Source organism: Microbispora siamensis (genome assembly GCF_016863095.1).
Taxonomy (GTDB): domain Bacteria; phylum Actinomycetota; class Actinomycetes; order Streptosporangiales; family Streptosporangiaceae; genus Microbispora; species Microbispora siamensis.
In genome coordinates this window covers 1-54,661 of sequence record NZ_BOOF01000035.1, presented here as the reverse complement: position 1 = coordinate 54,661, position 54,661 = coordinate 1, and the positions used below count along the sequence as shown (strand labels likewise).

The window sequence follows — 54,661 nt, the reverse complement described above, 5'->3', positions numbered from 1 at the left end:
TCGTCCAGCACGTGCAGGGCGATGGCCGGCGGCAGGTCGTAGTCCACCGGAGGGTGCGCCGAGGTCTCGGACGGCAGCAGCGCGGTGCTGACCACCCCCGGCGCGACCAGCAGCGGCAGCCCGGCGAACGTCGTCGCCGCGGCCGTGTGGGCGTGCCCGGCCAGCACGGCGATGGCGTGCGGGTGGCGGCCCAGGACCTCCGCCAGGCCCTCCGGCCGCCCCAGCCGGATCTCGTCCACGTACGGGATGCCGAGCGCGACGGGCGGGTGGTGCATGCCGACGAAGGCCGGGACGCCGGGGGTGGCGGCGAGCACGGAGTCGAGCCAGGCCAGGGTGTCGTCGTCCAGCGCGCCCTCGGGGCGGCCGGGGATGCTGGAGTCGCACAGCGCGATCGTCGCGTGGTCGAGGTTGATCGCCTGGTTGACCGGGTGGTCGCCGTCCTGCTCCAGCAGGACCTTGCGGAGGTTCCCCCGTGCGTCGTGGTTGCCCGGGCACAGCACGAGCGGCACGTCGTCACCGGCGATCAGCTCGCGGACGGTCTCGTACTCCTCCATCGCGCCGTGGTCCGCCAGGTCGCCGGTGAGCACGATCGCGTCGGGCCGCAGCGACCGCGCGTAGGTGAGCGCGCGGGCGGCGCGCGAGGTGTTCCGCTCGCTTCCGTCGATGTGGATGTCGCTGACGTGCGCCAGCACGAGCATGGGGTACCTCCGGGGCAATGGTGGGGGCTTCAGCTTCTCACGCCGGAGAGCGGCGGTCAGGACGGACATCGCACCCAGCACTTATGGCATCGAGCCCGCCGCTCTCGACCCGGCGCTCGCGACCGCGGCGTACGCCGAGTCGCCGGAGCCGTTCACGAACCGCGCGTCGACCGCCCGGACAGCCGTTCGGCGAGGATCCGGGCCCTGGCGAGCTGCACCTTCCGCGCCTGGCCCGCCGCGAACCCCACCACGAGCCACGGCGCGCTCAGGTCCAGCCGGTCGTCCATCCGCGTGCCGCCCGCCTCTGGGGACAGGTCGAACCGATAGCCCATGTGGACGCCGCCGGGGCTGCGCACCTGTCCCCGTACGGACAGTCCCCCGGCCAGGTGCTCGGTCAGCAGCGTGACCGCGATGGGGTTGTCGTACTTCAGGCCGAGGAAGCGGAACCGCTCGATGGAGGTGTAGCGCACCACCCCCGGCTCGGAGGTGTCGACGTCCCGCACGGCGACGACGAGCGGCGACAGGCCGATGTAGCTCTCCGGCGTGGTGAGGTGCTCGAACACCTCCTCCGGCGCGGCGTCCACGTGGAACGTGTTGGTCAGCACCCGTGCGGGCACCCTTGTCTCCCCTTATTGGGCATGGCTTGATGGGGGAATTGTGGCAGGGCCGGATCGCCGCGCGGACGCCAGATGATCACGAAGAGGTGTCGCGCAGGAAAGCCGCCGTCGTGGGATCGGCCGGGTAGAACGACTCGATGGCCAGCTCGGAGACCGTGATGTCGAGCGGAGTGCCGAAGGTCGCCACGATGCTGAAGAACGACAGCTCCCGCCCGGCCCGCCGCACCCGGAGCGGCACGAGGATGTCCCCGGGGCCGGGCAGCTCCACCTCCGGCTCCGGCTGGTCGCAGGGGTAGTCGCGCAGCTCGGCGTACAGCTCGGTGAGCCGCGGGTCGGCGGTGAGCGTGATCTGCCGGCGCAGCCGTCCGAGCAGGTGCGCCCGCCACTCGCCCAGGTTCAGGATGTGCGGAGCGAGCCCTTCCGGGTGCAGGCTCGCCCGCAGCACGTTGCTCAGCAGGTCGGGGTCCACGCCCTCGGCCAGCAGTGCGATGCCCTCGTTCGCGTCGACGAGCTCCCAGGTACGGTCCACCACCACGGCCGGATAGGGGTCGTGGGCCGACAGCAGCCGCCGGATCGCCTCGCACACCGCCGCCATCCCCGGTGAGTCGAGCGGCGACTCGGTGTAGACGGGGGCATATCCGGCGGCCAGCAGCAGGTGGTTGCGCTCGCGGAGCGGAAGGTCCAGGTGCTCGGAGAGATGGAGCACCATGTCGCGGCTCGGCGTGGCCCGGCCGGTCTCCAGGAAGCTGATGTGCCGGGTGGAGATCTCGGCCTGGTTCGACAGATCGAGCTGGCTCAGCCGCCGGTGCTCGCGCCACTGGCGCAGGAGCTCCCCGAACGGCCGCTGGTGAAGCGTTGCAACGGTCACGCCACGGACGCTATCCGGTCGCCGATCGGCCCGGCGATTACCCCTGAGGTAGGCGCCGGGCCGCCCGGGCGGCATCGACTACTCCCAGCGGAACAGCCGGGCCGCGGCGAGACCGGCGGCGAGCGCCCAGCCCGCCAGTACGGCGAGGTGGAGCGGCTGGGGGACATGCCCGCCCAGGGCGTCCATCAGCCCCTGCCCGAAGGCGCCCGTGGGCGTGAAGTCGCTGATGCGGCGCAGGATTTCGGGCATGAGCGGCCGGGGCAGCCACATCCCGGCGAGGAACAGCAGGGGGAACATGAGGGCGGAGCCCACTCCCTGGGCGACCCGGGAGTTCGGCGTCACGGCGGCCAGCAGCAGGCCGATGGTGAGCATGGTGAGCGTGCCGAGGACGAAGATCGCCACGAACGCCCAGGGCGAGCCGGGCAGCGGCACGCCGAGGATCAGGTGACCCAGCGCCAGTGTCAGCGTGGTGGCGACCACGGACACGACCACGTTGATCAGCAGTTGGGCCGCCAGCAGCGCGCCGGGACGCACCGGTGTGGTGGACAGCCGCCGCAGCACGCCGCGTTCCCGGTAGATCACCAGGGTGCCCGGCAGCACGCTCAGCCCGAGCGTCACGATCGACAGCAGCACCATCATCGCGGTGAAGGGCGCGTCCACGAACCGCTGGCCGCCCAGCGACGGATCCGCGTCGCGGAAGCCGGGGATCGTCGTGCCGAGCCCCAGCAGCAAGCCCACCGGCAGCACGATCGCGAAGAACACCGCCATCGGCTCGCGGAGGAAGAGCCGGGCCTCCACGGTCGTGAGTCTCGTCAGGGCTCTGGTCATGACTTCTCCTGGCTGCCGGTGAGCGGCCCGGTGACGGGCTCGCTGGTGGGCTCGGTGGTGGGCTCGGTGGTGGGCTCGGTGAGGGTGAGGAACGCGTCGTCGAGGGTGGTGCGCTCCATGCGCAGGCCACGGGTGCGGGACGGGGGCAGCACGGCGGCGACGGCGCTCAGCAGGTCGCCGGTGCCGGTGACGGTGACCTCCGCGCCGTTCCTGGTGACGGACGCCACCTCGGGCAGCGCCCGCAGGCCGTCGACGGGCTCGTCGGTCTCGAAGACCAGACGCTGCTCGCCGCCGGCGCGGGCGACCAGCCCGGCGGGGGTGTCCACCGCCCGCACGCGCCCCCGGGAGATGACCGCGACCCGGTCGCACAGGCGCTCCACCTCCTCCATGAAGTGGGTCACGAGCAGGACGGTCACGCCGCGCTCCCTGACCCTGGCGACCAGGTCCCACGTCTCGCGGCGGGCTCGCGGGTCGAGGCCGGTGGTGAGCTCGTCGAGTATCGCGACGCGGGGGCTTCCGACCAGCGCGAGCGCGACCGACAGCCGCTGGCGCTGCCCGCCGGACAGCTTGCCGAAGGGCGCGCGGAGGTCGAGCCCGGCCTCCTCGGCCAGGGCCCGCCAGTCGGCCGGGCGGGAGTAGAACGAGGCGTAGAGCGCCAGCGCCTCCCCGACCCGGATCTTGTCGGGCAGCGAGCACTCCTGGAGCTGCACGCCGACCTGTTCCTTCAGGTCCGCGTCCACGGTGACGGTGCCCGCGGTGGGCGTGCGCAGCCCGGCGACGCACTCGACCGTCGTCGTCTTGCCCGCTCCGTTCCGGCCCACGATGCCGAAGACCTCGCCCTCCTCCACGGAGAACGACACGTCCTCGACCGCCACCCGCGTTCCGTACGTCTTGCGGAGGTGGTCCACGGTGATGATTGCCATGCCGACGACGCTAGGAACCGGGCGGGCGGCCCGGAATGCGGCTGCGGACCCGGTGGGGGTGCACTTTTCTCCACCCCCATCGGGCGGCTCGGGCCACTGTGCCGGCCCGGCGGCAGCCCCCAGACTGAAGGCATGACCTCAGCTCGCTCGGCCCTCACCGCCCTGGCACGGAGCACCGCCCTCGCCGGGCTCGCTCTGGCGGGCCTGGCCGCCGGCCTGACGATGCTGGCGGCGGTGCTGCTCACCTTCGCGGTCGGCCTGGTGATCGTCTTTCCCCCGGCCGTACGGCTCGCGCGGGCCGTGACCCGGCTGCAACGCCGGCTGGCGGCGCGCTGGTCGGGCATATCGATCGACGAGCCGTACCGGCCCGAGCCGCCCCCGCCGGTACCGCAGCACGACGGGTGGTATCGCGACGGCCGCACGCTGTACAAGCGGCCGACGATCCCGGCCTTCAACCTGCGGTGGCACTGGATGACGAAGGACCCCGCCACCTGGCGCGACTTCGCCTATCTGCTCGCCGCGCCGTTGACGAGCGGGCTCGTGGCCGCCGCTCCGCTGCTCGCCACCGCGTACGGCCTCGTCCGCGTGGTGGGCGGCGACCTCCTGGGCCTGGTCTGGGTCCTGCTCGCGGTGATCGTCGTGCCCTGGTACGCGCCGTGGGCCGTGCGCCTGCACGGCCAGGTCGCCGCCGCGCTGCTGGGGCCCACCGAGAAGGCCAGGCTGGCCCAGCGGGTCAGCCGCCTGGACGCCGCCCGCACCGAGGCCGTCGACTCGCAGGCGGCGGAGCTGCGCCGGATCGAGCGCGACCTGCACGACGGCGCCCAGGCCCGCCTGGTGGCGATCGGCATGACCATCGGCGCGGCCGAGCAACTGCTGGAAAGCGACCCGCAGGCGGCCCGGGCGCTGCTCGGCAAGGCGAGGGAGGCCTCGGCGACCGCGCTGCAGGAGATCCGGCGGCTGGTGCGCGGCATCCATCCCCCGGTGCTGGCCGAGCGCGGCCTCGGCGACGCCGTACGCGCTCTCGCCCTGGACAGCCCGCTGCGCACCCACGTCACGGTCGACCTGCCCGAGCGCGCCTCCGCGCCGCTGGAGTCTGCGGCCTACTTCGCGGTGAGCGAGCTGCTGGCCAACGCCGCCAGGCACGGCGACGCGACCGAGGCGTGGGTGGACGTGAGCGCGCAGGGCCCGGCGCTGCGCGTGACGGTGACCGACGACGGCCACGGCGGCGCGGACCCCGAGCAGGGCACCGGCCTGCGCGGCATCGAGCGCAGGCTCGGGGCGTTCGACGGCGTCCTCGCGGTGAGCAGCCCGGTGGGCGGCCCGACCACGGCCTTCATCGAGCTGCCCCGGGCGTTCCGGGTGCGGACGGCGCCGATGACCCCGTGGCGCTACTTCGGCCGCCTCTGCTGGGGGCTGTGGCCGATCGCGCTGTTCCCGCAGGGGCTGGTCGCGATGGTGCTGAAGCTCGTGGGATCGCCGGTGAAGTCCTGGTTCCTCGGCCTGCACGTGCCCGAGCCCTTCCAGTGGCCGGTCATCGTGGGCATGATTCTGCTCGGCGGCGGCCTGCTGGCCGTCGCGCTGGCGACGACGGCGCGGACCAGGGAAGCGGAGGGCGGCGCGTGCGGGTAGTGCTGGCCGAGGACCTGCACCTGCTGCGGGAGGGCCTGGTCGCCCTGCTGCGCGCGCACGGCTTCGAGGTGGTCGCGGCGGTCGAGTCCGGCCCGGAGCTGCTCGCCGCCCTGGTCGGCGAGCGTCCCGACGTGGCCGTCGTGGACGTGCGGCTCCCGCCGACCTTCACCGACGAGGGGCTGCAGGCCGCCCTGGCCGCGCGGCGACAGGTGCCCGGCCTGCCGGTCCTCGTGCTCTCCCAGCACGTCGAGCAGCTGTACGCCAGGGAGTTGCTGGCCGACGGGTCCGGCGGCGTCGGCTACCTGCTGAAGGACCGGGTGTTCAACGGCGAGCAGTTCGTCGACGCCGTACGCAGGGTCGCGGCCGGAGGGACGGCCATGGACCCCGAGGTGATCGCCCGGCTCCTGGCGAGCAACGCGCGCAACGAACCGCTCGGCCGGCTCACTCCGCGGGAGCGGGAGGTGCTGGAACTGATGGCCGAGGGCAGGTCGAACGCCGCGATCGGGCAGCGGCTGTTCCTCAGCGACAGCGCGGTGGGCAAGCACACGGCGAGCATCTTCACCAAGCTCGGCCTGGCGCCCTCCGACGACGACAACCGCCGCGTCCTCGCCGTGCTCGCCTTCCTGAACAGCAAGTAGAACCGGCCGGATTGTCGGTGCCGGCCGCTACTTTTGAGGTCGAGTCGTGGCGCAGGCAGGAGGTCGGGATGAAATTCCAGGTTAACCGCGACGTTCTGGCCGACGCGGTGGCGTGGGCCGCCCGGGTGTTGCCCGCCCGGCCCGCCGTGCCCGTTCTCGCGGGCCTGCTGCTGGAGGCGGGCGACGACCTGCGGGTGTCCGCCTTCGACTACGACGTCTCGGCCCGTGCCGACGTCGAGGCCGACGTCGCCGAGCCGGGGCGGGTGCTGATCCCGGGGAAGGTCCTGGCCGAGATCACCCGGAGCCTGCCCGCCCGGCCCGTCGAGATCGTCAGAAGCGGGTCGGAGGCGGTGCTCACCTGTGGCAGCGCGGAGTTCGGGCTGATCACGATGCCGGACGAGGACTTCCCCGCGATGCCGCCGATGCCGCAGAAGGTCGGCGCCGTGGGCGGCGGCGCCTTCGCCACCGCGGTCGGGCAGGTGGCCGCCGCCGCGAGCCGCGACGACACGCTGCCCATGCTGACGGGCATCCGTGTGGACATCGAGGGCGTGCGGGTGTCGATGGCCGCCACCGACCGCTACCGCATCGCCGCGAGCGAGTTCCTGTGGCATCCGGAGCGGCAGGACGCGCGGCACGGCGTGGTCGTGCCGGCGCGGGTGCTGGTCGAGGTGGCCCGATCGCTGCGCGGCGGCGAGGTGGCGATCGGCCTGGGCGACAACGTGGCGGGTTTCGAGAGTCAGGGGCGCACGACCACCGTGCGCCTGCTGGACGACCAGTTCATCGACTACCGGTCCCGGCTGACCGCGGAGTGGACGATCCACGCCGACGTGGAGGTGGGGCCGTTCGTGGAGGCCGTCAAGCGCGTCGTGCTGGTCGCCGAGCGCAACGCCGCGGTCCGGCTGTCGTTCTCCCAGGGACAGGTGCTGATCCAGGCCGGGGGTGGTGACATCGGCAGGGGCGCGGAGGTCGTCGACGCCGAGCTGGAGGGTCCGGACATCCAGATCGCCTTCCAGCCCCACTTCCTGCTCGACGGGCTGGCGGGCGTCGGGACCGAGCGAGCGCGCATCCACTTGGATTCGCCGACCCGTCCCGCGCTGATCACCGACGAGGGCGAGGACCCCGGCTTCCGCTATCTCGTCATGTCCCTGCGGCTCGGCTGAGCCCTGCTCGCGCCCGCGGGTGCCGTTCGAGACGGACCCGCCGGGCGGGGGGCTCAGGAGGTGAGGGTGGCCGAGTCGGTGAGGGCGATGAGGATGTGCTCCATGCACGCGTGACCGGCCCGCTCCGCCGCGGTGGCGTCGCCGGCGGCGATCGCGCGCACGATCGCGTCGTGGGGGATGTAGTTCTGCTCCAGGGAGCCGCCGGCCGCCGCGATGCTCGCCCGCAGTGCCGCGGAGAAGTCGACGTAGAGGTCGATCAGCACCCGGTTGTGCGTGGCCTCGACGACCGCCACGTGGAAGGCGAGGTCGGCCTCGACGAACGCGTCGGGATCGCCGTCCGACCATGCCTTCTCGCGCTCGGCCAGCGCGGCCTCGATGGACGCGACGTCCTCGTCGGTCCGCCGCGTCGCGGCGAGCCGGGCCGCCTCGACCTCGAGGGCGCGCCGGACCTCCAGGATCTCCAGCTGCTCGGCCGCGCGCAGTCGCCTGGCCATCGCACCCGACAGCTCGCTGGTGGCCCGCACGTACGTGCCGTCGCCCTGGCGGCACTCCAGCAGTCCGGCGTGGGTCAGCGCGCGGACCGCCTCACGGACGGTGTTCCTGCCGACTCCGAGGTGCTCGGCGAGCACGGTCTCGGTGGGAATCTTGGCATTCATCTGCCAGGAGCCGGAGGTGATCTGCTCCTTGAGCTGGTCGATCACCTGGTCCACGAGAGACGCCCGCTGCGCCGTCCGCAGGCTCACGTCAGCCTCCTTTGGGTTGCCAATCATCCGATGATGGAATGAGTGGTAGACCCTCATTATTCCAGAGCCTCCAGAACAAGTCCGGAGCCCCAGGAGGCTATCGAGCGAGCACCGTAGTGGTCATGGAGCCCGGTATGTTCACGCGGATTCCGACCGCTTCCAGGGCTCTACGATATGCCCCTGTCTGCCGGTCGAGGGCACCGGCCTGGCCCCACAGGTCGCCGAGCATGCGCCAGGCCCGGGCGGTCTCCCGGTCGTGCGCCTCGCCGTCCAGCAGGTCGTGGGCCCGGTCCAGCGCGGCAACCGGATCTTCGGACCGTGCCAACGCGATCTCGGCGAGAACCATGTTCGCGCTCGCCGCGATGGTCCCCTTGGCGCCGTCCAACAGATCCAGTGCCTGACCGGCGAGTTCGGCTGCGGATTCCGCGTCTCCGGTCCGGAACCGTACGAAACTCAGCACCACGAGGCTCCGCGCGTGCTCCTGCCGTTCGGCCGGGAAGCCCGCGAAGACGTCCGCCGCGGACTTCGCGAGGTCGTTGGCTCGGTCCAAATCGGCGCCTTCGGGATCCGCCGCGGTGATACGAGCCCAGTGCATCGCGATGCGGGCGCGCCGCACGGCGATCCGGGCCGGACGGCCCGCCGCGAGGGCGTCCTCGGCGAGCTGCACGGCCAGGGCCGAGTCCTCGCCTTCGGCCGCCGTGACGCTGGCCTGCCACAGCGCGAGGATCTCCGCGCTGCGGTCGCTCGCGCGCGCCGGGCCTGCGGTCGACAGCACCCGCTCGACGTACGGCAGGCCGGTCTCGGCCTCCACCAGCGCCAGCGCCAGCTCGATGGCCAGCTCGCCCTCGATCACGCCGAGCCGGTCGATCTGGCCGAGCGCGTTGGCGCCGAGGTCGCGCGCCCGCAGGCGGTCGCCGGCCCGCTGGTAGCAACGGCACAGCGCGACCGTCAGCGGCAGGTCGGCGAGGCGCTCGGGGTGCGCTGCGGCCTCGCGGCGCAGCCGCTCGTACGCCTCGACGGCCCGGCCGACGCGGCCCTGGGCCTCCAGCGCCCGCGCCACACCGAGCCGCGCGTGGGCGGCCAGCATCGCGTTGTCCTCACCCGCCGCCTTGACGATCTCGCCGAAGCGGTCGGCCGCCACGGCGGGATCGCCGTGATACAGCTCGAGCTCGGCATGTCGGAGGCCGAGCTCGGTGTCGATGCGCTGCCGGGGTTCTATCCCGTGGAGCAGGAACTCGGTGGTGCAACCGAGCCGCTCGGCGAGCAGCCGGGCAACGACCGGTGTGGGCGTCCGCTTTCCGGACTCAATCAATGAGACGTAACTGTCGGACAGGTCGGGTCCGGCCAACTGGGCCTGTGACATGCGCCTGCTCAACCGCAATCCGCGGACGCGGTCGCCGATGGTTCCCTGACTCGGCATCTGGTCTCTCAGGGCGGGGGAAGGGTCAATAGTGTCGCCATAATGGCACGAAGCGACCGAATCGTGTAACCCTCCGTCAAGAATCACGACGATGAAGGTTCGATCACGGTGTCGAGATAACGGACGGGCCGCCGTCGGTCAGTCGTCGTCCCCGTCCTTGCTGGGGAAGATCATCTGGCAGACCTCGAGGTACAAGGTCTCCGGATAGGGGATGTGGGGGACGGTACGCAGGGCCTGATCCTGGCCGGCCGACTCCATCACGAACTCGCCATAGCCGAGCATGCGGCCGAGGAGCGAGCGCTGGAAGCTCATGTCGGTGACCTTGCTCAGGGGCATCATCGCGACCTTGCGCGTGATGAGGCCCGTCGTGAGAAGCATGCGCTGGGAGGTGACGACGAAGTAGTCGACCGACCACTCCGCGACCTTCCAGACGAATCGAACAAGCAGGAGGAGCCAGGCCCACCAGACGAGGGCGAGGGCCTGGCTCGCACCGTTGTCGCTCAGGAACTTGCTGAGGACTCCGGCGAGGATGAGCCCACCAAAGATCTCGGCGACCGGGCGCAGGAGAACGGCGGGATGGCGCCGGACCATGATGACTTGGTGTTCGTGGGGGAGGAGGTAACGGTTGACCGACGACGGGGCCGAATCCCCGTGGGTCACAAGTCTCATGTCAGGGTGGCGAAGAACTGCGCCATCGAGTCGGCCGCGCTGACGATGCCGTTGAAGGCCCCGTGGACCGTGTGGGCCGCGTCAATCGGTCTCGTGAGCAGATAGAAACCCGCCGACACGATGAGCGTCCACTTGATGACTTTCTTCGCCTGCACCGCCGTCACCACTCCCATGACCAATACATTACCCAGACGCCCCGTTTGGTAAAGCGGCGAACCGCCAACGGGTTTCGTGATCGCGACGGCGTCAGCCTCGCTCCGCCGCGGCGGTCGCCAGGACCCGCAGGTGCTTGCGTGCGATGCGCTCGACCAGCGCGGGGTGCGCGTGTCCGGTGACCTCGATGGCGCCGTGGTGGGCGGCCTGAACGCACCGGGTCACCGTCGCGGGAGGATGCACCCCCGCGAACTCGTCCCTGAGCAGGGCCTCGAGCTGTTCGTAGTGCTCGCCGGCCGGATGCTGGATCATCGCTCTCCCTGGTGGCGCGCCGCTCGCGAGAGCGCGAGGTGACGTCGTCATCACAGTGCGTACCCTATCGGGCGCGCAGTGTAACCAGAGGTGAGATGCGGACGGACCACGCGGAGAGGAAGGGAAATCAGACCCCGGGGAATCAGACCCTGGGGGAAATCAGACCACGCCGTACAGGCGGTCGCCGGCGTCGCCGAGGCCGGGCACGATGTAGCCGTTCTCGTTCAGCCGTTCGTCGAGGGCGGCCGTCACCACCCGGATCGGCCGGTCGCCGCCGCGGAACGCCTCGTCCAGGTACGCGATGCCCTCCGGGGCGGCCAGCAGGCAGATCGCGGTGACGTCCCGCGCGCCGCGGTCGAACAGGAAGTGGATCGCCGCGGCGAGGGTCCCGCCCGTCGCGAGCATCGGGTCGAGCACGTAGCACTGCCGGCCGGACAGGTCCTCGGGCAGCCGCGTGGCGTAGGTCTGGGCCTTGAGCGTGGACTCGTCGCGGATCATCCCGAGGAAGCCCACCTCTGCGGTCGGCAGGAGCCGGGTCATCCCGTCGAGCATGCCCAGCCCCGCGCGCAGGATCGGCACCACGAGCGGCGCGGGGCGCGCCAGCCGTACGCCGTGGGCGGGGGCGAGCGGTGTGTCGACCGTCACGTCGGTGACCCGGACGTCCCTGGTGGCCTCGTAGGCGAGCAGCGTGACCAGCTCGTCGGCCAGGCGGCGGAACGTCGGCGAGTCGGTCCGCACGTCGCGGAGAGTGGTGAGCTTGTGGGCGACGAGCGGGTGGTCGACGACGAGGGTCTCCATGGGTAGAGAAGTTACCGTCTCCTGGGCAAACCCTCGACGTCGGCTGAGTCTTTGATCACGATTTGGAGTGAGAGCCGTACGGTACGCCTCCGATTCTGCGACCATTGCCTGCGTGAAGAGCGTGCGGTGGGGAAGACGATGACAGACGTGGACACTCTTGACTTCGCCATCGTCGTCTATCGCGAGGAGGACCGCTGGGAGGCGGAGATGCTCCCGGTGGCGCTGACCTCCGATCTGGACGGACTCATTCACGCCCTTCGCCAGACCCCCAGCATGGGAACCACGATTGGCATGGTCGCCGTAGGGGATGACTTCTTCGTGGCGTTACGGGTCTTCGGCGAGCAGGTGGACGTCTTCCTCTCGGACATCACGGCCGCCTGGGAGTGGCCGCTGGCGCAGCAGGTCCTCGAATACCTCGACGTGCCCGTGCCGGAGGAGGAGGAGCTCGACAGCGTGCTTCCCGCCGGGGACCTGTCCATCTTCGCCGACCTCGGGCTCGACGAGATGGAGCTGGGCGCGCTGTCCGGCGACCTCGACCTGCTGCCCGACGAGGTCCTGTCCAGCATCGCCGCGCGGCTGGGCTTCTCCCAGCCATTCGAACGCGCCGTCGACGCCGCCATCGGCTGACCTGGGGAGACGGCCATGCCCTCCAGATCCAACCTTTTCTCCGCCGGTTTCGCCCGCATCGACGGCCGCTGGGCCGGCGCCGAGGTCGACCTCGGCGCCGCCGAGATCGCCGACGACCTGAGCGACGCCCTGCAGGAGGCCCTCGGGCTCAGCGGCGACGAGCTCGCGCTGCTGTGCGTCGAGGTCGAGGACGAGTGGTTCGCGATCGTCCGCTATCAGGACGACCTCGACCCCCGCGTGTTCATCTCCGACGCGCACGCCGTGCAGAACGACCCCCTCGGCGAGATCTTCGCCGAGCTGGCCGGCGTCGTGGTGGACAAGGACGCGCCCGACCTCGGCATCCGTCCGGTCGGCGACCTGGAGCTGCTCGGCGACTTCTCGCTGAGCGCGGAGGAGCTCGTGGAGCTCAGCATGGAGGAGGGCGTGCTGCCCGCCGACATCCTCTCCCTCATCGCCGAACGGCTCGGCTTCGCCGACGAGCTCGACCGCCTGCGGTGACCGGCTCGCCGCCGGACACGTACGAGGCCGCCATGCGGCTGGCGCTGGCGGAGGCCGTACGGGCGGGCGGGCGCGGCGAGGTGCCGGTCGGCGCCGTCGTGCTCGGCCCGCCGCGGCCGGGCTCGGTGGTGCCGGGAGAGGTGCTTGCCGCGGCGGGCAACGACCGCGAGGCGAGCGCCGACCCCACGGCCCACGCCGAGGTGCTCGCCCTGCGCGCGGCGGCGGCGCGGATCGGCGACTGGCGGCTGACGGGCTGCACGCTCGTCGTCACGCTGGAACCCTGCACGATGTGCGCCGGAGCGGCGGTCCTCGCCCGGGTGGACCGCGTCGTGTACGGCGCGGTGGACGAGAAGGGCGGGGCCGCCGGATCGCTGTGGGACGTCCTGCGGGACCGCAGGCTCAACCACCGGCCCGAGGTGGTCATGGGCGTGCTGGCCGACGAGTGCGCGGCCGTGCTGACCGAGTTCTTCTTGGGCCGCCGCGCCTGAGCCGGCGGGCGGACGGAAACGGATGCGCGCGCAGTGGTGTTCGTCCGGTAAGCTGCTGCGCGGTGGAGTCGCCTAGTGGCCGAGGGCGCACGCCTCGAAAGCGTGTGTAGGGCAACCTACCGTGGGTTCAAATCCCACCTCCACCGCTCGACTGAAGAGCCGCCGGTCCTGATCACAGGTGTTGATCACAAGGGTCGGCGGCTCTTTCGCGTCCAGTGGCGCTTTTGCCCGGCACGGCCGGTCAGAGCGCGTTCGTCGCCCGGGTTCCGGTCAGTCGCCGTACGCCCGCCGCCACCCAGATCCCGGCCAGCCCGGCATACGCGGCGAGCAGCGCGGCGGAGGGGGAGGACAGGGGCACCGCCAGGGCGGCGGCCAGCCCCAGGAGGACCGCCCAGCCGTACAGGACGGCGCGGCCTCGGGGCGCGCTCGTGTGCGCCGCCTCCTGCACGGGGGTGATCAGCGCCATGACCGCCGCGCCGGCCACTCCGATCACGTCCTGCCCGGCCACCACGCCCGTGACGAGCAGCGCCGCGCCGGCGGCCAGCAGGCAGCAGCACACGAGGGCCCCCCGCGCCTGCGCGCCCTCGAAGAGCAGCCGGGTGGCCCCGGCGCGGGCCAGGCGCAGGGTGGTGACCGCCTCGGCGACCCAGGCCGCCCAGTGCAGGAGCGCGATGAGCACGAACAGGGCGATGACCGGAGGCACGACCGGCAGCAGGAACAGCATCCGCCACCCGCCGAAGAACGTGCCGCGCAGCCGCGCGAGCAGGCGATAGACGGGGTTGCGCCGCTTGAGCGCCGCCACCAGGAGGTCCCTGGCCTGGTCGAACCCCGGAGCCAGGCGGAGCACCTCGCGGAACGCGCGGGCGGCCTCGCCGGGCGAGCCGAAGGCGAGCTGCGCGCGTCCGTACGCCAGATGGGCCATCGCGCTCTCGGGGTCCAGCCCCACGGCCCGCTCGGCGGCCTCCTTCGCCCCGGCGGCGTCGCCGAGCATGGTGAGGGCCACCGCGAGCAGGCTCGCCAGGTCGGCGTCCTCGGGTTCGAGGGCGAGCCCGTGGCGCGCCGCGTCGGCCGCCTGCGGCCACTGCTCGACCTGGACGTGCACCCGGGCCAGCAGCTCCCAGGCCGGTGCGTACTCGGGGGTGAGCGCAAGGCACGCCCGTGCGGCGTCGGCGGCTTCCCGGGGCCGGCCCGCCCGGTGGTACGCCTGCCCGGCCACATAGTGCGGATACGAGCGGTCGGGCGCGAGCCGTACCGCTTCCACGGCCTCGTCGATCGCCTCGGCCGGCCTCCGCTGCTCCGTCAGCGCGACCGCGAGGAAGGCGTGCCCGTCGACGTTCTGGGGATCCTGCGCGAGCAGGCCCCGCAGCTCCCGCTCGGCCTCCGCCGGACGGCGCAGCGCCAGCAGCGTCCGCGCGCGCTCGATCGGCGCCGCGGCGGTCACCATCTGCCCTTGCCGCCCTTCTTGCCGTCGATCCACGGCATCAGCTCGTCCCAGGCGCCGGAGTCGTTGGCGTGCAGGACGTAGTTGCGCGCCGTCCCCAGCCACTCCTTCACGGCCGTCGGCCTCGTCGCCTGGGCCACCGCGAGCAGGTCGTCCGTCGTCAGCGGGAGGGGACGGCCCGCGCTGATCGACTGGTGGAGCTTGGTCTCCACCGCGCGGTCGACCACGCCCTTGAGATCCGCGCCCACGAACCCGTCCGTGACCTTCGCCACCGCGTCGAAGTCCATCTCGGCCAGCGGTTTGTCGCGGCACAGGATGCGCAGGATGGCGGCGCGGGCCGCGGCGTCGGGCGGGGGCACGAACACCATCTGGTCGAACCGTCCGGGACGCCGGAACGCCACGTCGATGTACCAGGGCGCGTTGGTGGCCGCCAGCACCAGGACGCCCTCGTTGGCGTTCTCGTCCACGCCGTCGAGCTCGGCGAGGAACTGGTTGACCAGCTGCCGGGTGTGCGCCTGCCGCATGTCGGAGCGGCGCGCGGCCAGCGCGTCGACCTCGTCGAAGAAGAGCACACACGGCCGGTTGCGGCGGGCCATCTCGAACGTGGCCCGCAGGTTGCGCTCGCTCGACCCGATGTACATGTCCAGGATGTCGGCCAGCCCGACGCTGATGAACGCCGCGCCGAGCTCGCCCGCCGCGGCCCTGGCCAGGTGGGTCTTGCCCGCGCCCGGAGGGCCGTACAGCAGCACTCCGCCGCCCGCCCGCTTGCCGAACGCGGCGAACAGCTCGGGCTGCTGGACGGGGAGCAGGAGCTTCATCCGCAGCGCCTCCTTGACCGCCTCCATGCCGGCCACGTCGGCGAACGTGACGCCGGAGCGCTCGGCCTCGGCGCCGTCGGCGGGGTCTGCCCCGGGGGAGTGCGGCGTGCCGGAAGGGGCGGCCTGCGGCGGGTGAGGCGTGGCGGGTTGCGGCGCCAGCCGGGCGGCCAGGTCGGGGTCGGCCAGCGAGGGATCGCGGGCGACCGCGTCGTGGTAGCGGCGCGCAGCCCCGGCCACGTCGCCCTCGCCCAGCAGTGCCCTGGCGGCGAGCAACCTGGCGCGCGGCGCGTGGCCGGGAGCCGCCAGGAGCGGTTCCAGCGCCGACAGCGCGGCGCCGTACGCACTCTGCCGCACGAAGGCCTCGGCGAGACCGGCGATTACGTCCGGGTCCTGGGGCGACAGCACGAGGGCGGCGCGGAACTCGGCCTCGGCCTCGGCGAGGTAGCCCTTGGACAGAAGCTGCTCGGCGAGGTGGCGCCGCAGGGGAAGGTTGTCGGGAGACAGTCGAGCCGCCTCGCGGAGGGCGTGGAGTCCGGCGTCGTCGAGCACTGCCCGGCTCCCTTCTTTCGGTGGCTGGTCAAGTCAAATGACCGTAAGGCTACCGAAGCAGTCAGACAGGCGATCTCACTCGGGGAGCGGCTAGTCCGCGACTATTCCTGGAGTTCCAGCACGCGGGCGTGCAGCACCGAGCGCTGGTGGAGGGCGGCGCGCAGGGCACGGTGCAGGCCGTCCTCCAGGTACAGCTCGCCCTTCCACTGCACCACGTGCGGGAACAGGTCGCCGTAGAAGGTCGAGTCCTTGGCGAGCAACGAGTGCAGGTCGAGCACCGCCTTCGTGGTGATCAGTGTGTCGAGCCGGACCTGCCTGGGCGGGATCTGCGCCCACTCGCGGGACGACAGTCCGTGCTCGGGATAGGGCCGTCCGTCACCGACCAACTTAAAGATCACGGTATGTAGTTTAGGAGACGACGCAAAGGTTCGCGCCCGAGGCTCTACCGGGGGTCTCAGACGCTCCCGGAGAAGGTGTCGCAGCGTGCCGGGTCGCCCGACGAGTAGCCGTTCGTGAACCACTTCTGCCGCTGGGCGGAGGTGCCGTGGGTGAACGCGTCCGGGTTGACCCTGCCCTGGGCCTGCTCCTGGATGTGGTCGTCGCCGACCGCCGCGGCGGCGTCGAGCGCCTCCTGGATGTCGGCGTCGGTGAACGGCTTGGCGTAGAAGCCGGTGTCCACCGCGTTCTTGGCCCACACGCCGGCGTAGCAGTCGGCCTGGAGTTCGAGCCGCACCGAGCCGCTCTCCGCGCCCTGGTCCTGGCCGACGCGGTTCATCGTGCCGAGCAGGTCCTGCGCGTGGTGGCCGTACTCGTGGGCGATCACGTACGCCTGGGCGAACGGGCCGCCCTTGGCCCCGAACCGCGACTGCAACTCGTCGAAGAACGACAGGTCCAGGTAGACGTGCTTGTCGTTCGGGCAGTAGAAGGGGCCGACGGAGGAGTCCGCGGCGCCGCAGCCGGTCTGCACCCCGCCGGAGAACAGGGTGGTCTTCGCGCCGGTGTACCCCTGGATCTGCTCGCTCCAGTACTTCTGGATGCTGTTGACGACGCCCACGACCCGGCACTTCTCCGACTGATCGGCGTCGGCGCCGGTCTTGCACTGCGCGCTCAGGTCGCTGGTCGGCTGCAGGCCGGCGGGTTCGTCGCCGCCGCCCGTGATGTTCCCGGGGTTGACGCCGAAGATCAGGGCCACGATGAGGGCGATGATTCCGGCGGCTCCGCCGCCGATGGCCAGACCTCCGCCGCGGAACCCGCCTCCACCGCCGACGTCCTCGACCTGCGAGGCGTCGAGTTGCGCTCGGTCATCGAAATCCATCTGCGACGCTCCCGATGGCGTTGCCGGTTGCTTGGCGGGGCTACTGCCCCGTACGGCGGTGATCATGCCTGGAGGTCCGTCATGCCGGATCTGTCTTGCCCTGATCTTCGCGTTTTGCCGGGTTAGGATCACCGCGTGCCTCGGAGCGCCTTACCCCGGCTGGTGCCGCCGATGCCGGGCGGGCGGGTCGGCTGGCTCGGCCCGCTGGCCGTGGCCGCTTTCGGGGGGGTTCCTCCGGTTCGACCGTCTCGATGCGCCGCACGCGTTCGTCTTCGACGAGCTCTACTACGCCAAGGACGCGTACTCGCTGATCACGTACGGCGTCGAGCGGCAGTTCGCCGACGGCGCGGAACAGACGATCCTGCGGGGCGGCACGGACGTGTTCAAGACGTGCGCGACGTTCGAGGAGTGCGCCGCCTACGTCGCCCACCCGCCGCTCGGCAAATGGCTGATCGGCGCGGGAGAGTGGCTTTTCGGCCTCACGCCCTTCGGGTGGCGGTGCGCCGCCGCGCTCGCGGGCACGCTCAGCGTGCTGGTCCTGGCGCGGACCGCCCGCCGGATGACCCGCTCGACCCTCCTCGGCTGCCTCGCCGGTCTGCTGCTGGCGCTGGACGGCCTGCACCTCGTGCTGTCGCGCTCCGCGCTGCTCGACGTCTTCCTCATGTTCTGGGTGCTCGCGGGCTTCGCCTGCCTGGTCGCCGACCGGGACGCGGCCCGCACCCGCCTGACGGAGTGGTACCGCACCTCCGCGTTGAACGGGCCCGCTCCCCGGCTCGGCCCGCGGCCCTGGCGGCTGGCGGCGGGGCTGTGCCTGGGCGCGGCGACGGCCACCAAGTGGACCGGCCTGCTGTTCGTCGTGGCGTTCGGGATCATGACGCTCGTCTGGGACTGCGGGGCCAGGCGCGCCGTCGGCCTGCGCCGGCCGTACCGGCAGGCGGTGCGCCTCGACTGGCCGACGGGCCTCGTCTGGCTCGGCGCCGTGCCGCCCGTCGTGTACGTCGCGTCGTTCGCCGGCTGGTTCGCCTCGGCCGGCGGGTGGGGCCGCAACTGGGACCGCGCGACCTCGAACGGCTGGGCCTACTTCGTCTTCGACTCGCTTCGCTCGCTGGTGGACTACCAGAGCCAGGTGTTCGGCTTCCACCAGGGGCTGAGCGCGCACCACGACTACCAGTCGGAGCCGTGGGGGTGGCCGCTGCTGCTGCGGCCGGTCGCCTTCTTCTACCGGTCGTCCCGCGGCACCTGCGGCGCGCCCTCCTGCTCGCAGGAGATCCTCGGGACCGGCACCCCGGTCATCTGGTACGGAGGGCTGCTCGCGCTGATCGCGATGGTGGTCTGGTATCCGAGGACCCGCGACTGGCGGGCGGGCGCCGTCCTGCTCGCCTACGCGGCGGGATGGCTGCCGTGGTTCTACTTCGCGCTGGCCGACGACCGCACGATGTACCTGTTCTACGCGCTCCCGGCGGTGCCGTTCATGGTCCTCGCGATCGTGCTGGCGTGCGGGCTCGTCCTCGGGCCGCCGGGCGCGCCGGCCACGCGGCGCTCCACGGGGGCGGCGGTGGTGGGCGCGTTCACGCTGCTCGCCCTGGTCGGCTTCTGGTGGCTGTGGCCCGTGCTCACCGCCGTGCCCGTGCCGTACGACGTCTGGCTGAGCCGCATGCTGCTGCGCGGCTGGATCTGATCTGATCGTTGTCGGGCGGGAGGGTTCTCTGCGGTCAGAGGCGGGTCGCGGCCCGGACCAGCCCGGCGACGGCCATCGACCGACTGTGCGGCGGCCAGGCGATCACCGTCGTCACCGCCGGAGCGTCCAGCACCGGCACGGCGGCGAGGTCGTGGCGCAGATGAGCCCGGGACGACTCCGGCAGGACCGCCGAGGCCCGGCCGAGCGCGATCAACTGCAGAAGCTGCGCGTGGTCCCGGACCTCCGGGCCGGGGCCGTCCGGGTAGGTGCCGTCGGAGCGGGGCCAGCGCGGCCTGGGCAGGTCGGACAGCGCGGTGACGTCGGCCATCCGCAGGTGTGCCCGGCCGGTGAGGGGGTGCCCGGCCGGCAGGACCACGACCTGCCCCTCCGTGCACAGCTCCTCGAAGTCGAACCCGGCCGTCGAGTCGAACGGGCGGTGCAGCAGACCCACGTCGGCCCGCCCGTCGCGCAGCAGCCGTTCCTGCTCGCCGGGCCCGCACAGGAGCACGTCGACGGCGACCGAGCCGGGTTCGGCGGCGTACGCGTCGAGCAGCTTCGGCAGCAGATCGGCGGAGGCCCCGGCCTTCGTGACGAGGACCAGGCCGGGCCGGCCGGTCGCGGCGAGGGCGGCGCGGCGGGTGCGGCGCTCGGCGGCCTCGACCGCGTCGAGGGCCGCCCGGCCCTCGCGCAGCAGCACCGCCCCGGCCTCGGTCAGCGTGACGGCGCGGCTCGTGCGTTCCAGCAGCGTCACCCCGAGCCGCCGTTCGAGCTGCCCGATCGCCCGCGACAGCGGCGGCTGCGCGATCCCCAGCCGCTGCGCGGCCCGCCCGAAGTGCAACTCCTCGGCGACGGCGACGAAGTACCGCAGCTCACGCGTCTCCATGCCGTCACGGTATCGCCGGGAGCCCCGGATCGATACCCGGGAGGTATCGCCGCCCACCCAAACGGTGTTGGAGGTTCCGCGGTGTGCGCGGACAGGATGAGACACATGAGCGAACGGACGATTGCGCTGGTCACCGGCGCGAACAAGGGGATCGGATATGAGATCGCGGCCGGCCTGGGCGCCCTCGGCTGGAGCGTCGGCGTCGGCGCCCGGGACGACGAGCGCCGGGAGGCCGCGGTGGAGAAGCTGCGCGCGGCCGGCGTCGACGCGTTCGGCGTGCCGCTCGACGTGACCGACGACGCGAGCGTGACCGCCGCCGCCGGGCTGATCGAGGAGCGCGCCGGACGCCTCGACGTGCTCGTCAACAACGCCGGGGTGACCGGGGGCATGCCGCAGACCCCCACCACGGTCGACCCCGCCACGATGCGGGCGGCCGTGGAGACCAACGTGATCGGCGTCATCCGCGTCACCAACGCGATGCTGCCGTTGCTGCGCCGCTCGGTGTCGCCCCGGATCGTGAACATGTCCAGCACGGTTGGCTCTCTCACCCGGCAGACCACTCCCGGCGCCGAGACCGGCCCGATCTCCGCCGCGTACGCGCCGTCGAAGACGTTCCTCAACGCCGTCACGGTGCAGTACGCCAAGGAGTTGCGCGACACGAACATCCTGATCAACGCCGGCTGCCCCGGTTTCTGCGCGACCGACCTCAACGGCTTCCGCGGCGTCCGTACGCCCGAACAGGGCGCGGCGATCGCGATCCGGCTCGCGACCCTGCCCGACGACGGACCGACCGGCGGGTTCTTCGACGACTCCGGGGTGGTGCCGTGGTGACACACGGCGTTCAGGGCGGCATCACACGCGTCCGGCCTCGATGGCGACGGTCTCGATGTCGGCCGGGGAACCGGTCATGATCGTGCGTACGTGCTCGGTGACCAGTTCGACCGGCCAGTCCCACCAGGCCGCGCGCAACAGCCTTTCGACGTCGGCGTCCTCGTAGCGGCGGCGGATGGTGCGCGCCGGGTTGCCACCGACGATCGTGTAGGGCGGCACGTCGGCGGTGACCACGGCCCCCGTGGCGATGATCGCCCCGTCGCCGATCGTCACACCCGGCATGACGGTGACGCCCCGGCCGAACCACACGTCGTTGCCGACCACGGTGTCGCCCCGGCTGGGCATGGCCGTGACGATGTCGAGAGTGCGCTCGGCCCACACGCCTCCGAACATCGTGAAGGGAAAAGTGGAGACGCCCAAGGTGGGGTGCTCGGCGCCGGCCATCAGGAAACGGGTGCCGGTGGCGATCGCGCAGTACTTGCCGATCACCAGGCGCTCTGGGCCGTACGCGTACAGCACGTTGCGCTGCTCGAACTCGCGGGCGGTCTCCGGGTCGTCGTAATAGGTGAACTCCCCGACCTCGATGCGCGGGTCGGTCACCAGGGGCTTGAGGAACACCACCCGTTCGTGCTCAGGCATCGGGTGCAGCACGGACGGGTCGGGGATGGCGGATGTCATGCGGCGTGTCCTTCGACGACGGTGAGCGATCAGACGAGGGTGGAGATGCAGAACGGGTGGCCCGCGGGGTCCAGCAGGACCCGCCACCGGTCCGGGTCCGGCTGGAATTCGGGCTTGACGGCCCCCAGGGCCAGCAGCCGGGCCTGTGCGGCGTCCAGGTCGTCGACGCCCAGTTCGATGTGGGCCTGCTTCTCCTGTGCGGGATCCGGCCAGGTGGGACGGCGGTAGTCGGCCAGCCGGTTGAACCCCAGCCCGGCCGCGCCCTCCTGGCCCAGCAGGACGAAGTCGTCGGTGGAGAAGACCACGGGCAGGCCGAGGGCCTCGCCGTAGAAGCGGGCCAGTTCGGCGGGGTCCGGGCAGTCGAAGGTGACGGCGGAGTAGCGGAACGCGGGGGCGGAGGTGCTGTCCATGAAGGAGACGCTACGACGCGACCAGGACAGATCCGGTCCTGGTCGTATGGAACACTTCAAAAAGTGCTCAGTGCCTCCGCCCGCCTGCTGCGACTGGTTTCCCTACTGGTCGACCGGCCCTCGTGGACCTGCGCCGAGCTCGCCCAGCGGACCGCGGTCACCGAGCGCACCGTGCGGCGGGACATCGCCAAGCTCCGGGAACTCGGCTATGCCGTCGAATCCGATCCCGGGCCATGGGGTGGTTACCACCTGCGGGCCGGATCCCGGGTGCCGCCGCTGATCCTCGACGACGAGGAGGCGCTCGCCGTGGCCGTCGGGCTGCGCGAGGCGGCGCTGAGCGGCGCCCTCGGCGGAGATCAGGCCGCGCTGTCGGCGCTCCTGAAGCTGCGGCAGGTTCTGCCGCGGCGGATCGCGGACCGCCTGGGTGAGATGGACGCCGCCTTCGTGCACACCCCCAGGCCCGAGGAGCCGCAGATCACGTCCGGGATGCTGCTGGAACTGGCCGCCGCCTGCCGCCGCGGTGAGCGCGCCCGCCTGTCCTACCGCGACTGGCAGGGAAGAACCACGGTCCGGGACGTCGATCCGTACCGCCTCGTCCACACCGGACGCCGGTGGTACTTCGTCGCCCGGGACGTGGCGCAGGGACAATGGCGGACCTTCCGGGCCGACAGGGTCGACCGGCTGCAGCCGGCCGGGCTCCCGGTGGAACTCGTCGACCCGCCCGACCCGGCGCTGCTCGTCTCCCGCTCCGTCGCGACCGGCCCCTACGCGCTGTACGCGACGATCCGTCTTCCGGTGCCCATGGGCCGGGCACTGCGACTGATCCCGTCGACGGTCGGCGCCCATCGCCCCGACGGTCCCGACGCCACGATCGTCGAGGTCGGCGGTCCCGACGCGGACGGGCTCGCCAGGTATCTCATCGGCCTGGCGACACCTCTGCGCGTCCTTTCACCGGAGCCCGTACGGCAGGCCCTGCTGCGCCTCACCCGGGAGCTCTACGAGGACAACGAATGAGGCCCGGACGCGCGAAAGGCCCGGCTGGATGGACCGGGCCTTTCGCGTTCTTGCTGCTCAACCAAGCGCGGAGGATAGGAGATTCGAACTCCTGAGGGGTTGCCCCCAACACGCTTTCCAAGCGTGCGCCCTAGGCCAACTAGGCGAATCCTCCGTCGGACAGCTTAGCCCACTTTCCGGCGTGGTTTCGACTGTTGTCTCGACGGCCCGCGCACACCCGTCGAGTGGCTAGACTGTCCAGCGGACCCCTCGCGCGGCGTCATCCTGTGAACCTCCCCAGGGCCGGAAGGCAGCAAGGATAAGCGGGCTCTGGCGGGTGTGCGAGGGGTCTCTCAGTTAGCGGGTACTCCGGCCGGGTCGGCCCTCCGAGGAGGCGGCATGAGTCTTGCGCTGTACCGCAAGTACAGGCCCGGGACATTCGCCGAGGTCAAGGGGCAGGAGCACGTCACCGACCCACTGCGCCAGGCGTTGCGCAGCGGCCGGATCCACCACGCCTACCTCTTCAGCGGCCCGCGCGGCTGCGGCAAGACCTCCAGCGCCCGCATCCTCGCCCGGTCGCTCAACTGTGAGAAGGGCCCGACGCCCGACCCCTGCGGGGAGTGCGAGTCCTGCGTCGCGCTGGCCCCCACCGGGCCGGGCCACCTCGACGTCATCGAGATCGACGCGGCGTCGCACGGCGGCGTGGACGACGCCCGTGACCTGCGCGAACGGGCCTTCTTCGCCCCCGTGTCGGCGCGCTACAAGATCTACATCATCGACGAGGCCCACATGGTCACCCGTGAGGGCTTCAACGCGCTGCTGAAGCTGGTGGAGGAGCCGCCGCCGCACCTCAAGTTCGTCTTCGCCACCACGGAGCCGGAGAAGGTCATCGGGACGATCAAGTCCCGCACCCACCACTACCCCTTCCGGCTGATGCCGCCCGCGACCCTGCGGCGGCTCATGGAGGAGATCCTCGACTCCGAGTCGGTGCCGTACGAGCCGGCCGCGTTACCGCTGGTCGTACGGGCGGGCGCGGGGTCGGCCCGGGACACGCTGTCGATCCTCGACCAGCTTCTCGCGGGCGCCGACGAGTCCGGCATCACCTACCAGCGGGCGGTGTCCCTGCTCGGCTACACCGACGGCGACCTCCTGGACGAGGTGGTCGACGCGTTCGCCAAGCGGGACGGCGCGGCCGTGTTCCAGGCCGTGCACCGGGTGATCGAGGGCGGCCACGACCCGCGCCGCTTCGCGACGGACCTGCTCGAACGCTTCCGCGACCTGGTGATCCTGTCCAACGTCCCCGAGGCGGCGGGCAGTGGCCTGCTCGACCGGCCGGCCGACGAACTGGAGCGTCTCCAGGCGCAGGCGGCGTCGATGGGCCCCGCCGAGCTGACCCGGGCGGCCGAGGTGTTCAACGCCGGGCTGACCGAGATGCGCGGCGCGACCTCCCCCCGCCTGCTGCTGGAACTGATGTGCGCCCGCGTGCTGCTGCCCGGGGCCGATCAGGGCGAGGCCGCGCTGCTGACCCGGCTCGAACGGCTGGAGCGCGGCGTCGCGGCCGGGACTCATGCCGCCCCGCCACAGGCTCACACGGTTCCGCAGTCCGCGCCGCCGCCTGCGCCCGCCGCTGCGGCTCCGGCCCCGGCTCCGGCCCCGGCCCCGGCGCCGCAGGTTCAGGCCGCCCCGGCGGCCGAGCGGAGCGCCGACGACTGGCCCACGCCCGTACGGCCCGGCTCCGGGGCGGCGCCGCCGCCTCCGCAGGCACAGCAGGCCCAGGCGCCCGCCGCGGGCGGGGGACCGGTGCAGCAGGCCTGGCCGCAGGTGCTCGAAGCCATCAAGAACCGCCAGCGGGTGGCCTGGATGATCCTCAACGCCCAGGGCAGGCTGCTCGGCGTCGAGGGCAACGTCGTGACCGTCGGCTTCGAGAAGCCGGGCGACGTGCAGGGCTTCCTCAAGGGCAAGCGCGACGAGGTGGTGGCCGCCGCGCTCGGCGACGTGCTCGGCGGCACCTGGCGCGTCGACGTCGTCGTCGGCGGCTCGGGTCCCGGTCCGGCCGGTCCCGCCACCCGCGGTCCGTCGGGCCCGCAGACACCCACGCCGCCGCCCACGCCCACGGCTCCGCCGGCCGCGCCCGCCGCGTCGGCTCCCCCGGTCACGCCGCCCGCGGGGGCCACGCCCGCCCCGGCCCCGGCCGCTCCCAAGGCCGCCCCGGCTCCGGAGCGGAAGGCCGCCGCGCCCGCGGTGTCCCCCACCGTGCCGTCCGGAGGGACGACCGACGAGTCGTGGCCCGACGCGCCGTCGGACGACTACGACGCGCCGTCCCCGGCCCCGCGATCCACGCCGAGCCCCGGCCTTGCCGCCGCGCGCTCCGCGGCCAGGGCCGCCGCCCAGACCGGTCCCCGGCAGGCCTGGCCGGAGACGGTGCCCGGCCGTACGGGCGGGGCCGCCCGTCCGGACGACGACGTCGACCCGCTCAACGACGACGACGCGGACGTCAGCGAGCTGTCCGGCATGGCCCTGATCCAGCGCGAGCTGGGCGGCCGCGTCATCGAGGAAATCGATCATTCCTGAGCGCCTTCCCCGCCCGAGGGACGGCCGCCGCATGGACGGAGACTGGTGGGGTAACCGGTGTCCGTCCGCCCACGACCCGGCGCGGAACACGCACGCCGCGCCGGTGCGGAAACCGGGGCGGACGCCGTAGGCTCGTCGCGACGAACATGTCGCTGGACGCTGAGGAGCGCAACCATCGTGAATCCAGGGGATGTCAACCTCCAGCAGTTGCTGGAGCAGGCTCAGCTGATGCAGCAGCAGCTCGTCACCGCGCAGCAGGAGCTCAGCGACGCCGAGGTCGAGGGCAGTGCCGGGGGCGGCCTGGTCGTCGCCACCGTGAACGGCAGCGGCGAGCTTCTCGAGCTCGAGATCAGCCCGCTGGCCATCGACGCGAGCGACCCGGAGGAGACCGCGCAGACGATCGCGGACCTCGTGCTCGCCGCCGTGCGGGACGCCGTACGCGCCGCAGGGGAGCTGCAGCAGGAGAAGCTGGGCCCGCTCGCGCAGGGACTTGGGGGCGGCCTCGGCGGCCAGCTGCCGGGGTTCTAGAGCATGTACGAAGGGGTCGTCCAGAACCTGATCGACGAGCTCGGGCTGCTGCCCGGCGTCGGTCCCAAGAGCGCGCAGCGGATCGCGTTCCACCTCCTCGCGGCCGATCCGGCCGACGTCAAGCGGCTCGCGCACGCGCTGCTCGAAGTGAAGGAGAAGGTGCGCTTCTGCCGCGTGTGCGGAAACGTGGCCGAAGAGGACCAGTGCCGGATCTGCCGGGACCAGCGGCGCGATCCGCACGTGATCTGCGTGGTCGAGGAGTCGAAGGACGTGGTGGCGATCGAGCGGACCCGTGAGTTCCGCGGTCGCTACCACGTGCTCGGCGGGGCGATCAGCCCGATCGACGGCGTCGGCCCGGACGACCTGAAGATCCGCGAGCTGATGACCCGGCTGGCCGACGGCCAGGTGACCGAGCTCATCCTCGCGACCGACCCGAACCTCGAGGGCGAGGCGACGGCCACCTACCTGGCCAGGCTCGTCAAGCCCCTGGGATTGAAAGTGACCCGACTGGCCAGCGGTCTGCCTGTGGGCGGTGATCTCGAGTACGCCGACGAGGTCACTTTGGGCCGCGCTTTCGAAGGACGGAGGCTGCTGGATGTCTGACGAGTGGAACGACCTGGCCGCACGCGTCGCAGGACACGCGCAGAACTTCATCGACGGCCTCACCCGCCTGGCCGGCGGTGAGGGCGGCGATGCCACGCTGCCGCTGCTCCTGGTGGAGGTGGCCCAGGTCAGCCTCGCGGGCACCCAGCTCGGGGCCGCCCAGGACGTGATCCTGCAGGGCAACGTCGAACCCGCGCTGAGCGAGGACCCCGACATCGACCCCCTCCGTACGGCTCTCGCCGCCCGCCTCGGCCCGGTGGACGACTACGCCGAGGTGTTCGACCCCTACAAGGACACCGTGGTCACCCCGTACCGGTTGTCGGACGACCTCACGGCGGTGGCGGCCGACCTCATCCACGGGCTGCGGCACTACCAGGCGGGCCGTCCGCTCGAGGCGCTGTGGTGGTGGCAGTACTCCTACTTCAACACCTGGGGCAACCACGCGGGCGCGGCGCTGCGGGCCCTGCAGGCGCTGGTCGCGCACACCAGACTGGACGTCGTCGAAGAGGGCACGACGGTCTGATCGGGCGGCGGGGCGTCCACATGCTGGTCGCGTCCGGTCTCGCTTTGGGGCGTCCAAGTACACTGTGAGCTCCACGTCCTGATTCGTTGGAGATTCCAGTGGCGCTCGTTGTGCAAAAGTACGGTGGTTCCTCCGTAGCCGACGCGTCCTGCATCAAGCGGGTCGCCCAGCGGATCGTCGCGACGAAAAAAGCGGGCAACGACGTCGTCGTGGTGGTCTCCGCGATGGGCGACACCACCGACGAGCTGCTCGACCTGGCCCAGCAGGTGTCGCCGCTGCCGCCCGGCCGCGAGCTCGACATGCTGCTGACCTCCGGTGAGCGGATCTCGATGGCGCTGCTCGCGATGGCGATCGCCAACCTCGGTCACGAGGCGCGCAGCTTCACCGGCTCGCAGGCCGGTGTCATCACCGACTCGACGCACGGCAAGGCGCGCATCATCGACGTGACGCCCGGCCGCATCCAGGAGGCCGTCGCCTCCGGCCAGATCGCGATCGTGGCCGGATTCCAGGGCGTCTCCCAGGACAGCAAGGACATCACGACGCTGGGCCGGGGTGGTTCCGACACCACGGCCGTCGCTCTCGCGGCGGCGCTCGGCGCGGACGTCTGCGAGATCTACACCGACGTGGACGGCATCTACACCGCCGATCCCCGCATCGTCCGTACGGCGCGGCAGATCCCGCGGATCTCCTACGAGGAGGCCATGGAGATGGCGGCCTGCGGCGCCAAGATCCTGCATCTGCGCTGCGTGGAGTACGCCCGCAGGTTCGACCTGCCCATCCACGTCAGAAGCTCGTTCAGCACGAGGGAAGGCACCTGGGTCGTCTCCGACCCCTACAGCGAAGGAACCGAAGTGGAGCAGCCCATCATCTCCGGGGTCGCGCACGACCGGAGCGAGGCCAAGATCACTGTGGTCGGGGTGCCCGACAAGGTCGGCGAGGCCGCCGCCATCTTCCGCACGCTGGCGGACGCGGAGATCAACATCGACATGATCGTGCAGAACGTGTCGGCCGCGGCGACCGGGCGCACCGACATCTCCTTCACGCTCCCGGCCAACGACAGCCAGACGGCCCTCACGGCGCTGAAGAAGATCCAGAACCAGGTCGCCTTCGAGTCGCTGCTGTACGACGACCAGATCGGCAAGGTCTCCCTGGTCGGCGCGGGCATGCGCTCGCACCCGGGTGTCACCGCCAAGTTCTTCGGCGCGCTGGCCGACGCCGGGGTGAACATCGAGATGATCTCGACCTCGGAGATCCGCATCTCCGTCGTCGTGGGGCAGAACGAGGTGGACACCGCGGTCGCCGCCGCCCACCGCGCGTTCGACCTCGACGCCGACCAGGTCGAGGCCGTTGTGTACGGAGGTACCGGACGATGAGCCGCAAGCCCACCCTCGCCGTCGTCGGCGCGACCGGTGCCGTCGGCACCGTCATGCTCGAGATCCTGACCAACCGCCGCGACCTGTCCGACGCGTACGGCGAGATCCGGCTGATCGCGTCGCCGCGCTCGGCGGGCAAGGTGCTGAGCGTGCGCGGCGAGGACGTCGTCGTCCAGGCGCTGTCGCCGGAGGCGTTCGACGGCGTCGACATCGCCATGTTCGACGTGCCGGACGAGGTGTCCGCCGAGTGGGCGCCGATCGCCGCCTCGCGCGGCGCGGTGGCCGTGGACAACTCGGGCGCCTTCCGGATGGACCCGGACGTGCCGCTCGTGGTGCCCGAGTGCAACCCCGAGCAGGCCCGCAACCGGCCCAAGGGGATCATCTCGAACCCCAACTGCACGACGCTGTCGATGATGGCCGCCATGGGCGCCCTGCACCGGGAGTGGGGCCTGCGCGAGCTGGTCGTCGCCTCCTACCAGGCGGTGTCCGGCGCCGGGGTGGCCGGCCCCGAGCGGCTGTACGCCGAGATCGAGGCCGTCGCCGGTGACCGGACGATGGGCACCGTGGCGGGCGACGTGCGCAAGGCCGTGCCCGACCTGGCCGACTCGCCGTTCCCCGCTCCGCTGGCGCTCAACGTGGTGCCGCTGGCGGGCTCGCTCAAGGACGGCGGCTGGACGTCCGAGGAGCTGAAGGTCCGCAACGAGTCGCGCAAGATCCTCGGCATCCCCGACCTGAAGGTCTCGGCGACCTGCGTCCGCGTCCCGGTGGTGACCACCCACTCGCTGGCCGTCCACGCGACGTTCGAGCGGGAGGTCACGGTCGAGGGCGCCCGGGCGATCCTGGACGCCGCGCCGACCGTCGTGGTGCTCGACGACCCCGCGAACGGCGTGTTCCCCACGCCGGCGGACGTGGTGGGCACCGACCCGACCTACGTCGGCCGGATCCGCCAGGCGCTCGACTTCCCGAACACGCTCGACCTGTTCCTGTGCGGCGACAACCTGCGCAAGGGCGCCGCGCTCAACACCGCCGAGATCGCCGCGCTGGTCGCGACCGAGTTCGCGTAAAGGGTCACCTGAACAGCACGTCCCAGTGGGTGGGCTCGTCCGCCCACACGGCGAACCACTCGTCGGGCCCGGCCTGCGGATCCCGGTCCGGGTCCGGGTCCGACGACGGTGGGCGATACAAGGCGGCGCCGTCCCCACGCGTGCGCCAGTAGCGGTAGGTCCGGGTGACGTACGCGTCGAGGCACCGGTTGTGCGCGAGGTCCACCTTGTAGCCGTTGCCGTGGCTGTAGCGGCCGTCCGCGTGTCCGGCCTCGGTGCCGCCGGTGACCGTCACCGGGCAGCCGCTGTCGCGCCGCAGGTCGATGGTGCGCATCAGCGTGCCATAGCGGATGGCCTCCAGCGACGTGCAGTACGGCCGGCGGCGGTCGCCGCAGTCTCCGGTCGACTTCCAGCGCACCCCGGCGTCCAGCAGCAGGCTCGCCGCCCGCGCGTGGCCGATCCGCTCGTCGGCCGCCGTGGTGTCCCAGGTCTTCACCGTGGCGATGAACGTGCCGGCCAGCAGCGGCGGGAGGGAGACCGCACCGCTCGCCTCCCCGCTCGCCCCGACGGCGGGAGCGGCCGTGGGAGCCGGGGACGGCGGTGGGACGGGATCCCTGCCGTGCTGCATGGGCAGGGAGATCAGGACGGCGGTGCCGATGCCGGCCAGCCCCCGCCTTGACGGACGGACGTCCACGTGCCTCGTTTCCTCTGTCGACGACGGGGGCTGAGGTCTTCAATGCCACACGCGGAGGCCGGTCCGCCCGCTGCCACGAGGCGGTTTGCCGCGACCCGTGGATCATCTTGTCGGTTCATGACCGGATGAGGGCCCGAGCCGTACAGTGACGAGCGTGGCCGAGAGTACACGGGAGCTGATCGTCGAGACGGCCCTCCGGTTGTTCAGGGATCGGGGGTACGAGGCGACCACGATGCGTGCCATCGCCGCCGAGGCGGGCGTGTCGGTGGGCAACGCCTACTACTACTTCAGGTCCAAGGAGCAGCTGGTCCAGGCGTACTACGACCGCGCGCAGGCGACGCACGAGGCGGCGTGCCGTGAGGTGTTCGCCGCCGAGCGGTCCTTCGCCGGACGGCTCGGGGGTGTGCTGCGGGAATGGGTGCGGATCTCCGAGCCCTACCACGAGTTCGCGGTGAAGTTCTTCAAGCACGCGGCGGAGCCCAGCAACCCCCTGAGCCCGTTCAGCGCCGAGTCGGCGCCCGCCCGCGAGTCGGCCATCGCGCTCTACCGGGAGGTGGTCGAGGGATCGGCCGGGCGCATGGACGACGAACTGCGCGAGGAGCTTCCCGAGCTGCTGTGGCTGCTGTGGATGGGGGTCGTGTTGTTCTGGGTCCACGACAACTCGCCCGGCTGCGCGCGCACCTACCGGCTGATCGACCGGGTCGTCCCGCTCGTCGACCGGCTGGTCGGCCTGTCGCATCTGCCCGGCATCAAGGGCGTGGCCAGGGAGGTCATCGAGGTGGTCCACGAACTCCGGGCGTGACCGCGACTCCATACCGTCCGGTTGGTATGGTCGGGGTCGAGACCTTGGAAGGGGTGGCCGTGGACCGCTGGGGCATGACGATTCCGTTCTTCGGGCAGACGCCGGTCGAGTCGAGGGAGCTCGTCACCGAGCTGCCCGCGCTGGGCTACACCGACGCGTGGTCGGCCGAGGTGGGCGGCACGGACGGGTTCGTCCCGCTGGCCCTGGCGGCCGAGTGGGCGCCGTCCCTGCGCCTGGGCACCGCGATCGTCCCCGTGTACACCCGCGGCCCGGCCCTGCTGGCCATGTCCGCGGCCACGCTGGCGGACCTCGCCCCGGGCAGGTTCGTGCTGGGCATCGGCGCGTCGTCCCCGGTGATCGTGGGCAACTGGAACGCCGGCGAGTTCGACAAGCCGTACGCGCGGGTCCGCGACACCCTGCGTTTCCTGCGGCCGGCGCTGGCCGGGGAGAAGGTGACCGAGAGCTACGAGACCTTCGCCGTGAAGGGCTTCCGGCTGGAGAAGGCCCCCGCGACGCCGCCGAAGATCGTGCTCGCCGCGCTGCGGCCCGGGATGCTCCGCCTGGCCGCCCGCGAGGCCGACGGCGCCATCACCAACTGGCTGTCGCCCGGGGACGTACGGAAGGTGCGGGGCGAGCTGGGGCCGGAGACCGAGCTGATCGCGCGGCTTTTCGTCGTCGTGACCGAGGACGCGGCGAAGGCGCGCGAGATCGGCCGCCGGCTGCTTGCCGCCTACCTCACCGTGCCGGTGTACGCGGCGTTCCACGAGTGGCTGGGCCGGGGAGAGCTGCTGCGGCCCATGCAGGAGGCGTGGGCGGCCGGGGACCGGAAGGCCGCGCTGAAGGCGATCCCCGACGAGGTCGTGGACGACCTCGTCGTGCACGGGGACGCGGCGACCTGCCGGGCCCGGGTGCGGGAGTACGTGGCCGCCGGGCTGGACACGCCCGTGCTGGCCCCGCTGCCGGGTGGAGACCTGCCGCTCGCCGACACCGTACGGGCGCTCGCGCCGGGCGCCTGACGCCGTTCCGCTGACCGGGACACCGCTCCCGCAAGCCCGCCCGGGTCGCCCCACCATGGCCCATGGACGAGTTTGTGTCGCTGGACGCGATCGGACAGGCCGAGGCGGTGCGCACCGGCGCGGTGTCCCCGAGGGAGGCGGTCGAGGCCGCGATCGCCCGGATCGAGGCCGTGGACGGCCGGTGCAACGCGGTGGTCCACCGGCGGTTCGAGCAGGCGCTGGCCGAGGCCGGCGACATCCCGGCCGACGCCCCCTTCCGGGGCGTGCCGATCCTGCTCAAGGACATCGGCTGGCGGTCGGCCGGCGACCCGTACGGCGCCGGATCGAAGATCTACGACGGCGTGCGGATCGAGGAGGACTCCCACAGCGTCGCGGCGCTGCGCCGGGCCGGGTTCGTCGTCCTCGGCCGCACCAACGTGCCCGAGCTGGCGACGACGATCACGACAGAGCCCGCCGCGTTCGGGCCGACCCGCAACCCGTACGACCCGGCCTTCTCGGCGGGCGGGTCGAGCGGCGGCTCGGCGGCGGCCGTGGCGGCCGGCATGGTGGCGGTGGCGACCGCGAGCGACGGCGGCGGATCGATCCGCATCCCGGCGAGCCTGTGCGGGCTGGTCGGGCTCAAGCCAACGAGAGGGCGCACCAGCCTCGGCCCGTACGCGGCCGAGTCGTGGGGCGGCCTGTCGGTGGAGGGCGTGGTGACCCGGACCGTGCGTGACACGGCGGCGCTGCTGGACGTGATCTCCGGGGCGGCGCCTGGCGACCCCTACGCCGCGCCCGCGCTGCCCGGCCCGCTCGCCGGAGAGGTGGGCGCGGACCCCGGCAGGCTGCGGATCGGCTTCGTCGCCGTCCATCCGCGCGGCGACCTGCCGCAGGACCCGGACGTGGCCGCGGCGGTGACGCGGGCCGCAGGTCTGCTGGAGTCGCTCGGCCACGACGTGACGCCCGGCCACCCCGATGCGCTGGCCGACGCCGAGTTCCCCCGGCACTACGGCACGCTGGTGGCCGCGAACGTCGCGGCCGAACTGGAGGCCCTCGCGGCCGAGCGCGGCAGACCGGTCGAGCCGGACGAGCTGGAGCCGCGCAACCGGCTCATGATCGAGGGCGGCCGGGCCATGGCCGCGACGGACTATCTCGGCGCGTTGCGCGCGATGAACGCGCACCGCAGGCGGATGGCGACCTGGTGGACGGGCGGGTTCGACCTGCTGCTGACGCCGACGGTTCCGGTGGCGCCCTATCCCCTCGGGTGGATCAGCGACGACGACCTGTGGCCGAGCCTGGAGCGAGCGGGTGCCGGCGCCGCCTACACCTCGCCCTTCAACTCCACCGGCCAGCCCGCGATCTCGCTGCCGCTCCACCGTACGGCCGCCGGGCTGCCGGTGGGGGTCCAGCTCGTCGCCGCGGCCGGCCGGGAGGACCTGCTGATCCGGGTGGCGTCGCAGATCGAGGCGGCACAGCCGTTCGAGCACCCCATGGCGGGAGGCTGAGGAACCGGCCGGGCGCCGCCGTACGTTAACCAGAGGGCAAAGCGGGCAGAGGTCTCCCCCTGGAGGTGTCCTCATGGTGAAGGCAGGACGTGCGGCGGCCACCTGGCGCGCCTACCGCGAGGTCTCCAAGCCCGGCTCGCCGGGACTCGGGGCCCGGCTGCGGGCCGTGCCGCGGATGCTCCGCGCCGCGGTGAAGGGCGACTACCCCGGCCTGACCAAGGGCAAGATCGCGATGCTCGGCATGGCCGTGGCGTACATCGTGTCGCCCATCGACGTGGTCCCCGACTTCCTCCTCGGTATCGGCGTGGTCGACGACTTCGGCGTGTTCCTGTGGCTGGCGACCGCGCTGCTGGGCGAGAGCGGCCAGTTCGTCGAGTGGGAGAGGAACCCGCGGGCGACCGTCAAGTGATCAACAGGCGACTGATCAATTGGCGCAAATCCTACCTAATCTGTAGGGTAATGCTCAAACATCGCCAACGGTGCTGATCTTAGCGAACGACCGAAACGAGCATTACCGCCATGTCTTTACGCGCCTCCGCAGCCACGATCGAAGCCGCCCGCGCCGGGTGGGAGGCGTGGCGGGCGGAGCGGCTGGCCTCCGTACGGGCCCCGCGGGGCAACCTGGCTCTGGTCGAGACCCTGTGGTCGGCCCCGGGTGAGGAGGTGTCCCCGGAGGACGCCCTCGCCGGCCGGCCGCCGAGCGTCACGGCCACGCGGATCGAGCGGACCCACATCACGACCGGCGAGCCCGAGCACGGCATCCGGTTGTGGGACGCGGACGCGCCCGCCATCCGCCACTTCGAGACCATCGACGTCTTCCCGTTCGCCCCCGAGTGGGTGATCGAGGCCGTCTTCACGCCGGTGTCCGACGCGCGGCTGCTGCCCTTCGAGCACGCCCGCGACGCCGGCGGCACCCGTGAGCACGTCGTTCCCGGCGACATCACCTTCACGCTCGACGGCACGCCGTACAACCTGGCCGCCTTCGACGACGAGGGGACGCTGCTCCTGGTCGTGGGCGACCGCACCAACGGCTCGGCGACGTACGGCGGCGGGCGGTTCCTGACGGTGGAGCCCGAGCCCGGCGGACGCGTCGTCCTCGACTTCAACCGCGCCTTCGCGCCGCCGTGCGCCTTCTCGCCCTTCTACAACTGTCCGCTGCCGCCCCCGCGGAACCGGCTGGACGTGCCCGTCGAGGCGGGAGAGAAGCTCCCCGTCTTCCGCGACGGCTTCCGGCCGTACTGATCACCCCGCCGACCAGGAGAAACAGTTGAACAGCAAGACGACGTCGCTGATCGGCGCCGCACTCGTGCTCGCGCTCGCCCTCACCGGGTGCGGGTCGGGCTCCTCCGGCTCGGCCGGGTCCTCCGCCTCCACGGGCGGCGCCGGGGCGACGGCGGCGTACGACCCGGACGCGACGATCGAGATCGGGTCGCTCTACGAGCCGCAGAACCTCGACAACACGGCCGGGGGCGGACAGGGCGTGACGGAGGCGTTCAACGGCAACGTCTACGAGAGCCTGTTCAGGCTCACCGACGACGGCAAGGTCGAGAGCCTGCTGGCGAAGGACCACACGGTGAGCAAGGACGGGCTCACGTACACCTTCACGCTGAGGAGCGGCGTGAAGTTCCACTCGGGCAAGCCGCTCACCTCGGCCGACGTCAAGTACAGCATCGAGAAGGTCACCGGTCCCGACTCCCAGTCGGCCCGCAAGAGCAGCCTCAGCGTGATCAAGAGCATCGACACGCCGGACGACTCCACGGTCACGGTGAAACTCTCCAGCAAGTCGATCTCGCTCGTCTACAACCTCAGCTACGTGTGGATCGTCAACTCCCAGGCCAAGAGCCTGACGACCACGGAGGACGGCACCGGCCCCTACACGCTGGGGACCTGGAAGCGCGGCTCCTCGCTCACCCTCGAGCGCTTCCCCGGCTACTGGGGCACCCCGGCGACCAACAAGCAGGTCGTGTTCCACTACTTCACCGACGCGACCGCGCTGAACAACGCCCTGCTCACCAAGGCGGTCGACGTCGTGACCAGCGAGCAGAGCCCCGACGCGCTGGCGAACTTCGAGAACAACGGGGACTACAAGGTCAACAACGGCCAGTCGACGACCAAGCTGCTGCTGGCGTTCAACGACCGCAAGGCGCCGTTCGACAAGGTGCTCGTCCGCAAGGCGATCACGTCCTCGATCGACAACAAGAAGCTGCTCAGCTCGATCTGGGGCAAGTACGGCACGCTGATCGGCTCGATGGTGCCGCCCACCGACCCCTGGTACGAGGACCTCACCACGGTCAACCCGTACGACCCCAACCTGGCGAAGAAGGAGCTCGCCGAGGCGGGCTACGGGAGCGGCTTCTCCTTCACGCTCGACACGCCGAACTACGACCCCCACCCGACCGTCGCGACGTTCGTGAAGTCGGAACTGGCGAAGGTCGGGATCACCGTGAACATCAACGTCATCACGGCCGACGAGTGGTACACCAAGGTCTACAAGAACCGCGACTTCGCGGCGACGCTGCAGGAGCACGTCAACGACCGCGACGTGGTCTGGTACGGCAACCCCGACTTCTACTGGGGCTACGACAACCCGCAGGTCACGAAGTGGGTCGAGCAGGCCGAGCAGTCCGACACGGCCGACGGGCAGACTGAGCTGCTCAAGAAGGTCAACCAGCAGATCGCCGCCGACGCGGCCAGCGACTGGCTCTACCTCTACCCGCAGATCGTCGTGGCGTCCTCGTCGCTGTCGGGCTACCCCGTGAACGGCCTGAACTCGCAGTTCTACGCGTACGGCATCAAGAAGAGCGGCGGCCGGGGCTGACGCCCGCGTCCGCGACGTCCTCATGACCGTTTATCTGCTGCGCCGGACGGCGTTCCTCGTCGTCTCGCTGTTCCTGGCCGCCGTGGTGCTGTTCCTGCTGCTGCGCCTGCTTCCGGGCGACCCCGCCAACGCGCTGCTGTCGGTCGGGGCGAGCCCGGAGCAGGTCGCGGCCGCCCGTCACCAGATCGGGACGGATCGGCCGCTGCCCGTGCAGTTCGTCTCGTGGCTCGGCGAGATGTCCAGGCTGGACCTCGGCACCTCGTTCGTCAGCACGCTTCCTGTGGGCCCCGAGATCGCCGCCCGCCTCGTCGTGACGGTTCCGCTGACCCTGCTCGCCTTCCTGCTGGCCGTCGTGATCGCCGTACCGGTCGGTTTCGTCGCGGCCTACCGGGCGGGCACCTGGTATGGCTCGGTGCTCAGCGCGCTGTCGCAACTTGGCATCGCGGTGCCCGTCTTCTGGGTGGGCATGCTGCTGATCACGGTGTTCTCGCTCCACCTCGGCGTGCTGCCGGCCGGAGGGTTCCCCCAGGACGACTGGGCGAACCCGGGCGACGCGCTCACCTCGCTGACTCTGCCGGTCGTCACGATCGCCCTCGTCATGTCGGCCTCCCTGATCCGCTACGTCCGGTCGGCCACCCTCGACGTGCTGGGCAGCGACTACCTGCGTACGGCGCGGGCGCTCGGCTCGTCGTTCATCGGGGCGATGTGGCGGCACGGCCTGCGCAACGCGGTGGTCCCGGTCGTCTCGATCCTGGGCATCGAGCTCGCCACCACCTTCCTCGGCGCGGTCGTGGTGGAGAGCGTGTTCGCGCTGCCGGGGCTCGGCGGCATGCTCGTGAAGGGCTTCGCGCAGCACGACTATCCGGTCATCCAGGGGATCCTGGTGGTGAGCACGTTCGCCGTGCTGCTCATCGGGTTCGCGGCCGACCTCGTCCAGCGGCTCATCGATCCGCGGCTGCGCCGCTCGCTCGGCGGGAACCTCTCCGGGGACGGCGCATGACCACGCGCCGCCGCGTTCCCCGGTCGGCGACGCTGATCGCCGGCTGCGTCCTCGCCGGTCTCGTCCTCGCCGTGGCGGTCCTGTCGTTCTTCTGGCTGCCCTATGCGCCGGACGACACCTCGGGCGACCGGCTGATGCCCCCGGGCCTGCCTCACCTGCTCGGGACCGACAAGCTCGGCAGGGACCTGCTCACCCAGCTCATGATCGGCGCGAGGGTCGCCCTGGAGGCGGGAGCGGGGTCGGTGCTGATCGGCGGACTCGTGGGCCTGGCGGGCGGTCTCGCCGCCGGCTTCGCCACCCGGTGGCTCGACGACACGATCTCGGCCCTCCTGGACATCCTCATCGCCTTCCCGACCGTGCTCCTGGCCATGCTCGTGACCGCCGCGCGAGAGGCGTCGCTCGGCTCGGCGGTCATCGCGATCGGGCTGGCGATGTCGGCGATCGTGGCCCGGCTCACCCGGGTGCTGGTCAAGCGCGTCCTGGCCCAGGACTTCATCACGGCCTCGCGCACCTCGGGGACGTCATGGCCCCGGATCATCCTCGAACACGTGCTGCCGAACATCTGGCCGACGCTGTCGGTCAACCTGGCGCTGCAGTTCGGGCTGGCCGTCCTGGCGGAGGCGAGCCTGTCCTATCTCGGCCTGGGCGCGCCGCCCCCGAACGCCTCCTGGGGGCGGATGCTCCAGGAGGCCCAGGCGAGCGTGTTCATCGCCCCGGCGGGGGTGATCGCCCCCGGCGTCCTGCTCGTCGTCCTCGTCGTCGGCGTCAACCTGATCGCCGACGGCGTACGCGACGTGGCCGACCCGACCCGGAGGAGGACGAGGTGACAGGGGATCGGGCGACCCTTCTCGCCGTGGCGGGGCTGCACGTGCGGAGCCCCGAGGGCCGCGACCTCGTCTCGGACGTGTCGTTCACGCTCGACGCGGGCGAGCGGCTGGGCCTGATCGGGGAGTCGGGGTCGGGCAAGTCCATGACCGCCCTGGCGATCACGGGTCTCACGCCTCCCGGGATGGCCGTCTCGGGCAGTGTCGTGTTCGACGCGCCCGGGCTCGGCCGCACCGAGGTCGTGGGGGCGGGGGAGCGGCGGCTCACCTCGCTGCGCGGCCGGGCGACGAGCACGGTCTTCCAGGAGCCGCTCACCGCCCTCGATCCGCTCATGCGCGTGGGCCGTCAGGTGGCCGAGCCGCTCCGGCGCAGGAGGGGCCTGCGCGGACGGGCCCTGGACGCGGCGGTGACGGCCGCGCTCGAGGAGGTGCGGCTGCCCGATCCCGAGCGGATCGCCCGGGCGTACCCCCACGAGATCTCCGGCGGCCAGCGTCAGCGGGTGGCGATCGCCATGGCCCTCGCCTGCGACCCCGCCCTGCTCATCGCGGACGAGCCCACGACCGCCCTGGACGTCACCGTGCAGGCCGACGTCCTCGCGCTGCTCGACGGCCTGGTGCGGGAACGGGGGATGGCGCTGCTGTTCATCAGCCACGACCTGGCGGTCGTCTCGCGCATCGCCGAGCGCGTCATCGTCCTGAAGAACGGCGCGGCGGTGGAGTCCGGGAGCGTCGACGATGTCGTCAACGCGCCGCGCCACCCGTACACGAGGCAGCTGGTGGGCAGCGCGCGGCGGCTCGACAGCGCCCTCGACGACGTGCTCGACGACTGGAGGGCGCCATGACCCGGCCCATCCTGGAGGTGCGGGACGCCGGCTTCGCCTACGGCCGCTCGGCCCCCGTGCTCACGGACGTCTCGGTCGCCGTCACCCCCGGACGCAGCCTCGCGCTGGTGGGAGAGTCGGGCGCGGGCAAGACCACGCTGCTGCGCCTGCTGCTCGGGCTGGCCAGGCCGACGAGCGGACAGGTCCTCTACGAGGGGAGGGATCTCGCGCCGCGCGACCGGGCCCTGATGCGGGAGTTCCGGCGCGGCGTGCAGACGGTGTTCCAGGACCCGTACTCGTCCCTCGACCCCCGGCAGCGGGTGGGCAGGATCGTGTCGGAACCCCTCCGTTCGCTGGGCCTCAGGGAGAACATGGCCGCCCGCGTCGCGGCGGCCCTGGACGCGGTCGGACTGCCCGAGGACGCCGCGAGCCGCTATCCGCAGGAGTTCTCGGGAGGGCAGCGGCAGCGCATCGCCATCGCGCGGGCGATCGTGTGCGAGCCCCGCGTGCTGCTCGCCGACGAGCCGGTCAGCGCGCTCGACGTCTCCACCCGCGTACGCATCGTCGACCTGCTGCACGAGCTTCGGGAGACTCGAGCGCTCACGGTCGTGATGGTGTCGCACGACCTGGCCGTGGTGGCCGCCCTCTGCCAGGAGGTGGCCGTGCTTGAGCGGGGCCGGATCGTCGAGCGGGGAGACACCGCCCAGGTGCTCGGCGCTCCCCGCCATCCCTACACGCGACGGCTGATCGACAGCGTCCCCCGGCTGCCCCCGCCCGCCGCCACCAGCAACACAGATCTCAAGGCACCCGGTCACTGACGACGAGCAGCATCCCTGTGCAGCATGGCGGCGAACCCGTCGAGATGGCGGGCCAGGCTGTACTCGAACAGTCCGTCCACGTCCGTCACCGTCTCCTCCGCGATGGCGGCCAGCAGCGGGAACCGCCCGGTGCCGAGGAGCGCGTCGGCTCGCTCCTGCTGGGCCAGCCACCACCGGTCGAGCGTCACGCCAGTCTCCTGCTCGGCTTCGGCCTCCTGCGCCATGGACAGCGCGGCGGAGACGACCAGCGCGTGCAGGGCGAGCGCCTCGCGGATCCGGGTCGTCATGGGCAGCCCGAGTCCGTCGAGGGCGCGCAGTGTCCACTCTGTGTGCTCCATCATGTTGGGCGCCAGCAGCGGGCGGGTGAACGAGACCGCCCTGGGCAGCCAGAGGTGCCTGCGGCACAGCTCCCACTGCCGGCGGGAGATCAGTTCGAGCTTGGCCCGCCAGCCGTCCGGCCCTGGGGCGGGCAGTTCCGCCTCGCCGAACACCTCGTCGGCCATCTGCATGACCAGCTCGTCCTTGCCCGCCACATGCCGGTACAGCGACATCGGGCCGACGCCCATCTCGGCCGCGATCCGGCGCATGGAGACGGCGTCGAGCCCCTCTCTGTCGGCGATCGCGATGGCGGTGCGGAGAGTGTGCTTGCGGTTCAGCGCCTGCTTGGGGATGCCCGCGCCCGCCTGCCGCTGCCGCGCGGCCGGTTGCCCGCGGCCGAGGGTGACGACCGCGCCGGCGCCGACCTTCGTTTCCACCAGCCCTTCGTCGCGAAGGGCCGCCATCACCTTCGTCGCGGTCGCGACCGCCACGCCCCAACGCCCGGCGATCTGGCGGATGGAGGGCATGCGTTCGCCGGGACGCAGCTCGCCGGTCAGGATCCGGGTGCGGATCTCGGTGACTATCTGCTGATAGGGCGGGATCGCGGACGGCACGAGACTAGAGTGTACTAGTTCACTTTCGATGTCGGCCAGTACACTTCTCTCCGCCATAGCGGCATTTCATCGGCCATTCTCAATACGCTGTACGCATGACAACCGATACGTCGTACGCAACCGTGTGGCGGGCCGGTGACGAGGGCGCCCAGGCAGTGCTGGACGTCCTGACCGAGGCGTTCATGAACGACCCCCTCGTCCGCTGGCTCTTCCCCGCGGCAGGCGACCGCGGCCGCCTCCAGAGGCACTACTACCGCCCCTTGCTCGCGCACCCCGCCGCCGAGCCGCACCTGTACCTGCCCTGCATCGGCGTGCTCGGCGGGTGGCAGGGCGCCGGGCTCGGCTCGGCGATGTTGCGGCACCGCCTGGAGCGGGCGGACGCCGACGGGGTCCCCGCATACCTGGAGGCGAGCTCGGCCCGCAGCCGCGCCCTCTACCTGCGACACGGTTTCGCGGATCTCGGCGAGCCGGTACGCGTGGCCGACGGTCCGCTCCTGTGGCCGATGTGGCGTCAACCAGCACAAGAAGGAGACAACCGATGACCCGTGAAGCACAGCCGACCCTTGTGTTCGTCCACGGCACCCACTCATCGTCGTACCTGGCCTCCGGCCTGATCACCGAGCTCACCCTGCGCGGACACCGCGCCGTGGCCGTCGATCTCCCCGGACACGGCGACGATGCGTTCTACCCCCGCGCCTACCAGGCTCCGCAGGATCTGGAGGCCCTGGCCACCGAGTCGTCCCCGCTCGCCAAGCTCACCATCGACGACTACGCCGAACGCGTTGTGGACGTGGTGCGCCGCGCCCGCCGCCACGGCCCCGTGATCCTGGCCGGCGCCAGCCAGGGCGGCGTCGTGGTGAGCAGAGTCGGCAACGCGATCCCCGACCTGCTCGACCGCGTGATCTACACCGCCGCGTACTGCTGCGTGGACCTGCCCAACCTGAGCGCCTACCTCTCCACCCAGGAGAACGCCGACAGTCTGCTCCCGCAGGTGACCGCCGCTGTGGTCGGCGACCCTGCGGTCCTGGGGGTGGCCAGGGTCAACTGGCGCACGGCCGATCCGGCGCTCATCGACGGCATCAGGGAGTGCCTGGCCGGCGACTTCACCGACGAGGCCATGACCCGGCTGCTCAACACGTTCCAGCCGGACGAACCCGTCAGCATCCCTGTGGCCGACGCCCGGGGCGAAGCGCACACCTGGGGCCGGATCCCCCGCACCTACATCCGCTTCACGCAGGACCGGCTGATCCCGCCGGCCCTGCAGGACCGCTTCATCGCCGAGGCCGACCGCCTCACCCCCGACAACCCGACCGACGTACGCAGCGTCGCCGCCCCTCACGTCGGCCCGTTCAACCGGCCCGAACTGGTGGGCATCCTCGTCGAACTTCTGACGCCCCGACCCTAGAGCTGCTCCTGCCGCAGCCAGGCCCGCGAGGGCAGCGGGTGGCCGAACAGGCGGGCGGCGTTGCCGTACGAGACCCTGGCGATGTCGGCGGGCGGCAGGCTGCCGAGGTTGCGGGCCACCGCGCGCTGGGTGTCGGGCCAGGTGGACTCCGCGCGCGGGTAGCCGGCCTCCAGCAGCACGCGCTCCATGCCCACGGCGAGCCGCACCGAGCTCAGCGCGCTGTCGTCGAGCGTGCCGAAGAAGAAGTTGCGCCGCAGCACCTCGCTGGGCTTGAGGCCGCCCTCCCAGCTCGGCTCGCCGGCGACCGGGTGGTCGAGCGCGTAGTCGGCCCGCTCGGCCAGCATCGGCAGCCACCCGACGCCGCCCTCCACGATGAGGATGCGCAGCTTGGGGAAGCGCAGCGCCACGCCCGACCACAGCCAGTCGGCGCAGGCGAACATCGCGCTCGCCGGGATCAGCGTGGTGATCGCCTCGACCGGGGTGTCCGGTGAGGGCACCGGCGCCCAGGAGGACGCGCCGGTGTGCAGGCACACGACCGTACCGGTCTCCTCGCAGGCGGCGAAGAACGGGTCCCAGTGGCCGCTGTGGATGGACGGCAGCCGCAGCCGGGTGGGGAACTCGGGGAACACGACGGCCTTGAAACCGCGTGACGCGTTGGCCCTGATCTCCTTCGCCGCGATCTCCGGGTCGGGGAGCCAGGGAAGCTGGAGCGCGATCATGCGCTCGGGGTAGGTGCCTGCCCACACGTCGACGTGCCAGTCGTTCCAGGCCCGCACGAGCGCGAGCCCGAGATCCTGGTCGCGGGTGCGGCCGAACGCCACCCCCGCCTGGCTCGCCAGCATGCCGGGGAAGCACAGGGCCGCCCAGATCCCGGCCCGGTCCATGTCGCCGATCCGGGCCTCGATGTCGTAGCAGCCCGGCCGCATGTCCTCGAAACGGACGGGGTCGAGCGTCCACTGTTCCTTGGGCAGGCCCGCGCCCACGTCGAGCCCGGCGCAGGGATAGGTGGCGCCGCCGTACCGCCACACCTGGTGGCCCGACTCGGTCTCCACGACCTTGGGCGCGAGGTCCTTGTACTTCTCCGGGAGGCGGTCCTCGAAGAGGTCGGCCGGCTCGATCAGGTGATCATCGACCGAGATGATCACGTAGTCCCGCCGCCTCGGCTCTGGGTCGGGATGCAGCGGCGTAGTCACGGTAGTAAACGGTAGGGCCAAGGGATAACACCGTACAAGCTGCGAGGTCTCCGGTTGGTATCCGTTCGCTCACCTTGCGGCGCGTACGGTCACATCCTGTGACTCCTGCTCCGTCCGGAGGTCACGGGCCTCCCGGCGCATCAGCAGCACCCAGCCGCCCACCGCGATCCCGATGAACAGCCACCACTGCACGGCGTACGCCAGGTTGAGCCCGCCACCGGCGCCCACGTCGGGCGGAGGCAGGAGTTCGGGCGCGGGACCGCCCTGCGGCTGCTGCACGGTGAGCTCCACGAACCCGCCGAAGACCGCGTACGGCAGGCCCTGGGCGATGCGGGGCGTGTCGATCAGCAGGATCTGCCCGGACGGCAGCCCGGACCGGTTCCTGATGCCGGTGTTGTCCTGCGTCTCGGCCGGGCGGAGCCGTCCGGTGACGGTCACCTCTCCGGTGGGCGGCGCGGGCACCTGCGGCGGGGCGTCGGCGGTCGCCCCGGCCGGGACCCAGCCCCGGTTCACCAGCACGGCGCCCTGCGGCGTGACGAGCGGGGTGACCACGTAGAACCCGACGCGGCTGTTGAGGGTGCGCCTGCGCACCACGAGCTCGTGGGCGGGGTCGTACCGCCCGGTGGCGGTGACGAGGCGATACCTGTCCCGCTCCGGCACGGACGCGCCGGTCCGGTCCAGCCGGTCGAGCGGCACCGGTGCGGCGGCGAGGTTGGCGGTGATCCTCGCGCTGTCGGCCGACCGCTCCTCGAACCGCCCCCACTGCCACCTTCCCAGGAAGAAGAAGGCGGGGATCAGCACGAGCACGAGCAGGTGCAGCCCGACCCAGCGGCGTGAGAGGAGGAACCGGTACACGCCACCAGCCTAGGCAGCGCCATGACCGGTCTCACCGTCAGGCCGGGGTGCTGAGGCGGGCGCCGGGGCCGGGGCGGGGGGTCACCTCGCGCGGGCCGCCGACCTCGTGGCCCTCCTCGCACACCAGGTGCAGCGCGACGGGCGCCCCGCAGTCGCGGTGGGTCACCATGACCGGCGGCCCCTCGGGATCGGCCACATAGCGGTCGCCCCAGTGCATGAGGGCGATCATGATCGGGTAGAGGTCGAGGCCCTTCTGGGTGAGCCGGTACTCGTCGCGCTGGCGCTGGCCGGGCTCCTGGTAGGGCACCTTGCGCAGCAGGCCCTCGTCCACGAGCCGGGACAGCCGCGCGCTCAGCACCTGCCGGGGCGCGCCGGTGCGCGTCTGAAGGTCGGCGAACCGCCGGACGCCGTTGAACGCCTCCCGGAGGACCAGGAACGTCCACTTCTCGCCGAGCACGGCGAGGGTTCGCTCGATGGAGCAGTTGTCCACCCGGTAACGCCGCATGTCGCGCATCGTAACCACAACATCCTCCCGGCATCTAAGTCTACTTGACAGACTCAGCAGGCTCGGGGGAAGCTGAGTCCATGTTGGGAACTCAGGTCAGGCCCATCGTGGACATCCGTGCGGCGCGTCCGGGCGACGACGAGGAGCGGGTGCGGCTCTTCCTGGAGGGCCTGTCGCAGGCCACGCTGACGAACCGCTTCTTCGTCGGCCCGGGCCGGCCGAGCGCGAGCCTGATCCGCGCGATGACCGCGCGCGACGACAGGCGGGACGCGCTGCTCGCGCTGCACGGCGACGCCGTGATCGGGCACGCCATGAGCCACCTGGCGGAGGGCGAGGCGGAGATCGCGGTCGTGGTGGACGACCGGTGGCAGAACCTCGGTGTGGGCTCGCGGCTCGTGCGCACCCTCCTGCGGCGGGCGTCCGTACGCGGCGCGGTCGTCGTCGGCATGGACGTCATGACGGAGAACCGGCGGGTGCTGTCCATGGTGCGGAGGGCCTGGCCCTCTGCCACAATCGACGCACACGGCACATCCGTCGAGATCAAAGCCGACCTTGCGTTTGCAGAACAAGGTTCTGTTGGTTCACCATTGACTATGTGAAGAACGCGAAGAGCGGACGAGACGGCAGGGCCAGGATCATCGAGGGCGCCCTGCGCAGGTTCAGCCAGAGCGGGGTGTCGGCCACTACCCTGGCCAGCCTCCGGCAGGAGAGCGGCGTCAGCGTCGGCAGCTTCTACCACCACTTCACGAGCAAGGAACACGTCTTCGGCGTGCTCTACGCCGAGATCCTGGACATGTACCAGGACGCCTTCGTCAGCGAACTCGTCCGCCACGAGGACGCCCGGGCCGGCATCGAGGCCATCGTCGCCATGCACATGGCCTGGTGCGGCGAGCACCCCGAGCGCGCCCGCCTGCTGATCAGCGAGCGCCCGCCCCGGCGCAACGAGCCCGGCGGGCCTGAGGTCGCCGAGTCGAGACGCGAGTTCTTCCGGCAGGTCGCCGACTGGTGGCGGCCGCACATGAAGGACGGCGTGCTCCGCCCCGTCCCCGCCACCATGTGCTACGTGCTGTGGCTCGGCCCGGCGCAGGAGATGTGCCGCCTGTGGTTCACCGGCGCCCACCAGCCCACGCAGGAGGAGATCCGCGAGCTGGGCGAGGCCGCCTGGAACAGCCTCAAGATGCCGTAGCCCCGCGATAGATTCGAGGCGTGGACGCCCCTTCTGACCTGGTCCGGCGGCTTCGCGACAGATTCGTGGAGGCCGGTTACACGATCGACGGCGTGCGTGAGCGGCTGGGCGACATGGCCGCCTCCGCCCTGGCCCGTGAGGAGATCGTGCCCGCGCTGCGCGCCACCAGGGACGCCGACCCCCTCGCCACGCTGATCCGACTGTGGTGGCTGGGCGCCCCGGTCAGCCTGGCCGCCGCCGACCTCCCGCTGCAGGACCTCATCGAGGCCGGGCTGCTGGTGCGCCTGGGCGACTCCGTGCAGGCCACCGTGCACCTCCAACCGTGGGACACCGGAACGGGCGACCCGGCGTACGTCGTGTCCGACCGCAAGGTGCGGCCCGGCGACCCCTCCCTGCGGACCGACCACGTGGTGGGAGCGGGCGGCGCGTCGGCCAACCTCGCCCAGCTCGGCTGGACCGCCCCGGTCGGCCGGGCGCTCGACCTCGGCACCGGCTGCGGCGTGCAGGTGCTGCACCTGGCGCCCAGGGCGGAGCACGTCGTCGCGACCGACGTGAACCGCAGGGCCCTGCGGCTGGCCCGCCTCAGCTGGGGCCTGTCCGGCGTGACCGGCGTCGAGGCGCGCGAGGGCTCGACGTACGACCCGGTGGACGGCGAGCGGTTCGACCTCGTGGTGTCCAACCCGCCGTTCGTCATCGCGCCCGAGGCCAGGTACACCTACCGGGAGGCCGGGCGGCGCGGCGACGAGTTCTGCCGCGACCTCGTACGGCGCACGCCCCGCCACCTCGCCCAAGGCGGCCAGGCGCGTTTCCTCGCCAACTGGCTGCACGTCAAGGGCGAGGACTGGCAGGACAGGGTGGGCGGCTGGCTCGCGGAGACCGGCTGCGACGGCTGGGCCGTGCAGCGCGACGTGCAGGACCCGGCCGAGTACGTCGAGCTGTGGCTGCGGGACTCCGCGGAACACGGCACGTCGGCCTACCGGGAGCGTTACGACGAGTGGCTCGGCTGGTTCGAGTCGATGGACGTGACCGGCGTCGGCTTCGGCTGGATCGCCCTGCACGACTCCGGCACGCTGAGCCCGCTCGTGCGGGTGGAGGAGATGACGCAGCCGGTCGAGCCGCCGTCCGGCGCGCTGGTCGAGGAGGTCCTGCGCGCGGCGCGCGCCGCCCACGAGCTGTCCGACGACGACCTGCTCGACGCGCGGCTGAAGGTCGCCGAGGGCGTCGTGGAGGAACGCGTCGGCCCGCCCGGCGCCGACGACCCCTCCCGCATCGTCCTGCGGCAGACCCGGGGTGCGCGCCGTACGGTCGCCGTGGGAACGGTGGAGGCGGCCCTGGCGGGGGTGTGCGACGGTGATCTGCCCACGCGCCCGCTGCTCGCCGCGATCGCCGAGCTGACCGGTGAGGACCCCGCCGCGGTGCTCCGCGACGCCCCCGGGGCACTGCGCCCCCTGATCGCCGAGGGCTTCCTGACGGTTGCAAGCCTCCGTTGATCGGAGTTTGAACGGCCCGGGCGACAGTGGTCCTGTGCGGGCTTCGGGGGGGTTCGAAGCCCGCGCAGAAGCCCGGCCGGTCGTCAACGTGAGGCGGCGAGTCGCCACGGGGCGCACCGGAAGGATCCGGGCCCCTGCGCGCCCCAGTGGCGACAGGCGGCCGGCCGGGCGGTTCCAGCCCCCACAAGCGGAGATCGGTGGTCGATGTGATCAACCACGTCCGGATGAGCCGGCTCGACGACGACCTGCGGTTCGACTCAGGTCTCGACCTGCTGGCGCAGGAGCGCGCGGATGTCGTCGGCCTCGGGAGAGCCGAGCCGGGTGAAGATGTCGAGGGCCTTGACCAGGGCGTCCCTGCCCCGGCCGGTCTCCCCGAGGCTCGCGAGGGCCTTGCCGAGGGCGGCCAGTGACTGCGCCTCGCCGTACGGGTGGGTGATCTCGCGGCTCACGATCAGCGCCTGCTCGGCGTGCCGGGCGGCCTCGGCGAACCGCCCGGCGGCGATGAAGGTGGCGGCCAGCCGGTAGCAGACCCGCTGCTCCCAGACCCGCTGGTTGCTCGCCCGGAAGAAGGCCAGGCACTCGGCGTGGTGGACGACGGCCTCGTTGAGCCGCCCGACATGTGACAGCACGTTGCCGAGGTGGTAGCGGGCGCGGGCCATCCCGGCGCCGCTGCCGATCTCGGAGAAGACCGCCAGCCCGCGCTCGGCCGCGGCGATGGCGTCGTCCGGCCGCCCGAGGCCCAGGTGGTCGCGGGCCGAGTAGCACGACGCCAGCGCCTCGCCCGCGGGGTTGCCCGTCTCCCGGTGGACCGCGGTCGCCCGGTCGAACCATTCGAGCGCCTCGGTGTGGCGGCGCCGGCGGCCGGCGACGACCGCCAGCGCGTTGCACGTCTCGCCCAGCACGATGTGGTCGCCGGTCTCCTCGCCCAGCGTCCGCGCGGCGAGGAAATGGGCCTCGGCCTCGGCCAGCCGGTTCGCGCCGAACAGCACCCGGCCCAGCACGTAGCGGCAGCGCAGCTCGCCGCGTCGCTCACCGGCCCGGCGCGTCGCCGTCAGCAGGGCCGAGGTGCGCTGCTCGAAGTCTCGCTGATTGGTGCCCGACTCCAGCAGCGGCTCCATCGCCAGCAGCAGGTCGGCCGCCGCGAGCAGGTCCTCACCCGACGCGTCCTGGGCCGCAGCCGCCTGGGCCACGGCTCCGAACATGTCCTCGGCCTCGGCCGACAACCAGGCCACGGCCTCGTCCGCCGAGGAGAAGGAATGGCCCCGCACGCCCAGGTCGGTGAGGTTGTCGGCGATCGCGCTGCCCTCGTACGCCAGCCGGTGGGCCGCGCCCGCCGACGCCAGGTAGAAGCCGAGCAGCCGCCGCAGGGCGAGCGCGCGGGCCGCGGGCTCCTCGGCGTCCTCCGCCTGCCGCCGGGCGAACAGCTTGAGCAGGTCGTGGAAGCGGTAGCGGCCCGGCGCGGGCGCCTCAAGCAGGCTGGCGTCGACCAGGGACTCGATCACGTCCTCGGCCTCGGCAGGAGTGAGGTCGAGCACGGCCGCCGCCGCGAAGACCGAGATGCCCGAGCCCGCCGGCAGTGACAGCAGCCGGAACGCCCGCGCCTGCCGGGCGTCGAGCTGGCCGTACCCGAGGGCGAACGTGGCCGAGACCGCCAGGTTGCCGATCTTCATCTCGTCGAGGCGGCGGCGCTCGTCGGCGAGCCGGGGGACGAGCGAGGCCACCGTCCACGATGGCCGCGACGCGAGCCTGGCCGCGACGATCCGCACGGCCAGCGGCAGGAAGCCGCAGGCGGCGACCACGTCCATGGCGGCGGCCCGTTCCGCCGCCACCCGCTCGGGTCCCGCGACCGCCGCGAGCAGCGACAACGCCTCCTCGGGCTCCATCACGTCGAGGTCGACGAGCCGGGCCGCGGGCAGGTCGGCCAGCTTGCCCCGGCTGGTGATGATCGCGGCGCACCCGGCCGAGCCGGGCAGCAGGTGCTCGACCTGCTCGGCGTCGCGGGCGTTGTCGAGCAGCACCAGCATCCTGCGGTCGGCGAGCAGCGAACGGAACAGCGCGGAGCGCTCGGCCAGGCCGTCGGGGATCACGTCCATCGGGATGCCGAGAGCGCGCAGGAACGCCACCAGCGCCGTCTCGGGCGCGGTCGGCTCGGCGCCGTATCCCCGCAGGTCGGCGTAGAGCTGGCCGTCGGGGAACAGCTCCTGGGCGAGGTGGGCCACGTGGACGGCCAGGGTCGTCTTGCCCACGCCGCCGATGCCCGACATCGCCGCGATCGGCACGCCCTCTCCCGCCCCCTCCCCGCGGAGCAGCGCGAGCAGCCTCCGCACCAGGCCGGTGCGTCCGGTGAAGTCGGGCACGGCCGCCGGGAGCTGCGCCGGTCTCGGCATCTCGATCGCGGGGCCGGTCTCGGCCGTCGCGGCGTCATCGTGGACATCCTGAGGCGAGAGCCGTACGGGAGGGGGTGCGAGGGCGAGGGAGGGGTCGGCGGCGAGGATCCGCCGGTGCAGGCCGGTCAGCTCGGCCCCGGGCTCGATGCCGAGCTCCTCCACGAGCGCCTGCCGGGTCTCGGTGAAGACCGACAGCGCCTCGGCCTGCCTGCCGCAGCGGTAGTAGGCCAGCATGAGCTGGGCGCGTAAGCGCTCGCGCAGCGGGTGTTCGGCGGCGAGCGCGACCAGCTCGGAGACGATCTCCGCGTGCCGGCCCAGCTCCAGGTCGAGCTCCATGAGCGTCTCGACCGCGCTCATCCGGCGCTCGGCCAGGCGGTCGCGCTGGTGCTCGGCGTACGGGCCGACCGCGCCGGCGAGCGGCTCGCCCGACCACAGGCGCAAGGCCCCGCGCAGCCGCCGGGCGGCCTCCCCGGCCCGGCCCGTACGGCGGTCGGCCTCGGCGGCGGCGCACTCGCGCTCGAAGACGGCGAGGTCGAAGCGGGTGGGGTCGAGCCGCAGCGCGTACCCCCGGCCCACAGAGGTCAGCAGCCGCGGCGGGGTCCTCGGGGAACGGTCCGGCTCCAGGACGGTGCGCAGGCGGGAGACGTAGGTGCGCAACGCGCCGAGCGCGCGCGGGGGCGCGTCCTCGCCCCACACGCCGTCGATCATCTCGTCCGGCGTGACCGCGTGGCCCTCCCGCAGCAGGAGCATCGCGAGAATGGAGCGTTGCAAGGGCGTGCCGAGGTCGAGTTCGACGCCGTCGCACCACGCCAGGACGGGTCCGAGCACGGCGAAGCGCAGGCCGCCCGCGGCGGCGTGATCAGGCATGTCGACCTGTCTCCCGATGGCAAGATTTCCGACCAAATGATAGATCGTGCCGCTCGGCGGCAGTAGGACCGAGCGCGCCGGTTCAGTGTGCGTTCAGGTGCTTGAAAGCGGCCTGCAAACCACGGGGAGAGCGCTGAAAGCAGGTTGCAGGCGGGCGGGCCTATCACTGAGGTGCAACCCCGACAGCACCCCGCATCGGGGGATCGTCCTCGAACAGGAGAACCGAAATGCGACGCACCATCACCCTCGGTCTCGCCGCAGCCGCCGCCGTCGCCGCCCTCGGGCTGCCGGCCCTCGCGACCGCCGCCAACGCCGCCCCCGCATCCGCCGCGTCCGCCTCGCACCACGACGACTGGGACTACGACGGCTGGTGGGGCACCTACTGGTCCTCCAACCACCTCGCCAAGGCCAAGGGCTACGTCGACGTGAACTACGACGACGAGGAGTCGAACCGGGTCCACGTCACCGGCAAGCTGTACGACAACGACCACCGCACCTACAGCGAGGGCGGCAAGTGCGCGTACATCAAGTTCCGCGTGTCGTCCTGGGACGACGGCGAGGACGACTGGTCCTCCAGCTTCAAGTCGTACAAGTACTGCGGCGCCGGCGGCTACAAGCAGATCAACTTCTGGCGCTACGACGTCGCCCAGGTCCAGGCGAAGGTCTGCCAGATCGGTCAGTACAGCAACTTCCCCGTGAAGTGCGGCTCCTGGCACGACATCTACAACGCCTACGAGGACGACTTCGGCTACGACGCCTGACGACCGTCCCCCTCCCGGCACCCCCCCGCATGACGCGGCCCGTCCCTTCCGGGACGGGCCGCTCTTCTCTATGGGCTGATCACGCTGCTTCCGACGCCGCTTCCAGGAGACCCAGCCTCACGCGGAGACGTTCGCGTACGGCGGGCCACTCGGGACTCAGGATCGAGTAGTAGGCGGTATCTCGGACCGTGTCGTCGGCGCCTCGGCTGTCCGCTCGTCGCACACCGTCGAGGTGCGCGCCGAGGGCCTCGATGGCGGCCCGGGATCGGGTGTTGCGTACGTCTGCCTTGAGGGTGATCCGGTGAACCTGCCAGGTCTCGAAGGCCAGGGAGAGCATCAGGTACTTGCTCTCCCGGTTGACACCGGTGCCCTGGGCCGACGCGGCGAGCCAGGTGTACCCGATGTCCGCGACGGACGGGACCTCGCCCACCGCGCCCTTCGTACCCGGTGGCCAGGGCATCGGGCCCTGCCAGTACTCCAGGTTCATCAGACGGGTGGCACCGACCACGCGGTCGGTGTGCAGCCACCGGATGGCGAAGGGCAGCGTGCGGCCCTCCGCCTGCTCAGCCAAGGCGGCCTCCACGTAGGAGACCATCTCATCCCGGCCAGCGGGAACGCGAGTGAAGGCGTACGTAGAACGGTCTTCACTCGCCGCGGCGACGAGGTCGTCGAGCACCGCGAAGCTGAGCGGTTCCAGGCGCACGGAGCGCCCGGACAGGGTGACAAAAGCGGGCATGAGCACATGATGGGGGCTGCTGACCACGGGTGATACCAAATGACACGAGACATCTTGGCGGGGGCTGGGTTAAGGGGTGTGCCCGGAGGAGAAACCGCAGGTCAGCGCCTTGATCCGGGTCTCGCGTGGCGGGCGGCCAGGGTAAAGATTTGGCCAAAGATCCACGGTGCCCGGCGAACGGTTCAGCGGAGGGCGGCGGGAACGTCCGCGGGCGCGCCGAACCAGGTCTCCAGCGCGTTCGCGAGCCCCTCGGCATCGGCGCCGTCCGGGTCCTCCGCCCAGGCGACGAACCCGTCCGGGCGCACGAGAAGAGCGGCGGGAGCGTGCGGGTCGTGTATCGCCGTCGTGACGGTGGTGACCCGGTCCCCGTAGCCGTCCACCACCGTGCCGCCGAACCTGGATCCGCTCTGGCGGACGAGCAGGCCGCGCCCGTCGTGGAGGTGATCGGCGAGCCGTGAGCCGTCCTCGAACTCGTAGTCCGGCGCGCTGCGTCCCACCAGGGGATGCCCGCTGTCGCCGGGCATGTCGTACCGCTGCCAGACGCCCGAGATCTTCTTGACGAAGTAGGTGGTGCCGGCGACCGTCTCGATCAGGTCGGCGACCACCGCCCGCGCCGCCCGCGCGTGGGCGTCGGGACGCATCAGGGCGATCTGGGCGCGCGTCCAGTCGAGCACCCAGGCGCCGATCGGGTGCCGCTCCCGCGTGTAGGTGTCGAGCAACCCTTCCTGCGCCTGCCCTCGTACGACGGCCGCGAGCTTCCAGCCGAGGTTCACGGCGTCGCCCAGCCCCAGGTTCAGCCCCTGCCCGCCGAAGGGCGAGTGGACGTGCGCGGCGTCACCGGCCAGCAGCACGCGGCCGAGCCGGTAGGTCGCCGCCTGCCGGGCGTTGTCCGTGAACCGGGTGGCCGTCCTGATCTCCTTGACGACCACGTCGGCGCCCGTGACATACCTGACCGCATCCTGCAGTTCCTCCGGGGTCACCGGCGCGGTCCTGTCGGCCCCGCTGCGGGCGACGCCGTCGAAGCGCGCGACGAGGATGCGGCCCGGCACGGGCCCGTGGGAGTAAACCCCGGTCGGGGTGGCCTGCCAGCCAACGCCGAGGTGTTCTGTGCCCTCCATCTCCGCGACGGCCTGGTAGGCGGTGATCTCCGGGTCCGTTCCGGGGAACTCGAAGCCGGCCAGCTTGCGCACCGTGCTCCTGCCGCCGTCGCAGCCCACCAGCCAGTGGCCGTGCACCGGGCCGCCGGTCGTGGTGACCGTGACCCGCTCGCCGTCGTCGGTGAAGCCGGTCACCTCCACTCCGCGCCGCACCTCGACTCCCAGCTCGGCGGCGCGTACGGAGAGGATCTGTTCGAGCTGCTGCTGCGACACCAGACCGATCTCGGCGGCCGGTCCGTGACCGGACAGGTCCGGGTCGTCGGCGTCCAGCCGATCGGCGCTCAGCATCATCCCGGCGAAGTGGCCGGCGAACCTGGGCGGGGTCCGACGCGGCCCTTCGGCGGGAGCCCGCCCCCGCATGAACGTGGCCATCAGCTCCAGCGTCCGGTCGTGGGCCTCCTTGAGCGCCGGCAGCAGGCCGCGCCGGTAGAGCGCCTCCACGCTGGGCGTGTTCAGCGCTCCCGCCTTGATCGTCGGGTCTATCTCGGTGAGCCGTTCGAGCACCACTACGGACGCCCCGCCCAGTCGCAGCTCGCAGGCCAGCATCAGGCCGACCGGTCCCCCGCCGACCACAACGACGTCGTACGACATCTGTCCTCCCCGTAGTTACCGTTGCTATAAACTTACTGTCACTATAAGTTTTTAGCAACTAGAGTGAGATGGGTGACGGATACCTTGGGGCTGCGTGAGCGGAAGAAGCGGCAGACCCGTTCGCTCATCTCGGATGTGGCCTCGGGCCTGTTCATGCAGCGTGGGTTCGACAACGTCACGGTCGCCGAGGTCGCCGAGGCGGCCGGAGTCTCGACCAAGACCGTCTTCAACTACTTCCCCCGCAAGGAGGACCTGTTCCTCGACCGCTACCCGGAGGCGGTCGAGCTGGTCACCCGGGCCGTACGGGAACGGGCCGAGGGGGAGAGCCCGCTCGCCGCGCTGCGCCGGCTGTTCCTCCGCATGCTCAGGGAAGGCCACCCGCTCGGCGGGATCGGCCCCGGGTATCAGGTGTTCTGGCAGGTGATCCTGGACTCGCCCGCGCTCAGGGCCCGGACGAGGGAACTGGTCGAGGAGTTCGAGGGCGTGCTCGCCGGTCTGTTCGCCGAGGCGGCCGGAACCGACCCGGCCGACCCGGCCCCGAGGCTCGCGGCCGCCCTGGTGGTCGCCGCCTACCGCGCCGTATACGTCACCAGCATCGACAGGATCCGCGCCGGTGATCCCATGCAGGACGTGATCGCCGACCGCGTCGCCCTGCTCGACCGCGCCATGGCCGCCGTCGAACGCGCCGTCGACGCGTTCTGAATAGCGCCTTCGGCATTTTTGTGAGTAGCGCCTTTGGTGTTATTGCCCCTTTTTTCGGGTTGACCTGCTGCTCCAACTATTCGCTTTTCGCGGTTGCTGGAGGTAAGGAGCAGGTGAAAGAATTCATACAAGTTTTCGAATCTCACGAGGAGGTGCCATGGATCTGTTCGATCTCGATCCTGAGCACCTTCGTCGTTCGAATAGCTCTGATTGGTCGTCCGAGGGCTCAGCCGCCCGCGAGCAGGCAAGCCAGGACACCAGCGACGGCGTGCCCGGTGCGGCCGGCGCTGACAGTGCCGGTCGGGGCAGGG

General features: G+C 71.8%; 58 protein-coding genes, 2 tRNA genes and 1 other RNA gene (1 of these 61 cut by a window edge). 34 read left to right on the top strand and 27 right to left on the bottom strand.

Annotated features, from left to right (window positions below):
* The 5 genes from Msi02_RS28445 to Msi02_RS28425 form a co-directional block, all read right to left on the bottom strand.
* On the bottom strand, positions 1–698 hold the 5' portion of the coding sequence (locus Msi02_RS28445) for a metallophosphoesterase (RefSeq protein ID WP_204051101.1). Its footprint begins 37 nt before the window's first position; only the first 698 of its 735 coding nucleotides appear in the window; the start codon lies at positions 696–698; the stop codon falls past the left edge of the window.
* A 152-nt stretch (positions 699–850) separates the two neighbouring features.
* Positions 851–1,315: an SRPBCC family protein gene (locus Msi02_RS28440; RefSeq protein WP_079314246.1), complete on the bottom strand. Its 465-nt coding sequence runs from the start codon at positions 1,313–1,315 to the stop codon at positions 851–853.
* A gap of 76 nt (positions 1,316–1,391) precedes the next feature.
* A complete protein-coding gene (locus Msi02_RS28435; RefSeq protein WP_239108778.1) occupies positions 1,392–2,183 on the bottom strand; it encodes a helix-turn-helix domain-containing protein in 792 nt (263 codons plus the stop codon).
* Between the two features lie 78 nt (positions 2,184–2,261).
* A complete protein-coding gene (locus Msi02_RS28430) occupies positions 2,262–3,011 on the bottom strand; it encodes an ABC transporter permease (protein WP_204051099.1) in 750 nt (249 codons plus the stop codon).
* Positions 3,008–3,934, bottom strand: a complete 927-nt coding sequence (locus Msi02_RS28425; protein WP_204051098.1) for an ABC transporter ATP-binding protein — start codon at positions 3,932–3,934, stop codon at positions 3,008–3,010. Before Msi02_RS28425 ends, Msi02_RS28430 begins: the two co-directional genes overlap by 4 nt.
* A 132-nt stretch (positions 3,935–4,066) precedes the next feature.
* Between Msi02_RS28425 and Msi02_RS28420 the strand changes: the two genes are divergently transcribed.
* The 3 genes from Msi02_RS28420 to dnaN all read left to right on the top strand — a co-directional run bounded on the left by Msi02_RS28420 (position 4,067) and on the right by dnaN (position 7,361).
* Positions 4,067–5,563 carry a sensor histidine kinase gene (locus tag Msi02_RS28420; protein ID WP_204051097.1) on the top strand — a complete coding sequence of 499 codons (1,497 nt, stop codon included), beginning with the start codon at positions 4,067–4,069 and terminating at the stop codon, positions 5,561–5,563.
* Positions 5,554–6,201, top strand: a complete 648-nt coding sequence (locus Msi02_RS28415) for a response regulator transcription factor (protein ID WP_079314250.1) — start codon at positions 5,554–5,556, stop codon at positions 6,199–6,201. The genes Msi02_RS28420 and Msi02_RS28415 overlap by 10 nt, the downstream gene beginning before the upstream one ends.
* A 68-nt stretch (positions 6,202–6,269) precedes the next feature.
* A complete protein-coding gene (gene dnaN / locus Msi02_RS28410; protein ID WP_204051096.1) occupies positions 6,270–7,361 on the top strand; it encodes a DNA polymerase III subunit beta in 1,092 nt (363 codons plus the stop codon).
* 53 nt (positions 7,362–7,414) lie between these two features.
* Here dnaN and Msi02_RS28405 read toward each other — a convergent pair whose 3' ends face one another.
* The 6 genes from Msi02_RS28405 to upp form a co-directional block, all read right to left on the bottom strand.
* On the bottom strand, positions 7,415–8,104 hold the full coding sequence (locus tag Msi02_RS28405; RefSeq protein WP_079314252.1) for a FadR/GntR family transcriptional regulator: 690 nt from the start codon (positions 8,102–8,104) through the stop codon (positions 7,415–7,417).
* Between the two features lie 97 nt (positions 8,105–8,201).
* Positions 8,202–9,524 carry a helix-turn-helix domain-containing protein gene (locus Msi02_RS28400; protein WP_204051095.1) on the bottom strand — a complete coding sequence of 441 codons (1,323 nt, stop codon included), beginning with the start codon at positions 9,522–9,524 and terminating at the stop codon, positions 8,202–8,204.
* Between the two features lie 138 nt (positions 9,525–9,662).
* Positions 9,663–10,193, bottom strand: coding sequence for a PH domain-containing protein (locus tag Msi02_RS28395; protein ID WP_079314254.1), 531 nt, complete (start codon positions 10,191–10,193; stop codon positions 9,663–9,665).
* On the bottom strand, positions 10,190–10,366 hold the full coding sequence (locus Msi02_RS28390) for a hypothetical protein (RefSeq protein ID WP_204051149.1): 177 nt from the start codon (positions 10,364–10,366) through the stop codon (positions 10,190–10,192). Before Msi02_RS28390 ends, Msi02_RS28395 begins: the two co-directional genes overlap by 4 nt.
* 73 nt (positions 10,367–10,439) lie before the next feature.
* Positions 10,440–10,658, bottom strand: a complete 219-nt coding sequence (locus tag Msi02_RS28385; protein WP_079314255.1) for a hypothetical protein — start codon at positions 10,656–10,658, stop codon at positions 10,440–10,442.
* A gap of 159 nt (positions 10,659–10,817) precedes the next feature.
* Positions 10,818–11,456 (bottom strand): uracil phosphoribosyltransferase, encoded by a 639-nt coding sequence (gene upp, locus Msi02_RS28380; RefSeq protein WP_204051094.1) that lies wholly within the window; start codon positions 11,454–11,456, stop codon positions 10,818–10,820.
* Positions 11,457–11,594: 138 nt separating this feature from the next.
* Between upp and Msi02_RS28375 the strand changes: the two genes are divergently transcribed.
* The 4 genes from Msi02_RS28375 to Msi02_RS28360 all read left to right on the top strand — a co-directional run bounded on the left by Msi02_RS28375 (position 11,595) and on the right by Msi02_RS28360 (position 13,215).
* Entirely contained in the window at positions 11,595–12,083 is a 489-nt protein-coding gene (locus tag Msi02_RS28375; RefSeq protein ID WP_030508646.1) for a tRNA adenosine deaminase-associated protein, read from the top strand.
* A gap of 15 nt (positions 12,084–12,098) precedes the next feature.
* Positions 12,099–12,581, top strand: coding sequence for a tRNA adenosine deaminase-associated protein (locus Msi02_RS28370; protein WP_204051093.1), 483 nt, complete (start codon positions 12,099–12,101; stop codon positions 12,579–12,581).
* Positions 12,578–13,069 carry a tRNA adenosine(34) deaminase TadA gene (gene tadA, locus Msi02_RS28365; protein ID WP_275414183.1) on the top strand — a complete coding sequence of 164 codons (492 nt, stop codon included), beginning with the start codon at positions 12,578–12,580 and terminating at the stop codon, positions 13,067–13,069. The genes Msi02_RS28370 and tadA overlap by 4 nt, the downstream gene beginning before the upstream one ends.
* 61 nt (positions 13,070–13,130) lie before the next feature.
* Positions 13,131–13,215 (top strand) — tRNA-Ser (locus tag Msi02_RS28360).
* 95 nt (positions 13,216–13,310) lie between these two features.
* Here the strand turns inward: Msi02_RS28360 and Msi02_RS28355 are convergent.
* The 4 genes from Msi02_RS28355 to ypfJ form a co-directional block, all read right to left on the bottom strand.
* The gene (locus Msi02_RS28355; protein ID WP_204051092.1) at positions 13,311–14,513 is read right to left on the bottom strand and encodes a tetratricopeptide repeat protein; all 1,203 of its coding nucleotides are present in this window, start codon (positions 14,511–14,513) and stop codon (positions 13,311–13,313) included.
* The gene (locus tag Msi02_RS28350) at positions 14,507–15,877 is read right to left on the bottom strand and encodes an ATP-binding protein (RefSeq protein WP_204051091.1); all 1,371 of its coding nucleotides are present in this window, start codon (positions 15,875–15,877) and stop codon (positions 14,507–14,509) included. The genes Msi02_RS28355 and Msi02_RS28350 overlap by 7 nt, the downstream gene beginning before the upstream one ends.
* A gap of 101 nt (positions 15,878–15,978) precedes the next feature.
* Positions 15,979–16,275 carry a type II toxin-antitoxin system VapB family antitoxin gene (locus tag Msi02_RS28345; RefSeq protein ID WP_204051090.1) on the bottom strand — a complete coding sequence of 99 codons (297 nt, stop codon included), beginning with the start codon at positions 16,273–16,275 and terminating at the stop codon, positions 15,979–15,981.
* A gap of 56 nt (positions 16,276–16,331) precedes the next feature.
* A complete protein-coding gene (gene ypfJ / locus Msi02_RS28340; RefSeq protein WP_079320147.1) occupies positions 16,332–17,192 on the bottom strand; it encodes a KPN_02809 family neutral zinc metallopeptidase in 861 nt (286 codons plus the stop codon).
* A 64-nt stretch (positions 17,193–17,256) separates the two neighbouring features.
* Here ypfJ and Msi02_RS28335 point away from each other — a divergent pair, with 64 nt between their 5' ends.
* Positions 17,257–18,870 carry a dolichyl-phosphate-mannose--protein mannosyltransferase gene (locus Msi02_RS28335; RefSeq protein ID WP_239108776.1) on the top strand — a complete coding sequence of 538 codons (1,614 nt, stop codon included), beginning with the start codon at positions 17,257–17,259 and terminating at the stop codon, positions 18,868–18,870.
* Positions 18,871–18,904: 34 nt separating this feature from the next.
* Here the strand turns inward: Msi02_RS28335 and Msi02_RS28330 are convergent, their stop codons facing one another.
* Positions 18,905–19,753, bottom strand: coding sequence for a LysR family transcriptional regulator (locus Msi02_RS28330; protein WP_204051089.1), 849 nt, complete (start codon positions 19,751–19,753; stop codon positions 18,905–18,907).
* Between the two features lie 105 nt (positions 19,754–19,858).
* On the opposite strand from Msi02_RS28330, the gene Msi02_RS28325 reads away from it, so the two are divergent.
* Positions 19,859–20,584 carry an SDR family oxidoreductase gene (locus Msi02_RS28325; protein WP_204051088.1) on the top strand — a complete coding sequence of 242 codons (726 nt, stop codon included), beginning with the start codon at positions 19,859–19,861 and terminating at the stop codon, positions 20,582–20,584.
* A 21-nt stretch (positions 20,585–20,605) separates the two neighbouring features.
* Here the strand turns inward: Msi02_RS28325 and Msi02_RS28320 are convergent, their stop codons facing one another.
* On the bottom strand, positions 20,606–21,262 hold the full coding sequence (locus Msi02_RS28320; protein ID WP_204051087.1) for a CatB-related O-acetyltransferase: 657 nt from the start codon (positions 21,260–21,262) through the stop codon (positions 20,606–20,608).
* A gap of 29 nt (positions 21,263–21,291) precedes the next feature.
* On the bottom strand, positions 21,292–21,672 hold the full coding sequence (locus tag Msi02_RS28315) for a VOC family protein (protein ID WP_204051086.1): 381 nt from the start codon (positions 21,670–21,672) through the stop codon (positions 21,292–21,294).
* Between the two features lie 63 nt (positions 21,673–21,735).
* On the opposite strand from Msi02_RS28315, the gene Msi02_RS28310 reads away from it, so the two are divergent.
* A complete protein-coding gene (locus tag Msi02_RS28310) occupies positions 21,736–22,686 on the top strand; it encodes a helix-turn-helix transcriptional regulator (protein WP_204051085.1) in 951 nt (316 codons plus the stop codon).
* A gap of 68 nt (positions 22,687–22,754) precedes the next feature.
* Here the strand turns inward: Msi02_RS28310 and Msi02_RS28305 are convergent.
* Positions 22,755–22,840 (bottom strand) — tRNA-Ser (locus Msi02_RS28305).
* Between the two features lie 86 nt (positions 22,841–22,926).
* Between Msi02_RS28305 and ffs the strand changes: the two genes are divergently transcribed.
* The 7 genes from ffs (at position 22,927) to Msi02_RS28270 (ending at position 29,327) form a co-directional block, all read left to right on the top strand.
* Positions 22,927–23,022, top strand: an RNA gene (ffs, locus tag Msi02_RS28300) — signal recognition particle sRNA small type.
* Between the two features lie 42 nt (positions 23,023–23,064).
* Positions 23,065–25,236 (top strand): DNA polymerase III subunit gamma and tau, encoded by a 2,172-nt coding sequence (locus Msi02_RS28295; RefSeq protein WP_204051084.1) that lies wholly within the window; start codon positions 23,065–23,067, stop codon positions 25,234–25,236.
* 177 nt (positions 25,237–25,413) lie between these two features.
* Positions 25,414–25,764: a YbaB/EbfC family nucleoid-associated protein gene (locus tag Msi02_RS28290; RefSeq protein WP_079320096.1), complete on the top strand. Its 351-nt coding sequence runs from the start codon at positions 25,414–25,416 to the stop codon at positions 25,762–25,764.
* A 3-nt stretch (positions 25,765–25,767) separates the two neighbouring features.
* Positions 25,768–26,367 carry a recombination mediator RecR gene (gene recR / locus Msi02_RS28285; RefSeq protein ID WP_076439806.1) on the top strand — a complete coding sequence of 200 codons (600 nt, stop codon included), beginning with the start codon at positions 25,768–25,770 and terminating at the stop codon, positions 26,365–26,367.
* The gene (locus Msi02_RS28280) at positions 26,360–26,890 is read left to right on the top strand and encodes a DUF5063 domain-containing protein (RefSeq protein ID WP_079320095.1); all 531 of its coding nucleotides are present in this window, start codon (positions 26,360–26,362) and stop codon (positions 26,888–26,890) included. The genes recR and Msi02_RS28280 overlap by 8 nt, the downstream gene beginning before the upstream one ends.
* Before the next feature lie 98 nt (positions 26,891–26,988).
* Positions 26,989–28,263 (top strand): aspartate kinase, encoded by a 1,275-nt coding sequence (locus tag Msi02_RS28275; protein ID WP_204051083.1) that lies wholly within the window; start codon positions 26,989–26,991, stop codon positions 28,261–28,263.
* A complete protein-coding gene (locus Msi02_RS28270; protein WP_079320094.1) occupies positions 28,260–29,327 on the top strand; it encodes an aspartate-semialdehyde dehydrogenase in 1,068 nt (355 codons plus the stop codon). The genes Msi02_RS28275 and Msi02_RS28270 overlap by 4 nt, the downstream gene beginning before the upstream one ends.
* 4 nt (positions 29,328–29,331) lie before the next feature.
* On the opposite strand, the gene Msi02_RS28265 is transcribed toward Msi02_RS28270, so the two are convergent.
* Complete coding sequence (locus Msi02_RS28265) at positions 29,332–30,000, bottom strand: hypothetical protein (RefSeq protein ID WP_204051082.1); 669 nt, start codon at positions 29,998–30,000, stop codon at positions 29,332–29,334.
* Positions 30,001–30,154: 154 nt separating this feature from the next.
* Here Msi02_RS28265 and Msi02_RS28260 point away from each other — a divergent pair, with 154 nt between their 5' ends.
* From Msi02_RS28260 to Msi02_RS28215, 10 genes are all read left to right on the top strand, one after another.
* A complete protein-coding gene (locus tag Msi02_RS28260; RefSeq protein ID WP_239108775.1) occupies positions 30,155–30,802 on the top strand; it encodes a TetR/AcrR family transcriptional regulator in 648 nt (215 codons plus the stop codon).
* A 26-nt stretch (positions 30,803–30,828) separates the two neighbouring features.
* Entirely contained in the window at positions 30,829–31,818 is a 990-nt protein-coding gene (locus tag Msi02_RS28255) for an LLM class F420-dependent oxidoreductase (protein WP_204051081.1), read from the top strand.
* A gap of 62 nt (positions 31,819–31,880) precedes the next feature.
* Positions 31,881–33,302 carry an amidase gene (locus Msi02_RS28250; RefSeq protein ID WP_204051080.1) on the top strand — a complete coding sequence of 474 codons (1,422 nt, stop codon included), beginning with the start codon at positions 31,881–31,883 and terminating at the stop codon, positions 33,300–33,302.
* A gap of 73 nt (positions 33,303–33,375) precedes the next feature.
* Entirely contained in the window at positions 33,376–33,711 is a 336-nt protein-coding gene (locus Msi02_RS28245; protein WP_079320091.1) for a YkvA family protein, read from the top strand.
* 110 nt (positions 33,712–33,821) lie between these two features.
* Positions 33,822–34,544, top strand: coding sequence for a DUF1684 domain-containing protein (locus Msi02_RS28240; RefSeq protein WP_204051079.1), 723 nt, complete (start codon positions 33,822–33,824; stop codon positions 34,542–34,544).
* A 25-nt stretch (positions 34,545–34,569) separates the two neighbouring features.
* The gene (locus Msi02_RS28235; protein ID WP_204051078.1) at positions 34,570–36,120 is read left to right on the top strand and encodes an ABC transporter substrate-binding protein; all 1,551 of its coding nucleotides are present in this window, start codon (positions 34,570–34,572) and stop codon (positions 36,118–36,120) included.
* Between the two features lie 22 nt (positions 36,121–36,142).
* Positions 36,143–37,120 carry an ABC transporter permease gene (locus Msi02_RS28230; RefSeq protein ID WP_079320088.1) on the top strand — a complete coding sequence of 326 codons (978 nt, stop codon included), beginning with the start codon at positions 36,143–36,145 and terminating at the stop codon, positions 37,118–37,120.
* On the top strand, positions 37,117–37,947 hold the full coding sequence (locus Msi02_RS28225; RefSeq protein ID WP_204051077.1) for an ABC transporter permease: 831 nt from the start codon (positions 37,117–37,119) through the stop codon (positions 37,945–37,947). Before Msi02_RS28230 ends, Msi02_RS28225 begins: the two co-directional genes overlap by 4 nt.
* Positions 37,944–38,786, top strand: coding sequence for an ABC transporter ATP-binding protein (locus Msi02_RS28220; protein ID WP_239108774.1), 843 nt, complete (start codon positions 37,944–37,946; stop codon positions 38,784–38,786). The genes Msi02_RS28225 and Msi02_RS28220 overlap by 4 nt, the downstream gene beginning before the upstream one ends.
* Entirely contained in the window at positions 38,783–39,583 is an 801-nt protein-coding gene (locus tag Msi02_RS28215; protein WP_204051076.1) for an ABC transporter ATP-binding protein, read from the top strand. Before Msi02_RS28220 ends, Msi02_RS28215 begins: the two co-directional genes overlap by 4 nt.
* On the opposite strand, the gene Msi02_RS28210 is transcribed toward Msi02_RS28215, so the two are convergent.
* On the bottom strand, positions 39,577–40,515 hold the full coding sequence (locus Msi02_RS28210; protein WP_204051075.1) for a TetR/AcrR family transcriptional regulator C-terminal domain-containing protein: 939 nt from the start codon (positions 40,513–40,515) through the stop codon (positions 39,577–39,579). The two genes, Msi02_RS28215 and Msi02_RS28210, sit on opposite strands and share 7 nt — an antisense overlap.
* A 95-nt stretch (positions 40,516–40,610) precedes the next feature.
* On the opposite strand from Msi02_RS28210, the gene Msi02_RS28205 reads away from it, so the two are divergent.
* On the top strand, positions 40,611–41,057 hold the full coding sequence (locus Msi02_RS28205; protein ID WP_204051074.1) for a GNAT family N-acetyltransferase: 447 nt from the start codon (positions 40,611–40,613) through the stop codon (positions 41,055–41,057).
* The gene (locus tag Msi02_RS28200; RefSeq protein ID WP_204051073.1) at positions 41,054–41,920 is read left to right on the top strand and encodes an alpha/beta fold hydrolase; all 867 of its coding nucleotides are present in this window, start codon (positions 41,054–41,056) and stop codon (positions 41,918–41,920) included. The genes Msi02_RS28205 and Msi02_RS28200 overlap by 4 nt, the downstream gene beginning before the upstream one ends.
* Here the strand turns inward: Msi02_RS28200 and Msi02_RS28195 are convergent.
* The 3 genes from Msi02_RS28195 to Msi02_RS28185 form a co-directional block, all read right to left on the bottom strand.
* Positions 41,917–43,113 (bottom strand): amidohydrolase family protein, encoded by a 1,197-nt coding sequence (locus tag Msi02_RS28195; RefSeq protein ID WP_079320084.1) that lies wholly within the window; start codon positions 43,111–43,113, stop codon positions 41,917–41,919. The two genes, Msi02_RS28200 and Msi02_RS28195, sit on opposite strands and share 4 nt — an antisense overlap.
* A gap of 69 nt (positions 43,114–43,182) precedes the next feature.
* Positions 43,183–43,968 carry an SURF1 family cytochrome oxidase biogenesis protein gene (locus Msi02_RS28190; protein WP_204051072.1) on the bottom strand — a complete coding sequence of 262 codons (786 nt, stop codon included), beginning with the start codon at positions 43,966–43,968 and terminating at the stop codon, positions 43,183–43,185.
* Positions 43,969–44,005: 37 nt separating this feature from the next.
* Positions 44,006–44,473, bottom strand: a complete 468-nt coding sequence (locus tag Msi02_RS28185) for a winged helix-turn-helix transcriptional regulator (RefSeq protein WP_204051071.1) — start codon at positions 44,471–44,473, stop codon at positions 44,006–44,008.
* Positions 44,474–44,553: 80 nt separating this feature from the next.
* Between Msi02_RS28185 and Msi02_RS28180 the strand changes: the two genes are divergently transcribed.
* From Msi02_RS28180 to Msi02_RS28170, 3 genes are read left to right on the top strand one after another with little or no spacing between them, the layout of a single operon-like run.
* Complete coding sequence (locus Msi02_RS28180) at positions 44,554–45,072, top strand: GNAT family N-acetyltransferase (RefSeq protein WP_204051070.1); 519 nt, start codon at positions 44,554–44,556, stop codon at positions 45,070–45,072.
* Positions 45,069–45,659, top strand: a complete 591-nt coding sequence (locus Msi02_RS28175) for a TetR/AcrR family transcriptional regulator (RefSeq protein WP_204051069.1) — start codon at positions 45,069–45,071, stop codon at positions 45,657–45,659. Before Msi02_RS28180 ends, Msi02_RS28175 begins: the two co-directional genes overlap by 4 nt.
* Before the next feature lie 11 nt (positions 45,660–45,670).
* The gene (locus Msi02_RS28170) at positions 45,671–47,149 is read left to right on the top strand and encodes a DUF7059 domain-containing protein (RefSeq protein ID WP_373308319.1); all 1,479 of its coding nucleotides are present in this window, start codon (positions 45,671–45,673) and stop codon (positions 47,147–47,149) included.
* A gap of 257 nt (positions 47,150–47,406) precedes the next feature.
* Here the strand turns inward: Msi02_RS28170 and Msi02_RS44050 are convergent, their stop codons facing one another.
* The gene (locus tag Msi02_RS44050) at positions 47,407–50,403 is read right to left on the bottom strand and encodes an AfsR/SARP family transcriptional regulator (protein ID WP_204051068.1); all 2,997 of its coding nucleotides are present in this window, start codon (positions 50,401–50,403) and stop codon (positions 47,407–47,409) included.
* Positions 50,404–50,630: 227 nt separating this feature from the next.
* Here Msi02_RS44050 and Msi02_RS28160 point away from each other — a divergent pair, with 227 nt between their 5' ends.
* Complete coding sequence (locus Msi02_RS28160) at positions 50,631–51,164, top strand: hypothetical protein (protein WP_079320078.1); 534 nt, start codon at positions 50,631–50,633, stop codon at positions 51,162–51,164.
* Between the two features lie 79 nt (positions 51,165–51,243).
* Here Msi02_RS28160 and Msi02_RS28155 read toward each other — a convergent pair whose 3' ends face one another.
* Together Msi02_RS28155 and Msi02_RS28150 are read right to left on the bottom strand one after the other, a co-directional pair.
* Positions 51,244–51,900: a GNAT family N-acetyltransferase gene (locus tag Msi02_RS28155; RefSeq protein WP_079320098.1), complete on the bottom strand. Its 657-nt coding sequence runs from the start codon at positions 51,898–51,900 to the stop codon at positions 51,244–51,246.
* Positions 51,901–52,082: 182 nt separating this feature from the next.
* Complete coding sequence (locus Msi02_RS28150) at positions 52,083–53,648, bottom strand: FAD-dependent oxidoreductase (RefSeq protein WP_204051067.1); 1,566 nt, start codon at positions 53,646–53,648, stop codon at positions 52,083–52,085.
* Between the two features lie 72 nt (positions 53,649–53,720).
* On the opposite strand from Msi02_RS28150, the gene Msi02_RS28145 reads away from it, so the two are divergent.
* Positions 53,721–54,350: a TetR/AcrR family transcriptional regulator gene (locus tag Msi02_RS28145; protein ID WP_204051066.1), complete on the top strand. Its 630-nt coding sequence runs from the start codon at positions 53,721–53,723 to the stop codon at positions 54,348–54,350.
* Positions 54,351–54,661 lie beyond the last annotated feature (311 nt).

What these genes read in the sequence shown, in the direction of transcription:
- Msi02_RS28430 (WP_204051099.1), bottom strand. Translation starts at nt 3,011, where the DNA reads ATGACCAGAGCCCTGACGAGACTCACGACCGTGGAGGCCCGGCTCTTC.
- Msi02_RS28425 (WP_204051098.1), bottom strand. Translation starts at nt 3,934, where the DNA reads ATGGCAATCATCACCGTGGACCACCTCCGCAAGACGTACGGAACGCGG.
- Msi02_RS28420 (WP_204051097.1), top strand. Translation starts at nt 4,067, where the DNA reads ATGACCTCAGCTCGCTCGGCCCTCACCGCCCTGGCACGGAGCACCGCC.
- dnaN (WP_204051096.1), top strand. Translation starts at nt 6,270, where the DNA reads ATGAAATTCCAGGTTAACCGCGACGTTCTGGCCGACGCGGTGGCGTGG.
- Msi02_RS28400 (WP_204051095.1), bottom strand. Translation starts at nt 9,524, where the DNA reads ATGCCGAGTCAGGGAACCATCGGCGACCGCGTCCGCGGATTGCGGTTG.
- Msi02_RS28395 (WP_079314254.1), bottom strand. Translation starts at nt 10,193, where the DNA reads ATGAGACTTGTGACCCACGGGGATTCGGCCCCGTCGTCGGTCAACCGT.
- Msi02_RS28390 (WP_204051149.1), bottom strand. Translation starts at nt 10,366, where the DNA reads ATGGGAGTGGTGACGGCGGTGCAGGCGAAGAAAGTCATCAAGTGGACG.
- Msi02_RS28385 (WP_079314255.1), bottom strand. Translation starts at nt 10,658, where the DNA reads ATGATCCAGCATCCGGCCGGCGAGCACTACGAACAGCTCGAGGCCCTG.
- upp (WP_204051094.1), bottom strand. Translation starts at nt 11,456, where the DNA reads ATGGAGACCCTCGTCGTCGACCACCCGCTCGTCGCCCACAAGCTCACC.
- Msi02_RS28375 (WP_030508646.1), top strand. Translation starts at nt 11,595, where the DNA reads ATGACAGACGTGGACACTCTTGACTTCGCCATCGTCGTCTATCGCGAG.
- Msi02_RS28370 (WP_204051093.1), top strand. Translation starts at nt 12,099, where the DNA reads ATGCCCTCCAGATCCAACCTTTTCTCCGCCGGTTTCGCCCGCATCGAC.
- Msi02_RS28355 (WP_204051092.1), bottom strand. Translation starts at nt 14,513, where the DNA reads ATGGTGACCGCCGCGGCGCCGATCGAGCGCGCGCGGACGCTGCTGGCG.
- ypfJ (WP_079320147.1), bottom strand. Translation starts at nt 17,192, where the DNA reads ATGGATTTCGATGACCGAGCGCAACTCGACGCCTCGCAGGTCGAGGAC.
- Msi02_RS28335 (WP_239108776.1), top strand. Translation starts at nt 17,257, where the DNA reads ATGCCTGGAGGTCCGTCATGCCGGATCTGTCTTGCCCTGATCTTCGCG.
- Msi02_RS28330 (WP_204051089.1), bottom strand. Translation starts at nt 19,753, where the DNA reads ATGGAGACGCGTGAGCTGCGGTACTTCGTCGCCGTCGCCGAGGAGTTG.
- Msi02_RS28325 (WP_204051088.1), top strand. Translation starts at nt 19,859, where the DNA reads ATGAGCGAACGGACGATTGCGCTGGTCACCGGCGCGAACAAGGGGATC.
- Msi02_RS28320 (WP_204051087.1), bottom strand. Translation starts at nt 21,262, where the DNA reads ATGACATCCGCCATCCCCGACCCGTCCGTGCTGCACCCGATGCCTGAG.
- Msi02_RS28315 (WP_204051086.1), bottom strand. Translation starts at nt 21,672, where the DNA reads ATGGACAGCACCTCCGCCCCCGCGTTCCGCTACTCCGCCGTCACCTTC.
- Msi02_RS28295 (WP_204051084.1), top strand. Translation starts at nt 23,065, where the DNA reads ATGAGTCTTGCGCTGTACCGCAAGTACAGGCCCGGGACATTCGCCGAG.
- recR (WP_076439806.1), top strand. Translation starts at nt 25,768, where the DNA reads ATGTACGAAGGGGTCGTCCAGAACCTGATCGACGAGCTCGGGCTGCTG.
- Msi02_RS28280 (WP_079320095.1), top strand. Translation starts at nt 26,360, where the DNA reads ATGTCTGACGAGTGGAACGACCTGGCCGCACGCGTCGCAGGACACGCG.
- Msi02_RS28270 (WP_079320094.1), top strand. Translation starts at nt 28,260, where the DNA reads ATGAGCCGCAAGCCCACCCTCGCCGTCGTCGGCGCGACCGGTGCCGTC.
- Msi02_RS28255 (WP_204051081.1), top strand. Translation starts at nt 30,829, where the DNA reads ATGGTCGGGGTCGAGACCTTGGAAGGGGTGGCCGTGGACCGCTGGGGC.
- Msi02_RS28250 (WP_204051080.1), top strand. Translation starts at nt 31,881, where the DNA reads ATGGACGAGTTTGTGTCGCTGGACGCGATCGGACAGGCCGAGGCGGTG.
- Msi02_RS28245 (WP_079320091.1), top strand. Translation starts at nt 33,376, where the DNA reads ATGGTGAAGGCAGGACGTGCGGCGGCCACCTGGCGCGCCTACCGCGAG.
- Msi02_RS28240 (WP_204051079.1), top strand. Translation starts at nt 33,822, where the DNA reads ATGTCTTTACGCGCCTCCGCAGCCACGATCGAAGCCGCCCGCGCCGGG.
- Msi02_RS28230 (WP_079320088.1), top strand. Translation starts at nt 36,143, where the DNA reads ATGACCGTTTATCTGCTGCGCCGGACGGCGTTCCTCGTCGTCTCGCTG.
- Msi02_RS28225 (WP_204051077.1), top strand. Translation starts at nt 37,117, where the DNA reads ATGACCACGCGCCGCCGCGTTCCCCGGTCGGCGACGCTGATCGCCGGC.
- Msi02_RS28215 (WP_204051076.1), top strand. Translation starts at nt 38,783, where the DNA reads ATGACCCGGCCCATCCTGGAGGTGCGGGACGCCGGCTTCGCCTACGGC.
- Msi02_RS28205 (WP_204051074.1), top strand. Translation starts at nt 40,611, where the DNA reads ATGACAACCGATACGTCGTACGCAACCGTGTGGCGGGCCGGTGACGAG.
- Msi02_RS28200 (WP_204051073.1), top strand. Translation starts at nt 41,054, where the DNA reads ATGACCCGTGAAGCACAGCCGACCCTTGTGTTCGTCCACGGCACCCAC.
- Msi02_RS28185 (WP_204051071.1), bottom strand. Translation starts at nt 44,473, where the DNA reads ATGCGGCGTTACCGGGTGGACAACTGCTCCATCGAGCGAACCCTCGCC.
- Msi02_RS28180 (WP_204051070.1), top strand. Translation starts at nt 44,554, where the DNA reads ATGTTGGGAACTCAGGTCAGGCCCATCGTGGACATCCGTGCGGCGCGT.
- Msi02_RS44050 (WP_204051068.1), bottom strand. Translation starts at nt 50,403, where the DNA reads ATGCCTGATCACGCCGCCGCGGGCGGCCTGCGCTTCGCCGTGCTCGGA.
- Msi02_RS28160 (WP_079320078.1), top strand. Translation starts at nt 50,631, where the DNA reads ATGCGACGCACCATCACCCTCGGTCTCGCCGCAGCCGCCGCCGTCGCC.
- Msi02_RS28155 (WP_079320098.1), bottom strand. Translation starts at nt 51,900, where the DNA reads ATGCCCGCTTTTGTCACCCTGTCCGGGCGCTCCGTGCGCCTGGAACCG.
- Msi02_RS28150 (WP_204051067.1), bottom strand. Translation starts at nt 53,648, where the DNA reads ATGTCGTACGACGTCGTTGTGGTCGGCGGGGGACCGGTCGGCCTGATG.